This is a genomic window from Agromyces sp. NPDC056965, assembly GCF_042673425.1.
Lineage (GTDB): Bacteria > Actinomycetota > Actinomycetes > Actinomycetales > Microbacteriaceae > Agromyces.
This window is the reverse complement of record NZ_JBHURI010000030.1, coordinates 1-47,145: the sequence shown is the minus strand read 5'-3', so window position 1 is coordinate 47,145 and position 47,145 is coordinate 1. Positions and strand designations below refer to the sequence as shown.

Here is a 47,145-nt window from a genome sequence, read left to right as displayed (position 1 = left end):
GGCCGAAGCCGAGCGGGCGCTGAGACGTCAGTGCAGGGTCACGCCTGGGGCGTGGTGCCACCGGTGCGCGGGCCGCGACGACGGCGGCGACGCGGGGGAGCGGCGTTGCCGTCGTGGTGCTCGTGGCCCTTGCCGTCGTGAGTGCCCGTGCCGGGCTCCTTCACGGCAACGGCCTCGGCGGGAGCGGCGTGAGCTCCGGCGGCCTCGGTCGACGCGGCCTCGGGGGCAGCGCTCGCGGTCTCGCCGGCCGGCTTGCCGCCGCGCGTGCGGTTGCGGCTGCGGGTACGCGGTGCGCGCTCCGCGCCGGCATCCGACCGCTCGGAACCGCCCTCTGAACGACCACCGGAGCGGCCGCCCGAGCGGCCCTCGGTGCGGCCGGCCGTGGCCGAACGCGTCGGCGCGGCGACCGCGGACGACGGCTTGAGACGGCCCTTGGTGCCGGCGGGGATGTCGAGGTCGGTGAAGAGGTGCGGGCTCGACGAGTAGGTCTCGGTCGGCTCGGGCTGACCGAACTCGAGGGCGCGGTTGATGAGCGCCCACTTGTGCAGGTCGTCCCAGTCGACGAACGTCACGGCGATGCCGGTCTTGCCGGCGCGGCCCGTGCGGCCCACGCGGTGCAGGTACGCCTTGTCGTCGTCGGGGATCGTGTGGTTGATGACGTGGGTCACGTCGTCGACGTCGATGCCGCGCGCCGCGACATCCGTGGCGATGAGCACGTCCTTCTTGCCGGCCTTGAACGCGGCCATGGCGCGCTCGCGCTGGTCCTGGTTCAGATCGCCGTGCACCGCTGCGGCGTTGAAGCCGCGGTCATTGAGCTCTTCGACGAGCTTGGCCGCCGCACGCTTCGTGCGCGTGAAGATGACGGTCTTACCGCGACCCTCGGCCTGGAGGATGCGCGAGATGACCTCGTCCTTGTCGAGCGAGTGCGCCCGGTAGACGAGGTGCTTGATGTTCGCCTGCGTGAGGCCTTCGTCGGGGTCCGTCGCGCGGATGTGGATGGGGCGCACCATGAAGCGGCGTGCGAGCGCGACGATCGGGCCCGGCATGGTGGCCGAGAACAGCATCGTGTGACGGGTCGCCGGCGTCTGGGCCATGAGCTTCTCGATATCGGCCAGGAAGCCGAGGTCGAGCATCTTGTCGGCCTCGTCGAGCACCATCTCCTGAACGTTCTTCAGCGAGAGGAGGCGCTGCGACGCGAGGTCGAGGAGGCGCCCGGGGGTGCCGACGACGATCTGCGCGCCGGCCTTGAGCTGCTCGATCTGGCCTTCGTACGCCTTGCCGCCGTAGATCGAGACGATCTTGGTCGGGCGATTGGATGTCGCGAGCTCGAGGTCTTCGGTGACCTGGACGCAGAGTTCGCGGGTCGGCACGACGACGAGCGCCTTGACGCCGGGCTCGGGGTCGTCGCCGAGTCGCTGGATGATCGGCAGGCCGAACCCGAAGGTCTTGCCCGTGCCGGTCTTGGCCTGGCCGATGATGTCCTGGCCCGAGAGGGCGAGGGGGATGGTCTGTTCCTGGATGGGGAAGGCATCGATGATGCCCTTCCCGGCGAGGGCGTCGACGATGTCGGACGCGATGCCCAGGTCGGTGAATGTGGTCAAAAGTCTGCCTGTTCGTGTTGCTCGAGGTGGCGGTCGGATGCGCGCCCCGTTCTCAACCCCAGGCGCACGGCTGCGGATCCATCGCCCGCATGCACCCTCTACCCTATCCGAGACTCCCTGAACGCCTCGGATGGGCCGTCTGCGGGGCCGTCCGGATCCGAGTCGCACCGCACCCGTCGGTAAGCTGTCTGCTGTGGTCCTCTGGTCGAATCGGCGCCTTCCGCGCCCCGAGCTGCCTCGACTGCGCCCCCGGGTTGCTTCGAGGGAGCTCGAGAAGGTCGATTTCACGGAACTCGTGCCCGAGCCCGTGCCGTTCCTCGGCCAGGCCGCGTACATCCAGCTCGAGTTCTTCGAATCCCTCGCGCGCTCCGTCGCGACCGCGCCGACGCTGTCGGCGAAGGAGGGGCTCAGCCGTGCAGCGGGCGGTGCGCTGCGCCAGCATCATGCGCTGATCGCCGAGCTGCGTCGGCTCGACGTCGAGCCCGTCGAGGTCATGGCTCCGTTCGCTCCGGCGGCGGAGCGGTTCCGTCAGGCGAGCGCGGGCGCGGACTGGTACGAGCTGCTGCTCGGCATCCACGTGACCGCGGGCATGCTCGACGACTACTTCTCACGGCTCGCGGCCGGCCTGCCCCGCGAACTCGCGACGCGGGTGCGCGCGATCCTCGCCGAAGACGAGGCGTCGGCCGGCGTGCTGCACGACGAGCTGTTCGCCGCGATCGCGGCCGAGCCCGGTCTCGCCGACCGGCTCGCCCTGTGGGGCCGCAGCCTCGTGGGCGACACGCTGCTGATCGCTCGATCAGCGCTGCGCGCGTCGGACTCCAACGATCGCGGTGCCGATGTCGAGCCGGTCTTCACCGAGCTCATCGCCGCGCACACGCGCCGCATGGACGCGCTCGGCCTCACGGCCTGAGCGGTCTCGCCGTCACGGGCCGAGCACGATCGACCGCAGGGTCGATCGGCGCGCTTTCGCGCCGTTTCGGGTGTGCGCCGTGTCAGGCGCGGGCGACGCCAGGGCGGGAGAGGCGCTCGAAGAGCGCGGCATCCGCGTGCTCGCGACGCGGCGAGATGAAGTACAGCACCGCCGCCGGCACGAGTGCCGAGGCGACGAGGGCCGCGACCCAGATCCATCCGCCGTCCCACGGCCAGCCGAGCCAGGTCAGTGCGACCCAGACGACAGCGGCGACGCCTGCGCCGATCGCCGATCCCACGGCCACGCCGCGGAGGTGCCGGAGCGGCACCACGAACTGGGTCGCGAGACCCAGGATGGCGCCGCCCACGACGACGAAGATGAGCTCCATGTCAGGCGACGAATCCGACGCGACGCGACTCCTCTGAACCGATCTCGACGTAGGCGAGTGCGGCCGAGGGCACGACGTAGCGGGTGCCCTTGTCGTCGGTGAGCGTCAGCAGCGGCGACTGGCCGGCGAGGGCCGCGGCGACCGCCTGCTCGACCTCCGCAGCTGACTGCGAAGTCTCGAAACCGAGTTCACGGGGGGAGTTCTGAATGCCGATGCGAACGTCCACGGTACGCCTTTCTGCTCTTGCGCCAACCCTACGACACCGGCTCGCGGGGCCGGTGCAGGTTCACTGTCGGCGGAACCCGTTAGCGTTGCCCACATGCAGGTCACCGCGACATCCGACGCCCCCGTTTCGAGGCTCGCGGCAGACGAGCACGTGGCGGTCTTCGGGGCCCCGGGCAGCGGCAAGACGACGTTCGCGATCGAGCTCGTCGCCGACCGCATCGAGCGCCTCGGGCACGCCACCGACGAGGTGCTCGTGCTCTCGGCGACGCGAGTCGCCGCCACCGCGCTGCGCGACCGGCTCGCGGTGCGGCTCGGGGTCACCACGCGGGGGCCGCTGGCGCGCACGGCGAATTCGCTGGCCTTCCAGTTGGTGCGCGCGTTCACGGGAGCACCGGTGACGCTGCTCACGGGTGCCGAGCACGACCAGATCATCGGCGAGCTGCTCGAGGGCGGCATCCGCGACGGATTCGGTCCCGTCTGGCCCGATCCGCTGACTCCCGAGGTGCGCGTGCTCCGCGGGTTCCGTTCCGAGCTCCGCGACCTGCTCATGCGGGCCGTCGAGCACGGGGTCGACGCGCCCACCCTCGCCGCGCTCGGCGAGCGCACCGGTCGGTCCGAGTGGGTCGCGGCGGCCGCCTTCCTCGAGGAGTACGACGAGGTCAAGGCGCAGCTCCGTCCCGACCAGTACGACTCGTCGGAACTCGGCGCGTTCGCTGCTGCGATCGTGCGGCGCAGCACGACGGATGCCTCGGCCGAGGCGGCCCTCGGCCTGCTTTCACGCGTGCGCCTCATCGTCGTCGACGACGCGCAGGAGGCGACGGAGTCGACGGCGGCGCTGCTCGGCGCATTCGCGGCCCGCGGCGTCACGGTGATCGCCCTCGGCGACCCCGACGTCGCCTCCAACGGATTCCGAGGCGGGCGCGCCGAGCTCCTCGGCTCGCTCGGCTCGGTGCTCGGCGCCGGCGCCGTGCAGCGCGTCGAGTTGCCCGTCGTGCACCGGGGCCGCCCCGAGCTGCGGTCGATCGTGCAGTCGGTCAGCAGCCACATCGGCACCGCGCTCGGCGGCACGCACCGCTCGGCGGTGCGCGAGGCGCCGGCCGATGCCGAGATCGACCGCCTCGCCGCCGTGCTCGGCATCGAGGCGCCCTCGCACGCCGCCGAGTGCCAGGCCGTCGCCGCCGTGCTGCGCGAGCGCCACCTGCTCGACGGCGTGCCGTGGTCGTCGATGGCGGTCGTGCTGCGCTCGGGCGGCGACGTGCCGGCCTTCGAGCGCGGGCTCGCGCTCGCCGACGTGCCGACCGCCGGCAACGCGGCGCGCACCGCCCTGCGCGACGCTCCGGCCGCTGCCGCGTTGCTCGCGGCCGCCTCGCTCGTGCTCGATCGCGAGCCGCTCACGCCCGAGCTCGCGGTGACCGTGCTCACCGGTCCGATCGGCCGGCTCGACAGCGTGGGGCTGCGCCGACTCCGGCTCGCCCTGCGGCACGAAGAACTCGCGAACGAAGGCGCGCGCACGGCCGATGAACTGCTCGTCGAGGCCCTCGGCGCCCCTGGCGGGTTCGAGACCATCGATGCCGCTCCAGCACGTCGTGCGGCCCGACTCGCGAAGCTGCTCGCGACGGCGCGCGGCGTCGCGCTGCGCGGCGGCACGATCGAAGAGGTGCTCTGGTCGATCTGGGAGGGCAGCGGGCTCGCCGCCGAATGGTCGGCGCAGGCCGCAGCCACGGGCGTGCTGGCCGAAGAGGCGAACCGCGCACTCGACGCGGCCGTGGCCCTGTTCGCCGCGGCCCAGCGCTTCGTCGAGCGCGAGCCCGACGCGCCGGCCGTGCGCTTCGTCGACGAGGTGCTCGCGAGCGAGCTGCCCGAAGATTCGCTCGCTCCGCAGCGCTCGGCCGAGACCGTCGTCGTGACCACGCCGCCCGCCGTGATCGGCCGCGAGTTCGAGGTCGTCGTGATCGCGGGTCTGCAAGACGGCGTCTGGCCGAACCTCCGCCCCCGTGGCACCCTGCTGCACGCCGCGCTCCTGCCGCGCGTCGTCGCGGCGGCCCGTGCCGGCGCACCGCTCCCGGCGCCCGAGACGGTGGCCGAGGCACGCGCCTCGGTGCGCGGCGACGAGCTCAGGCTCTTCGTGCTCGCGGCCTCGCGGGCGAGCCGGCAGCTCGTGCTGAGCTGCACCGCCAACGACGACGAGCAGCCGTCGATGCTGATGGGTTACGCGAGCGAGCGCATCAAGACGGCCCGTCGTCGCCCGCTGCACCTGCGCGGACTCGTCGGCGCCCTGCGCGAGGAGGCGACGAGCTCGGGCGGCGGCGAGGCGCCCGCAGCACTCGCCCTCCTCGCCGAGCAGGGCGTGCCCGGTGCCCACCCCGACGAGTGGTACGGGCTCGCCGAGCCGTCGACCACTGCGCCGCTCGTCGACCTCGAGGGCGACCCCGAGGCGCTCGTCTCGGTCTCGCCGTCGCAGATCGACCGGGCCGAGGAGTCGCCGCTCGGCTGGTTCATCGACCACGTCGCATCGCCGCCGTCGGGACTCGCCGCCTCGATCGGCACGATCGTGCATGCCGTCGTCGAAGAGGCGGGCGCCCGCGACGACGGCGATACGAGCATCGAGACGCTGTGGGCCGCCGTCGAAGAACGCTGGCGCGAACTGCGCTTCGAAGCGGGCTGGGTGGCCGAGCGCGAGCGCCGCGGCGCACGACGCATGGCCGAGGGGGCCTCCGACTACCTCGCGAACTTCGTCGACGACGGCAAGGTGCTGCTCGGCGCAGAGGGGCGTTTCACGCTCATCGTCGACCGGGTGCGCATCTCGGGCACGATCGACCGCGTCGAGGCCTCGGCCGACGGCACCACGGTCATCGTCGACCTGAAGACCGGTCGCACGCCGCCATCGGCCGCCGAGACGGCAGCGCACCCGCAGCTCGCCGCATACCAGCTGGCAGCGCGGGCCGGGGAGGTGCCGAACAGCGGCACGCTCGGCGGCGCGAAGCTCGTCTACCTCGCCAAGCCCACGCGCGGCAACGCGTTCACCGAACGCGCCCAGCAGCCGTTCGACGACGAGGCCGAGGCCGAGTTCCGCGCGCGGCTCGGCCACGTCGCCCGCACCATGTCGGGCAGCGAGTTCGACGGCCCGGCCGAGCTCGGATACCGCTCGAGATTCGGCGGCTGGCAATACCGCGTGCACCTCGTGCCGGCGGTGTCGGCATGACGGCCGCTGACGGGGCGCCCGCGACCGGATCGCCCGTGACCGGAGCGACCGGAGCGGCCGTGGCGGCGCCCGCAGCGGGCCTCGCCGCCGCCGACATCGCTGCGCGGCTCGGCCTGCACGCGCCGACCGCCGAGCAGCGCGCCGTGATCGAGGCCGACCCGCGCGGCCAGAGCATCGTCGTCGCCGGGGCCGGCAGCGGCAAGACCGAGACGATGGCCAACCGCGTGGTCTGGCTGCTCGCGAACGGGCACGTCGCCGTGCCCGAGGTGCTCGGACTCACCTTCACGCGCAAGGCCGCCGGCGAGCTCGCCGAGCGCATCCGCGAGCGCATCGCCCAGCTCGTCTCGCTCGGCATCGCCGACGTCTCGCTCGACCCGCTCGAGTCCGCGTCGGTCGGCACGTACAACGCCTTCGCGAGCGCCATCTACCGCGAGCACGCGATGCTCATCGGGCGTGAACCCGACGCGGCAGTGCTCGGCGAGGCATCCGCCTGGCAGCTCGCACGCTCGGTCGTCGCCGCCTCGGCCGACCCGAGGCTCGTCGAGCTCGACGCCTCGCTCGACAAGGTCACCGGCGCCGTGCTCTCGCTGAGCCGCGCGCTCGCCGAGAACGTCGCCGACAGCCGCGACGTTCGTGCGATGACCCGCGACTTCCTCGCCATGGAGGGGCTGCCCATCGAGGCGCCGCGCAAGCGCACCGACTTCGCATCGTTCGTCGACGCGCTCGGCATCGTCGGGGCACTGCCGCCGCTGCTCGAACTCGCCGACGCGTACGCCGAGGCGAAGCAGCAGCAGGGCTTCGTCGAGTTCTCCGACCAGGTCGCCCTCGCCCTCGCGATCTGCGAGCGGCATCCCGAGGTCGTCGCCGCGCACCGCGAGCGCTACCGCACCGTGCTGCTCGACGAGTATCAAGACACGAGCGTCGTGCAGACGCGACTGCTCTCGGCTCTGTTCGGCGAGCAGTCGGTCATGGCGGTCGGCGACCCCGACCAGTCGATCTACGGATGGCGCGGCGCGAGTGCTGCGAACCTCGCGCGCTTCGGTCGTGACTTCGCGCCCGGGGGCGAGGCTGCCGTCTACGACCTCTCGACGAGCTGGCGCAACCCGAAGATCGTGCTCGAAGGGGCCAACACGCTGATCCTTCCGCTCGACGCAGGGATTCCGAAGGCGCCGCTCGGAGCATCGCCGTTCGCGCAGGCCGGCCGGCTCGAGGCGGCCTGGGCCGAGACGATCGAGCAGGAGGCCGACCTCGTGGCCTCGTGGTTCGCCGAGCGCCTGGGTCGGTCGGGCCGCGGTGCAGCGCCCGAATCGGGTGCGCGAAGCGGGGCGCTGCTCTGCCGCACGTTCGCGAACGTCGGCATCTTCACCGCGGCCCTGCGCGCCCGCGGCGTTCCCGTGCACGTGCTCGGCATGGCGGGGCTGCTCGACCAACCGGTCATCGCCGACTTGGTGTGCGTGCTGCGGGTGCTGAACGATCCCACGGCCGGCTCCGAACTCGTGCGGGTGCTCGGCGGCGCGCGCTGGCGCATCGGCCCGGCCGACCTCGCCGCACTCCACTCGCTCGCGAAGTGGCTCGCAGATCGCGACCTGTCGACGCGGCGCCTCGGCGACGAGGTCCGCGCAGGGCTTCGCGCGTCGATCGCGCCCGACGAGTCGCCCTCGATCGTCGACGCCCTCGACTTCCTGCTCGTCGCTCCCGACTCCCACTCGGCACTCGCCGCATTCAGCGAGGTCGGCCTCGCCCGCATGCGGCGTGCCGGCGCGCAGCTGCAGTCGCTCCGCCGCCGCGCCGGGCTCGGGCTCGTCGACTTCGTCAGCCTCGTGCAGCAAGAGCTGCTGCTCGACATCGAGGTCGCCGCGAACTCGGGCCAGCCGCTCGGGGCGCCGAGCCTCGAGGCGTTCGATGAGCTGCTCGCGGGCTTCGCCGAGGTCTCCGAGCACGCCACGCTCGGCGCATTCCTCGGCTGGCTCACCGAGGCCGAGCAGCGCGACCGGCTCGCGCCGCGTCAAGACGAACCCGAGCCCGGTGCCGTGCAGGTGCTCTCGATCCACGGATCGAAGGGGCTCGAATGGGACGTCGTGGCGATCCCGCGCATGGTCGACGACGAGGTGCCGTCGAAGCCGCGCTCCTCGAAGGGCTGGCTCTCGTTCGGCGAGCTGCCCAACGAGTTCAAGGGCGATGCCGACGAGCTGCCCGAACTGCAGTGGCGGGGAGTGCAGAGCCAGGCCGACTTCGACCGTGCGGTCGGCGACTTCGCCGAAGAGAACAAGCAGCGTCATGCCGAAGAGGAGCGGCGCCTCGCCTACGTGGCGCTCACTCGCACGCGCAGCGACCTGCTGCTGACGGGATCGTGGTGGGCGAGCCAGAAGGCGTCGCGCAAGCCGAGCCCGTTCCTTCACGAACTCGTGACCGCTGGAGTGCTCGACGCCGGCGTGCTGCCCGGAGCCTCCGAGCACGACGAGAACCCTCGGGCCGGTTCGACCGAACGCGTGCGCTGGCCGCTCGACCCGCTCGGCGTGCGACACCACGCGGTCACCGCGGCGGCCGATGCCGTGCGAGCCGCTGCCGCACGACCGAGCGGCGAGGGCATCGGGCCCGTGCTCGCCGACCGCATCCGGTTGCTGCTCGAGGAGCGCCGCCGTCGTGCCGAAGGGCCGGCGACCGCCGAGGTGCCCGTGCGCGTCCCGGCGTCGCGATTCAAGGACTACGTCGACGACCCGGCGGCGGTCGCCGCTCAGCTGCGCCGACCGATGCCGCAGCGGCCCTATCGGGCGACGCGCATCGGTACCCTGTTCCACCAGTGGGTCGAGCAGCGGTCGACCGGTGAGCTCGAGGCCGCCGCCATCGATGCGCTCGACGGCCTCGAGGCGTACGCCGAACTCGACATCCCGATCGACGAGCGGGTCGCCGATCCAACCGCCGAGCGGCTGCGGGCGTTGCAGGCCACCTTCGAGGCCTCGGAGTGGGGTGGCCGCAAGCCCTCGGCCGTCGAGATCGAGCTGCACCTGCCGATCGGCGACAACGTCTTCGTCTGCAAGCTCGATGCCGTGTTCGACGTCGACCCGTCGAGCGAACTCGGGCGACGCGGCATCCGCCACCAGGTGGTCGACTGGAAGACCGGCAAGGCACCGCGCGATGCGCGCGACCTCGAACTGAAGCAGACGCAGCTCGCGCTCTACCGGCTCGCGTACGCGAACTGGGCGGGCGTCGAGCCCGACACGATCGACGCCGTCTTCTACTTCGTCGAAGACGACCAGATCATCAGGCCCGACGCCATCTACGACGAGGCGGCGTTGCGGCGCGCCTGGGCGTCGGTGGCGGCATCCGAACCGGCGGCGGCGTCGCGCTGACCCTCGGCCGTCTCAGCGGGCGCGGGCGATGCGTCGCCCCAGTCCGAGAGGTCGAGCGGAATCGGCGCGGTCGCATCGAACGGCGCCGTGTCGCGTTCGCCGGCCTCACGGCGTTCGAGATCGGAGAAGTCGTAGCTGTCGGTGAGCAGGCTCGCCCCGGCCTCGCGCGGCAGGCCGTCGCGCGGCGTCTCGTCGAGCAGGCGTTCGACATCACCCACCGTGAGGATGGGCCCGGTCTCGGGGGAGAGCGGCTCACTCGAGCGGTCGTGCACGCTCTCGACCAGCCCGTCGAGCAGCCCGACGGCGTCGGCGATGATCGCGTCGTCGCGCACCTCGACGCCGTGCAGCAGCCACCGCGCGAGTTCGAGCTCGCCGTAGAGCAGCGCGCGCTGCGGCAGGTGACCGTCGGCTTCACCGGACCGCGCACCGAAGTAGGCGTCGAGTGCGCGTTCGGCGGCCGCACCGCGCGAGGTGAGCAGCCAGTGCAGGTCGCGCGCGGGATCGCCCTGGGCGAGCGCCGACCAGCCGACCAGGCCGGTCACGGCATCGCCGTCGACGAGCAGCGAATCGGCGGCGAGTGCGCCGTTGACGACGGTCGGGCGGAACCGCCAGAGCGCGGCGTCGTCGGTCGCCTCCTCCCAGCGCCGGAGCAGGGCCGCGGGCAGGTGGCCGGTGTCGGCGGCACGGTCGATGAGCTCGACGACGGCGTCGTGCGACTCGTCGGCGGTCTGGCGCGTAAGCCCGGCGTCGGCGATGAATCCGGTCGGCAGTGCGTGCACTGCGGCGAGGGCGAGGCCGACCGAGGTCGCGATGCCGTCATGTTCGGTGAGCTCGTCGGCGGAGCGCACGGCGCCGGGAAGGAAGGTCGTGACGACGGCCCGCGTGCCGTCGACGGGTGCCTGGCCGACGAATTCGGGCATGGCGAACGGCAGGCGGGAGCGGATGCCGGCCGTGAGTGCGCGGAGCGCCACGAGATCGGCGGACTGCTCGGATTCGGCGGCCTGGGAGCGGGGCACGCGCAGCACGAGCATGCGGTTGTCGGTGCTGCGCAGCAGGACCGCGTCGAAGGCGCCGTGGCTCTTGCGGGAGTGCGCACGCACGGCTCGCACCTCGAGTCCGGGCACCGCCGCCGTGGCCAACGCGGCTAGAGTGAGAGGAGGTCTGGCCATGGCATTCAGCTTAAGCAGGCAACTCGCGGCTGCGGGCGACCGCCACGCCTTCCGGCCGACTCCGACTCCGACCCGGGCATCGAGGGGTGGTACGTGAACGATCCGACATCGCCGGTGTTCGCGCGTTCGACGATCGACCGGGATGCCGCGTCGCGCGCCGATCCCGGGCTCGAGACGTCGCTCGACGCCGACCCCGAGACGCGCGTCGTCGCGGTGCACCGGGGGCAGGCGTTGATCGCCGAGCGCATCGACGGCTCCGCCCCGGCGCTGCAGCTGACGCACCCGCAGGGGCTGCCCGAACCGGTGCTGCGCTGCTATCTCGGTCGGGCCGACGGCTCCCGCTTCGAACTGCGGGTCTTCGATGCGGATGCCGCGGCGGCGATCGAGCCGGAAGCAGCCAGGTGGCAGGGGCTCCGCGAGGCGGCGGCCGTACTGGGCGATCGCGACGCGACCCTCCTCGTCGAGGCCGTCGCCCTCGCGAACTGGCACGAGCGTCACGGGCGCTGCCCGCGCTGCGGTGCCCCGACGGTTCCCGTGCAGGCAGGGTGGGCGCGCCGTTGCACCGTCGACGACAGCCTGCACTTCCCACGCACCGACCCCGCCGTCATCGTGCTCGTCACCGACGACGACGACCGCGTGCTGCTCGGATCGAACGCGCTCTGGGCGCAGCACCGCTTCTCGCTGCTCGCCGGCTTCGTCGAGCCCGGCGAGGCGCTCGAGGCCGCCGTCGTGCGCGAGATCGAAGAAGAGGCGGGGGTCCTCGTCGACCGGGTCGACTACGTCGCGTCGCAGCCGTGGCCGTTCCCCGCGAGCCTCATGCTCGGATTCACGGCTCGCATCGCGGCCACGGCCTCGCCGGCATCAGCGGTGCCCGACGGCGAGGAGATCCTCGAACTCCGCTGGTTCTCGCGCGCCGAGATCGCGGCGGCGCAGGCCGAGATCGGCCTGCCGGGCGGCATCTCGATCGCGCGGTGGCTGCTCGAGCGCTGGTACGGCGGCCCGCTCGACGCCGAGGGGGCCGGCCTCGCATGGTCGACGTCGTGACCGCCTCCGACCCCCTGCTCGATGCACTCGACGACGAGCAGCGCGTCGCCGCCGAGGCGCTGCTCGGGCCGGTCTGCGTGCTCGCGGGCGCGGGGACCGGCAAGACTCGCGCGATCACCCACCGCATCGCGTACGGGGTGGCGTCGGGCACGTACGATCCCGCACGGGTGATGGCGCTCACCTTCACGTCGCGGTCTGCTGCCGAGCTGCGGGCGCGGCTCAGGGCGCTCGGCGCGGGTGCCGTTCAGGCGCGCACCTTCCACGCGGCAGCGCTCGCACAGCTCAATCACTTCTGGCCGATCGTCGTCGGCGGCGGAGCGCCGCGGGTGCTCGAGTTCAAGGGCCGACTGCTCGGGCAGGCCGCCGAACGCGCCCGGGTGCGGGTCGACACGGCGACCCTGCGCGATGTCGCGGCCGAGATCGAGTGGCGAAAGGTCTCGGGCGCGGGGCCTGAGAGCTACGCCACGCGCCTCGCCACGCGCGGTGCACCGGGCAATCTCACGGCCGAGCAGTTCCTCGCGGTCGTCGACGCGTACGAGTCGCTGAAGGACGAGCGGCGCATGCTCGACTTCGAGGACGTGCTGCTCGCCATGGCCGGCATGATCGAGTCCGAGGCATCCGTCGCCATGCACGTGCGCGAGAGCTATCGACACTTCATCGTCGACGAGTACCAAGACGTCTCGCCCGCCCAGCAGCAACTGCTCGACCTCTGGCTCGGCGGTCGCCGCGATCTCTGCGTCGTGGGCGACGCCAGCCAGACCATCTACTCGTTCGCCGGCGCGAGCGCCGACTACCTGCTCGACTTCGAGCGCCGGTACGAGGGCGCGACGGTCGTGCGGCTCGAGCGCAACTACCGTTCGACGACCGAGATCGTCGACACGGCCAACCGTCTCATGCGGGGGCGCGCGGGCGCGCTGCGGCTCGAGGCGGTCACCGTGCAGCCCGACGCGGATGCCGCGGTGCGGGTGCCGCAGGGCGCGACGACCTCGCCGGCCGGCGCGAAGTCGGCGGGCGTGCAGAAGCCGAACGCCGAGCCCTCGATCACCGAGTACGCCGACGACCTCGCCGAGGCGCGCGGCGTCGCGACCCGGATCCGCGCGAGCATCGACGCCGGCGCGGCGCCCGAGTCCATCGCGGTGCTGATGCGCGTCAACTCGCAGACGGCGATCCTCGAGCGGGCGCTCGACGAGGTCGGAGTGGCCTCGCGGGTGCGCGGTGCCTCGCGCTTCTTCGATCAGCCCGAGGTGCGCGAGGCGGTGCACGCCCTGCGCGCGGCCGCGCTCACGGTCGCGGGCGAACCGCTCTTCAAGTCGGTCAGCGACGTGCTGCGCGCGCTCGGGTGGAGCGCGCAGGCGCCCGACGGCCCCGGTGCCGTGCGTGCGCGCTGGGAGTCGCTGAACGCGATCGCCCGACTCGTCGACGACGCACCCCCCGGCACGACGTTCCGCGCGTTCGCCGACGAATTGCGTGCCAGGGCGGAGGCCCAGCACGAGCCGACGGTCGCTGCAGTGACACTCGCGACCATGCACTCGGCCAAGGGCCTCGAGTGGGACCAGGTGCACATCGTGGGGCTCACCGAGGGCATGCTCCCGATCGCATACGCGAAGAGCTTCGACGCGATCGACGAGGAGCGGCGACTGCTCTACGTCGGCATCACGCGGGCACGGCGGCGCCTCGAGTTGAGCTGGCCGCGTCAGGGCGGCGGCTATCGAGGGGAACGGGAGCCGTCGCGCTTCCTGCAGGAGCTCGGCACCCGCACTCGGGGTGCCACGGGTGCCGGGTCGGCGGCGCGATCGCGCCCTGACGCCCGAGCCTGATCGAGGCGCCGCGCAGGGGGTTGTACGACCGGGTGAGCCGGTCGTCGACGAACGCCGCCACGAGCGCGGCGGCGTCGTGCACGGCTCTCGGCGTGCAGCTCGCGGCCGGGCGACCCGCGAGCTGGGCGGCGATCACCGGCCAGGCGGGGTCGCCGTCGCGCCGGGTCAGCTCGAGGCAGCGCAGGCACGGTCCGTCGCCGGGTTCGATGAGCGGGCCGACGCGCGTGCCCTCGTCGTCGAACACGACCGCGAGGTGCGGCACATCCGCTCGCAGCCACTGCAGGTGCCGTGCGGGTGAGACGACCCAGGTCGCCGCGACGACCGCGAGCGCCGTGCCCTCGACGTCGGCGTCGGCGGCTGCCACCGGTTCGCAGCCGAGCATCGCGAGGTGTTCGCCGAGGCGGTCGCCGAACGCGCGCGGTGCGTCGACGGCGACGCGTCGCGGCCGGGCGGATGCCGCGGCATCCGCTCGGTCGGTGCCGTCAGGTTCGAACGCCGGGGCGACCAGCTCGAGGAATGCCTGCACGGTCTCGCGAGTTCCGCCGAGGGCCGTGCCGATGGTCTCGAGGGTCGACGCCGAGGCGCCGTGCCGGAGTGCGGACAGCAGCCCGGTCTCGAGTTCGCCCGGATCGCGCACGACGACGCGCGGGGTCGCCCCGAGCTGCAGCTCGGTGGGGGAGCGCCAGACGATGGGCAGGACCGGATCGATGCGCGGTGACATGCCGAGAGCATGCCGGAATCGCTCAGCGGGCCGCGGAATCCCTCCACAGGGCGGGCCGCTCCAGCACCAGGCGCGCCGGGTCAGCTCGCGGGGTCTTCGCCGTCTTCGCCGGGGGCCGCGGGCGTCTCGCCGCGGAGCAGCTGCTCGAGCGCCTGGTCGAACTCGTCGTCGGCCTCCGCCTCGGCGGTGTCGGTGCCCGTGAGCCGGGCCACGAGCCGTGCCGGATCGTCGAGGTCTTCGGAGGTCGGCAGCAGATCGGGGTGCGACCAGAGCGCATCGCGCGCCTCGACGCCGACCGCATCGGTCACCGCGCGCCACATGGCGGTCGCCTCGCGAAGCCGACGGGGCCGCAGCTCGAGGCCGACGAGGGTCGCGAAGGCCGACTCCGCCGGGCCGCCGGAGGCGCGGCGACGACGGATGGTCTCCGCGATCGCGACGGACTTCGGCAGTCGAGCGGTGGCGTCGGCCGTCGCCGCGTCGACCCAGCCCTCGACGAGCGCGAGCATCGTCTCGAGGCGGGCGAGCGCCGCCTGCTGCGACTCGCTCTTGGCGCGGATGAGGGCGCCGTTGACGACGGCGTTGCGGAGGTCTTCGGTGTTCGACGGGTCGAAGCCCTCTGCGAGCTCTTCGAGTCGCTCGGTGTCGATGTCGATGCCCTGCGCGAACGCCGTGATCGCCGTGATGAGGTGGAGCCGCAGCCAGCGCGCGTGCCGGAACAGGCGCGCGTGCGCGAGTTCGCGCACCGCGAGGTAGAGCTCGATCTGGTCGGTCGGGATGTCGAGGTCGTTGCCGAACTCCGCGACGTTCTGCGGCAGGATCGCGGCGCGACCGTCATCGAGAAGCGGGATTCCGACGTCGCCGCCGGAGACCACCTCGGTCGCGAGCTGGCCGACGACCTGCCCCAGCTGCATCGCGAAGAGCGCCCCGCCGATGCCGCGCATCATGCGGCTCGCACCCTCGATCATCGAGCGCATCTCTTCGGGAGCCTGCTCGCTCATGACACGGGTGAGCGCGTCGGAGATGGAGAGGGCGACGGGCTCGGCCAGCTGCGACCAGATCGGCATCGTGGCCGCGACCCACGCTCGCCGCGTCAACAGCTCGGGTGTGGTCGGCAGCGCGCCGAAGTCGACGGCCTCGTCGAGCCACAGCGAGGCGACCTGGAAGGCCTGGTCGAAGCGCGCTCGCTCGTCGTCGGCGATCTGGCGCTGGCCGATCGCGGCGCGCTCCTCGCCCTGACGCACGGCGACGCTCCAGTCGATGCCGTCGTCGGCCTTGTTCATCGCCTGCTGCAACTGCGAGAACAGTGCAGCGAGGCTCGCCGGGTCGTTGGGCAGTCCGGCTGCTCCTGCCAGGCTCGACGGATCGATGCCGCCGGCGCCTCCGCCGGAGAGCATCTCCCGGAGCATTTCGCGGAACTCGTCTTCGGGGCTCCGGTCGTCGGGCTCATCATGCCGATCGGCCACTTCGGCCACCTCCCAGTCGCGTCTGGTTCAACCGTAACGCGGGGGCACGGCCGAGTGTCTGGGAAATGGCCTAGGCTGGGCGTTCCGGGTGTCCGCCCTTCGCGAACAGGGCCGGCACGCGAGTTCGAACACCGCCCGGAAGGATGTCGGTTGAGCATCTTCGACGACGAGACCCCACAGTCGGAGGAGTCCCGTTGGACGTCCGATCCGAACACGGGGCGGCGCCCCCTGCGCGAGCGCATCGGATGGAGCGCCCTCACGGTCGCGATCGTGATCGGGGTCGTCTTCGCGTTCATCCCCTCGCCGTACGTGATCGAGCAGCCGGGCCCCGTGTACGACACCCTCGGCGTCGCCGAGAACGGCGACGACGAAGAAGTCCCGCTCATCGCGATCCCCGACGAGACCACGTACCCCACCGACGGCGAGCTCAACCTGTTGACGGTCTCGGTCGTCGGTCGACCGGGCCAGACGCCGAACTGGCTCGAGGTCATCGCCGCGTGGTTCGATCGCACGCGCTCGGTCATCCCGGTCGAGGCGATCTTCCCGCCCGGCATCAGCAGCGAAGACCGCGACGCCCAGAACCAGGCCGCCATGGTCGACTCGCAGCAGGACGCGATCGCCGCGGCCCTCGTCGAGCTCGGCTACGACTTCCCGCGCGAGGTGACCGTCGCCGGGCTCCTCGAGGACTCGCCGGCCGATGGCATCCTCGAAGAGGGCGACGTCATCGTCTCGCTCGACGGCACGGCGGTGCACTCGATCAACGAACTGCAGACGGCGGTGCAGGAGCACGGTGCCGACGAACCGGCGGAGCTCGAGATCGTCCGCGACGGCGAGCCGCTCACTGTCGAGGTGACTCCCACCGAGCGCGACGGTCGAGCCGTGCTCGGCGTCGGCGTGCGCATGGTCTACGAGTTCCCGATCGACGTCGAGCTGCAGCTCGACGACGTCGGCGGTCCGAGCGCCGGCATGATGTTCGCGCTCGGCATCGTCGACAAGCTCACGCCCGGCCCCATGACGGGCGGCGAGATCATCGCCGGCACGGGCACGATCGACTCGGCCGGCCGCGTCGGGCCGATCGGCGGCATCCGCCAGAAGCTCTGGGGCGCCGAACGCGCCGGCGCCGACTGGTTCCTGGCACCCGAGTCGAACTGCGACGAGGTGGCCGGCAACGTGCCCGACGGCGTCACCGTCTTCGCCGTGGAGACGCTCGACCAGGCCCGATCGATCGTCGAAGACGTCGCCGACGGCGACGTGACGGGGTCCTACCCCTCTTGTCCCGCCTGAACAGGCGATTCCAAGGAACGCAACTCTAGGATGGAATCCCGATCCCATCCCGACCGAACACGAGGCCGAGAGTGTCAGCACAGTCGCAAGAACCGAGGGTCCAGCGCAGGCGCGCTCCGATCGCGATCACGATCGGCGTCGTCGCCGTGCTCGTCATCGCGTTCTTCGCCTTCGCCGGCATCTACGCCGATGTGCTCTGGTACGACCAGCTCGGCTTCCTCTCGGTGCTCACCACCGAGTGGATCGCACGCATCGTGCTCTTCCTCATCGGCTTCGTGGCCATGGCGCTGCCCGTGTGGGGATCCATCCAGATCGCCTACCGTTCGCGCCCGGTCTACGCGAAGCTGAACTCGCAGCTCGACCGGTACCAGGAGGTCTTCGAGCCGCTGCGCCGCCTCGCGATGTACGGCATCCCCGTGGTGCTCGGCATCTTCGCGGGCGTCTCGGCTTCGACCCGCTGGGAGGGCACGCTCGCGTGGCTGAACCGCACGCCCTTCGGCACGACCGACCCGCAGTTCGGGTTCGACGTCGGCTTCTACGTGTTCGAGCTCCCGTTCTACCGCTCGCTCGTCGGCTTCGCCTCGGCCGTCGTGCTGCTGTCGTTGCTGCTCGTGATCGCGACGAACTACCTCTACGGCGCCCTCCGGGTGAGCGGCCGTGAGATCGTCATCTCGAAGTCGGCGCGCATCCAGATCGCCGTGACCGCAGGCATCTACCTGCTGCTGCAGGCGGTGAGCATCTGGCTCGACCAGTATGCGACGGTGACCGAGACGGGCTCGCTCATCACGGGTGCCTCGTACACCGACGTCAACGCCACGATCCCCGGCCGAGGCATCCTCGCGGCGATCGCGGCCGTCGTCGCGGTGCTCTTCTTCATCACCGCGATCATCGGGCGTTGGCGCCTGCCGCTCGTCGGCACGGCCCTGCTCGTCGTCTCGAGCCTGCTCATCGGATCGCTCTACCCGTGGGTCATCCAGCGCTTCCAGGTCGACCCGAGCGCACGTTCGCTCGAAGAGCCCTACATCCAGCGCAACATCGACCTCACGCGGGATGCGTACGGCATCGCCGACGTCGAGGAGATCCCGTTCGAGGCGAAGACCGACGCCGAGCCCGGCGCGCTGCGCGCCGACGCCGCGACCACGGCGAGCATCCGCCTCATGGACCCGCTCGTGATCGGCCCCGCGTTCCAGCAGCTCGAGCAGTTCCGCCAGTACTACCAGTTCCCGTCGGCGCTCGATGTCGACCGCTACGAGATCGACGGCACCTCCCAAGACACCGTCGTCGCGGTGCGCGACGTGAACCTCTCGGGTCTCGGCGACGCCGAGACGTGGTTCAACTCGCACCTCGTCTACACGCACGGCTACGGCCTCGTCGCGGCCGCCGGCAACCAGCGCTCCGTCGACGGCCAGCCGGTGTTCCTGCAGTCGGGCATCCCGTCGTCGGGCGTGCTCGGCGACTTCCAGCCGCGCGTGTACTTCGGCGAGTCCTCGCCGCAGTACTCGATCGTCGGCGCGCCGAAGGATGCGAAGCCGATCGAGCTCGACTACCCCTCGGGTTCCGAGGGCGCCGACCAGACGCAGACGACGTTCGAGGGCGATGGCGGCCCGAAGCTCGACAACGCCTTCACGAAGCTCGTCTACGCGCTGAAGTTCCAGTCCGAGCAGATCTTCCTCTCCGACCAGGTCACGACCGACTCGCAGATCCTCTACGACCGCGACCCCGTGCAGCGCGTGCAGAAGGTCGCCCCGTACCTGACGCTCGACTCCGACACCTACCCGTCGGTCGTCGACGGCAAGATCGTCTGGGTCGTCGACGGCTACACGCTCTCCGACCAGTACCCGTACTCCAACAAGGTCAGCATGAGCGAGGCGATCGCCGACAGCGAGACCCAGGCGCCGACGCTCGCCTTCGACGAGGTCAACTACATCCGCAACTCGGTGAAGGCCACGGTCGACGCCTACGACGGCACGGTGACGCTCTACGCCTGGGATGAGGAGGACCCGATCCTCCAGACCTGGCAGAAGGTCTTCCCGACCACGGTCGAGCCGATGAGCAAGATGTCGGGCGACCTGATGAGCCACGTGCGCTACCCCTCCGACCTGTTCAAGGTGCAGCGCGAGGTGCTCGGCCGCTACCACGTGACCGATGCGATCCCGTTCTACTCGCGTGAAGACGCCTGGACGACGCCGAAGGACCCGACGGCCGATGCCGGCAGCACGCTGCTGCAGCCGCCGTACTACCTGACGATGCAGATGCCCGGTCAGGACGAGCCGAGCTACTCGCTCTACTCGACGTTCATTCCCGAGGCCCGCGGTGAGCAGAGTCGCAACGTGCTGCGCGGCTACCTCGCGGTCGACGCCGATGCCGGCGCGACCGACGGAGAGCGCGCCGACGGCTACGGCAAGCTCAGGCTGCTGACCCTGCCCGAAGACGACAACGTGCCGGGCCCCGGCCAGGTGCAGGCCAAGTTCAACTCCGACCCGACCGTGTCGCAATCGCTGAACCTGCTGAAGCAGGGCCAGTCGAACGTGATCAACGGCAACCTGCTCACCGTGCCCGTCGGCGGCGGCCTGCTCTACGTGCAACCCGTCTACGTCGAGTCGACCGGCAGCACGAGCTATCCGCTGCTGCAGAAGGTGCTCGTCGCCTTCGGCGACCAGATCGCCTTCCAGGACACGCTCGACCTCGCGCTCGATGTGCTCTTCGGCGGCGACTCCGGCGCCGACGCCGGTGACAACGAGGTCGATCCGGGCGCCACGCCCGCGCCTGAAGAGGGCGGCGACGGCGGGGAGACCCCGGTGGCCCCGAGCGACGAGGTGCAGGCACTGCTCAACCAGGCGTCGCAGGCGCTGAAGAACAAGCAGGCCGCCCTCGCCGAGGGCGACTGGGCCGCATACGGCGCCGCCGATGCACAGCTCGCCGAGATCATCGCAAAGCTGCTCGAAGCCACCAAGGAGGGGTGACGTGACCGTCGACCTGCGCGGGGGAGAGTGGCTCGACGACAACCTCGCGAACTGGGAGGAACGCGTCGCGGTGCACGTCGCGTCGGAGATGTACGACCGCTCGCGGCTTCGCGAGGGCGGCGACGTGCTCGACCCGATCGTGCGCGAGGCGATCACCCGCCTCTACCCCGACGGGCTCGAGGGGGTGCGGGTGCTGCACCTGCAGTGCCACTTCGGCTCCGACACGCTGTCGCTCGCGAACCTCGGCGCCACGGTCGTCGGCATCGACTTCTCGTCGCAGGCGGTTGCCGAGGCGCGTCGCATGGCCGAAGAACTCGGTCTCTCGCATCAGGCCCGATTCATCGAGGCGAACGTCTACGACGCCCGCCACATGCTGCCCGAGCCCGAGTCGTTCGACCTCGTCTTCACCTCGTGGGGCACGATCGGCTGGCTTCCGGATGTCGCGGAGTGGGCGCGCATCGTGTCGTGGTTCGTGAAGCCCGGCGGTCGCTTCCTCTTCGCAGACGGGCACCCCGCCGCATTCGTGTTCGACGGCGACAGCGGGCCCGGCGGCCTGCCGGCGTTCGCCTACCCGTACTCGAGCGAGTCGCCCGACATCATCGACGACCCGAGCGACTACGCCGACCCCGAGGCGGCGCTCGCCAACGCGCGCACGTGGGAGTGGATGCATCCGCTCGGTGAGATCTTCGCCGCGCTGCGCGGCGCCGGCCTCGACGTCGACACGTTCACCGAGCACTACCGCGTGCCGTGGCGCATCTTCCCGGCGACGGTCGACGTCGGCGACGGCATGTACGGCTGGCCGGCCGAGCAGTGGCTGCCGCTCTCGTACGAGCTCGTCGCGGTGCCGAGCACTCCGTCCGTCGAGTAACGCGACGCTCGAATCGAGGCTCCGGGCCCGATCAGCACGGATGCCTCGGAGCGAGTCCGCTCCGAGGCATCCGCCGTTCTCGGGGTGATCAGTCGAGCGGACCCTCGTCCGCCGAGCGGAGCGCGTGGCCGAGCGCGTCGCCGAGCTCGTTGCGGTAGTCGCCCGAGAGGTCCCACCACATCGCGCCGCCGTAGCCCTGCTGCGCGAGCCATTCGGCCTTCGCCGTGACGGAGCTCGGGTCGTCGAGGCTCCACCACTGGCCGCTCGCCGCATCGAAGCGCCACGAGGCGCCGAGTGCGGGGTCGAAGTAGCCCTCGCCGATGTCGCGGATCTCGTAGTACGGCTTCGTGCCGATCGAGGTGACCGCGGGGTCGGGGGTCCACCCGGCGCGGTCGCCGACCGTCACGCCGGTCCAGCCCTGCCCGTAGGCCGCGAGGCCGACGTTCAACTGGTCGGGGCGCGCACCGCCGGCGGTGTAGAGCGCGATGGCGTTGTCGATCGCGAGGCCCCAGTTGTTGGCGCCGTCGGGGTGCAGGTTGCCCTGGTGGCCGGTGTTGCCGGTCCATCCGCCGGCGTAGTCGTAGCCCTGCACGTTCAGCCAGTCGATCGCGGCGAAGAGCCGTGCGGTGTTCCATCCGCCCGCGTTCGTGTTCCAGCCGCCGGCGGGGCCGAACGCGGTGAGCAGGTAGTCCTCACCGGTCACGGCGCCGTACGCGTCGAGCTGCGCGCGGAACTCCTCCATGAGGGCGAGGAAGTTCTCCTTGTCTTCAGGCTTCGCATTCGCCGTCTCGCCGCCGTTGACCGGCCACTCCCAGTCGACGTCGATGCCGTCGAAGATGCCGGCCGCAGCGCCGGGGCCGCCGAGGTCGCCGACCTTCGGCAGGTTGCCCTTGAGGTAGACGTCGATGCATGAGGAGACGAGTGCGGCGCGACTCTCGGGGGTGGATGCCGCCTCCGAGAAGTTGTCCGACCAGGTCCAGCCGCCGAGCGAGATGAGCACCTTCGTGTCGGGGCTGACCTCCTTGAGCTTCTTCAGCTGGTTGAAGTTGCCGGCGAGGCGCTGGTGCTTGTTGGCCTTGTCCTTCTTGCCGTCGACCGAGTCGGCGGCCGACACGAGGCGCAGGTAGTCGTTCTGGGCATCGCCCTCGCCCGGGACATCCGTGATCTCGCACTTCAGCTTCGTCGTGACGTTGCCGAAGGCGTAGTTGATGTGCGTGACGTCCTCGATCGCGCCCGTGCGAAGCAGGTCTTCGATCTGGTAGTCGCGGGTGACCGGGGTGTCGGACATGAGGTAGCCGACGGAGCGGTAGCCGTTGATGTCGGTCGGGCCGGCCGAGTCGGCGTGGCCGTGGTTGCCATGCGAGTTGCCATGGCCGCCGTGGTTTCCGTTGCCATGGCCGTTGCCGTGCGCGAGTGCGGGGGAGACCGCCGAAGCGGCGACGAGAGCGGTGGCGGCGGCCGCGATGGCCGCTCCGCGGAGCAGTTGGCGTGGTGACATTGAATCCTCATCGATCGTCGTCGGGGCCGTGCTGGGTGAACGGTTGCGGTGAACGTAGCAAGGCGCGATCGAGTTTGGAAAGAGTCCTAACAAAGAATGGGGGATCGGCTGCGTCGTTCGGCGAGATCATTGAGGATTCCTCCAGCGATTCGCGCGAGGTGTGCAAGATCTGCACACCTCTCGAGAGCGCGAGAGTGGATGCCGCGGGCCGCCGTCGCGCTCGCCGGCTCGATTCGACGGGGCCGAAATGTCGTGATAGTGTTTCTTCTTGTGCCGCGGGGTGGAGCAGTTCGGTAGCTCGCTGGGCTCATAACCCAGAGGTCGTAGGTTCAAATCCTGCCCCCGCAACCAAGGTGTTCGTCAGAACGCACGAAGCAGTCCCGGTCTCGAAAGAGACCGGGACTTCTGCGTTAACGGGATTCCCGTTCAGCCGCGAGACGGCGTCTCGATTCGGCGGGCAACTGGCCCCGCGTCGCATCTGCGAGCCGCGGGACCAGCCGATTGCCGCATTTGCGCGGCACGCGCCCGTACCGGTCTGGGGAGAAGGGCGGGCGAATCCGACGAACGTACTGAACGCCTGCGGTCGCTGTCGACCGGATCGGGACATCTGGTCGGGTCAGGCGAACCCGCATTCCGCTGATCGGGCTCCGGTCTCGGGGCTTCGGCCTCGGGAGGTGGGTCGAGCGGACCCCCACGGTGAAGTAGACTGAAGGGACCATCGCAAGCAGCCCTCCGGGGATCTTGCGAGGCGTGACTGCCGTCAGGCGGTCGGTGACGCGGGGTGGAGCAGTTCGGTAGCTCGCTGGGCTCATAACCCAGAGGTCGTAGGTTCAAATCCTGCCCCCGCAACCACGGCGCAATCGGAGAATCAGCATCTGATCTTCGGAAAATTGCGCAGAAGAGGTCGTGATCAGAGAAATCTGGTCACGGCCTCTTTTTCTTTGCCCGGTCGAGGCTCTGATGTCGGCCCAGCGCAGCGGCCAGAGAGAGATTACGCCCGTTAACGACGAAGAGCCTGCCGTTTGGGCAGGCTGAAGCGTTCGGTACGCGGTGGTGGTGTGGGTGTCGGCGCGGCTGTTTCTAGCGGGGTGGGCCGGTTTCGTCGGGTTCGCGCCGCGGAAGTGGATTGCCCTGTGGGTCGAGTCGGCGGCGTGCTCGGGTCTTCGGGGCGTCTTGGCGTTTGGCGTCGGCTTTGAAGAAGCTCTTGATGCGCAGCACGTTCTCTGCGACGACCGCGAGCGCGGTCGCGAGGTAGGTGAACGCGTAGCCTCGACCGGATCTAAGGTCCGGGTCCTCGATGTTGAACTTTGTTGACTTCTTCAGGAGTCGGTTGGAAGCTTCGACGAGGCTGCGCATGCCCATGAACTTTTTCCACTCGGGGGTCTGGTGGGCGTATTTCTGCACGTGCTTGAGAGGCTGCGGTTTACGTCGGTCGGCCGAGCGCTTCTTCGGCTTGCGAAGGGGGTTCGTCGCCAGTGAAGTCAGGTGCTTCGGTGCGTCCTGATCGGGAACGAGCATCGGGATCGTGAGCGAAGCGCGATTCGACAGCGGCGTCGGTGTGACAAGGGAGCGTGCGGGGTCGGGGTAGCGAAAGCGCTGAGCGCCGTCGCTGTCCACCTGTCCGTGTTCCTTCATCCGGTAACGGTTGCGGTTCTGAATGAGCTTCGTGAGTTGGATGCAGCGGGCGGCTGAATCTTTGATGTGGCTCTCGTGAGCGGCGATCTGTTCCAGAGGTGCTTGCTTGCCCTTCGCGTGCGACAGAACCGTGAGCGCGCCATGGGAGGCGGCGACCGAGTCTTCGAGGATTCGCAACTGTCGACCGGCCTCGATCAGGTCGACTGGCATCCAGTTCACGTACCAGTTGCCATCGACGAGGATGAGGTCCTCGAACCAGCCTTGGAGACCAAGATCAGTTTTCTTGTACTCCAGCACGAGTTCAGCCCCAGCGAGCCTCGCAGGGACATGGAAGTTCTCGATCTTCTCGCCGTTGTATGCGCGATCGACCGCGAGTAGGAACCGGTCGTAGCCGAGCTTCTTGTGCTGGTCGATCAGCCGTGCCGCGTGGCCGACGAGTCTGCCAGGGCGGTGCATCGAGACTGCGGTCACGAGAGTGGGGAATCGTTCGTTCTCGCCGGGCTCGTTCCACATGGTGCAGGCCGTCTCGAGCTCGTATGCAGCAACGTCTGTGGATGCGCCCTGGCCGTCGTGCTTGCCTCCTCTGCGGTAGCGTCCCGAGAAGGGATCAGGGTTTGATCGATTGCCGTTCTCTGAAGCCGAGTTTGGGGTGCCCGGGATGATTACCTTGGTGGCATCGATGACCATGTTTCCGTCGTACTGCCGCCAGACGTCTTGGGGGAGTAGTGCGATCGAGGCGCGAAGCAGTCCGTTCGTGAGGTCATCGAAGCGGTCGAGCATGCGCTTAGAGTTTTCGACGTAATCCGGACGCTTGGTCGTCGCGAGGTGACCGCTCCACGCGTCGCCCTTCAGCTTCACATTGCGTGGGCCCGGGTAAGGGTCGATGAGGGCGACGAGACGATTTACGGCAGCCCACATTCGGTCGTACCACTGTGCGTCGGTGCCGCGCTTGTGGGAGATGCCGAGGGTGGTTCGCTGATCGTGCTGGAGTCGATGCCGAAGTGACTTCGCCAACTCGATGTACGTGAGTGGCTTTCCCGCAAGTGCATGGGCGACGAAGAGCACGAGGACTGCCTCGATCGATACCAGCGGTTTCGCACCGGCGTTCGATCTTCGTGCTTCGGTCTTCCACGCGGCGATCATGGTAGGCGCTTCCGAAGCCATCACGACCTTGTACGCGAGCTCGACGTACACCTTCGGTAGCGCTTCGACGGCGGTCTCTCGGTCGAAGTCTTCGAGCGATCTCCCGAACGCGGCCTGCATTCGCTGCTCGAGCTGCATGGCGCCGCTGCGCTGGGTGGGCTCTGCCGTGTGCTTTTGTGATGTGGTCAACGCTGCACCGTTCCGCGCAGCGCTCCCCGGTATGCGGAAGGGCCGATGTCGTCGACGTAGACGAGGTACCGATCCAGGTTGTTGAACTGAACCATCCCTGCTGCACGCATGAGTTCCTTGATCGGAGTGCCTGTCGCGAGGTGGGTGATGATCCACGTTGTACGCAGTCGGGTGCCGTTCGGAGCCGTTCCGCTCGTCCTATCGGTGAAGCCGTTGAGGAGGCTCTTGTTCTGCTTCTGTCCTTCGCTCATCCACAGTGGTCCGTCTGCGGGGAGCTTCTCGAACTCCGACGTGATCCACGACTCCCATCGGCTGAGCACGGGAACATTCCGGCGCGAGTCTCCGGAACCCACGGTCAGGAGCACGCCGTGGTCGTCGACGGTGACGTCGCTGCAGAGCAAGTCGAATTCACCTGGTCGCAAGCCGGCGCCCGCGCACAGCGCGAGCATGAGGCGGGCCTTGCGCCGCTTGAGTTCGGTAGCCTGGCCGTTCGCCCAGAGCTCGAATTGCGCCATCTCCTGCGCGATATAGGGAGCCGCGATCTCGCGGCGTTTGATCGGTTCCATGCGCTTCTGGAATCCATCCGGATTCACATGCTCTGCTGCGGACGTGAGGACGGACCTGTATGTTCCTCGACTGCCGTCTGAAAGCTCAAGCTCCCCGATGTAGGCATCGATGATTCGCCGAGTGAACAGGCTCTGCGCATCCATCGGGAGTCCCTGCTCGGCGACGCACCAGAGTAGGAACGGGCTCAGGATTCGCATCATGCGCGCGGCATCGCTCGCAGTGGAGGTGGACCGGGCAGCCAGTTCTTGCGCGAACGGTGCGACGCGCTGCCATTCGTTGGTCGGGCGCTTTGGCTTGTAGCTCTCCACGGCGATAATCACCTCCGCTGAAACGGTGCTGCCGTAGCGGTGTTGAGAAACGAGGTCAGGTGCGACGAGATGCGCCGGTCGGGCCCCGGCGCTCGCAAGCTGGCGGGAGGTAAGTCGGGTGAGGTCGGTGAAAGTGTTGGCCGCGGGGATGGTCATGCGGGGTTAGGTGTGCGGCGGCAGATTGCCCCCTTCCGCGCGATTTGGTTGATTAGTATCGGCTTTTGCAGGTATCTGACCGATTCCAAGTTGAAACCGGCAACTAAAGAGGCGGATAATCTCCCAATGAAGTATGGAAAGCAGTCGCTCCGAGACCGAAATCCAGCCACGACTGGATTCGCCTTCGAGCCGAGAACCCTCAGCGCGGTGCCGGCGGTGTTTGGGCGTTCGAGTGCGCTCTTCGTGCCGACAGAGGGTCTCGAAGTGGGAGACCCGCGGCTCAGGGCTGCGCAGCTTCAGCATCTCGTGGCGAACGCCGTGAGAGAAGAGATCCTTGCTCGTGGTGAAACGACCGAGCAGTATCTCGCAACTGTCGATGCTGCACTCCCGGGGCGAAGCTACGACCGCATGAGCCGGCTGCTTCGTGGCAAGACCCAGATGCAACTGGCGGACATCATGTTCTGGGCGGACCGATTTGATCGAGTCCGACATGTGGTCGAAGCCGAGCTGCGCCGCCGGAACGGCCCCGGAGTGGGCTAGCGCGAGGTTGAGAAGTTGGCATCATGCTGGCATCGCCTCCCGCTGTTGCCAGTGCGGGCGAGCGGTACCGATGCCTGCATCGGTACCGCAGCACGCTGGTTGATAGAATAACCAACCCGGGGTGGTTTCGCTAGACAGCCGATCGCCCGGGCAGCGGCAAGCGCGTGGTGATCGGCTCTGGCGGCCGGTGATCTCTTGTGGCGAGCGGTGAATCAACGGTATCCGTCGCACTCGCGCCAGTAGCCTTGAGCCATGTCACGCACGCCGCGCCCGCAACCAGCTGAGCTCGCGCCTGGCTGGCCAGGGACGCTGTCGACGGATCCAGCGGGCGAAGCTGCTCGCCAATTCGCGTTGCGCCTTCGTGATGCGATCGGTGATGACAGCATTCGCTCCGTTGCCAGGTCGGCGGGCCTCAGCCATGTGACCCTCCTCGGCTATCTCAACGGATCGACCTGGCCTGACCTTTATGCAATCGCGCGCCTCGAGACTGCACTCGGTGTTCCGCTGAAGACTGGCCAGAAGCGCTAGCGCGCTCGGGACTTGATTGCCCGACGGGCGCGCCGCTGCTCTCGGTGGTGAATGTGGCGGCTAACCTATCCACGTGATTGGTGATAACAATGACCACTCGGTCGAGACTCAGTTGTCGACGTTGCGGGACAACGTTCTCCGCGCAGTCGGCAGCGTGCCGCTCGCCGACGTCGCCAGGCACGCTGATGTAGAGATCGCTGATCTGCACACGCTTATTCAGAATCCGGCGCGCTCGGACCTGTACATCGTGGCCCGCCTCGAGCACGCTCTTGGAGTCGACCTGTGGCCGTCGGCGGAGCTCGGGCCAGAGCAGCGCCGTTCGGAGTAGCGCGCCAGTTCGAGATCGCCCGTTCATTGGCGAGCAGTCGGGATTATCATCAGCTGCCTCTGCCCCGCCCCTCAGGATCGACCCGTCGAATGGACCGGATCTCGGCGGTGGCCCGGATTGTGGCGGCGTAGTCCGATACATCGTCCCGATCCGTGCGGGTGAAGACGAAGGTTGCTGGGTAGCCGACCTGGATCATGCGGAAATGGCACTCGATCGGAGCTTCGTCGAAGTAGAGGTGGCTGGCATCCGCTGCCTGCGGCGCATCCACCGCTGGGTGCCGGACGATAACGGCGTGATCAGCATTTATCTGGAGCTCGTAAATCGAGCCGCTCTCGGTGGTCACGATGAACGAACCAAGGTCTGCCGCATCGAGGCGATCGAGGAAGTCGCTTGGCTTCATGGCGCTGGGGGAGCAGGGGTGATGTGCCGGATCACGCTTGTGTGGCTCCAGTAGTACTCGAAGAACTCGTCTCCGATAGTGGTGATGTACCCGTTGGAGCCGAGGATGAAGTTCTCAAGTGAGCGGATCCGGCCGGAATTCCTGCCCGGGTAGGGATTTGCGTTAGGTCCGGGGAGACGCTCCCAACGGCCGGCGTCGAAATCGAGGAGATGAATGGATGACTCTGTCTGCACGCGCCATTGGCCGGTGCTCTCGATCGTCAGCTTCGATGTCGCGGGGTCGTGGCGGACTTCGCGTCCTGCGCCATCCAGAAACTCGAGATCGAGCGTGGTCGTGTCCAGAATCGCCATTGAGCATCCGGGTCCGTTGAGCGCATCGAGGATCGCGATGTTCGACCAGAATCCGGTAGGGCCGTGGCGGAATCCGACGGCGTCAGTAGTGAACCGGTCGTAGTGACTTCCGACATAGAGATTCGGGGCGGTCTGAAGGAAGCCTCGGTGGAAGAGGGCGCGCCCGGCTAAGGCGTATTCGAGGTCATCCATGGTCCATTTCGCGGCAGTGGCCGCGAATGCGTTGTCGATCTCAGGCAGGTCTAGGGGCGCGTCGTGGCCGAACAGGACGTCTGCGTGTGCGTGGCCGAGCATCTTCAGCTCCCCCTCCGTCGCTACTTCCTCCGGCCACCAGTCGACGCCGCGTGTCCGCATGGCACGGTCGACGGATGCGGCGCCTCCGAGTATCGCGAACGTGCGACCGCTTGCAAACGACGCACGATAGCCATTCGGCAGAAATCCGACGCGCGAGGAGAGCCATCGAATATCATCCGGTGACCATTCGGGCGTGAGCCCGCTGTGGTCGTTCAGCATTGGCTTCCAGTCGTGGCTGCCTGCCAGGAACAGGAGGCGTTGACCACGTAGCGTGAGCTCCTTTGTGAGCCGTGCCAGGTCGCGCTGTGCTGATCCGCCTGGCAACGGGATGCCGAGATCGCCGAGTTGAACGATGAGCGCGACTTCACGCGATGACAGGATGTCGAGCGCTTGAAGTAACTGAGGTAACCGGCCGCGCACGCCGCCGAGAAGGCCGACGCAATCGACGTCGAACCGCATTCCAGGTGAGCCGCTCGCCACACTCATGGTAATTATTAATACCATGCAAGCGAGAGGGACCGGGCGGAGGTCGTCGTGAGCAGGTATGGGGACTCGCGGGAGTGGGACCTGGTGCGAGCGTATGCCCTCCGCGCCGGAGCCGACTCAGAGGGCCTCGTTCGTGCTGCGTACGCGCGGGGCGTGCGTGCAGCCGAGCCACGCCGTCGATACGAGCGCGCATCGTCGTTCGTTGGAACGTTCCGCGCAAGAATCTGGGCGGATGCCGTAACGCCAGGCATGCTGGATCCGCGTGTCATCGACCAGGCGGTCTGGTGGGTCGACTTCTTCGGTCGTGCACACCGAATCCACGACGAGCGGTCGTTCGCCACCGACTACCTGCTGAACGTCCTGATGTTCATCCGAGAGCACGCGCAGGCCTTCGTGGCCGATGTTGACAACGCGCGCATCGTGCTTGAGGTGATGCATGGCTCCGCCCTGTTGCACGCTCTCGAGCGGGAGCTCGATCGCCGGCTAGGCGAGTGACCCGGCCCGCTCTCGGAGGAAGTCGACCCGGGATCCTGGCCAGCATCCCGGACGCCCGCAGCGGTTTGTTGACCCTGACAGCTGGGATCGTGCGGACCGGGCCGTCCGTCATCGTCCAGGCGTTATGGCTCTCGGCGGCCCACTGAATCGATGCCAGTTGGGTTCTCTTCGTCACTCCAGATCGTGTGGCGTGCCTTATGAACGGCGCGATGTATAAAAACCGGCCACACCGCTCAAGCGAGGTTCTCGTCGGGGCGTGTGCCGCAGTGGCGACCGCCCTCAGGCCGCTTCCGCTGCCGCGTCGAGACCGCCTTCAAGCTCGCCCAGTCCGGCGAGGTAGTGCTGAGCATCCAACGCTGCAGAGCAGCCGCTGCCGGCCGCGGTGATGGCCTGTCGGTAGTGGTGGTCCAAAAGGTCACCGCGTTCGAAGCCGAACCACGGTCCCCCGACGCGTTCTTCGCCTCGAAACCCGCAGCGCTCCGATGGGTGACCGTCGACGCCGACGACGTGATCCTCGCATGGGCCGCGGCCGGGCCGGTGTCATCCCGTCCCGTGTGCGCCGGAGTCGCCGAGCACTCGATCTACGTCGACGCAGGCGTGAGAGGCCTCGGCGTCGGGCGAGCGTTGCTCGACCACTTCATCGAGCGGTCTGAAGCTGCCGGCATCTGGACGCTGCAGTCGTCGATCTTCCCCGAGAACGTCGCAAGCCTTGCCCTCCACGAGCGGCTCGGCTTCCGGCGAATCGGTGTTCGCGAACGCATCGCCCTCATGAGCTACGGGCCACACGCAGGAGCCTGGCGAGACACCATCCTCCTCGAACGACGAAGCATGGTCGCCGGCTAGCAGCGTCGGAGCTGAACAAGCCACGAGATGAGGGGCAGGGTCTGTCCTGCCCCTCATCTCGGATGACTGCATCACCAAGGGCGCCAAATCGCGCCATTTCGTGGGGAGCGGGCTAGACCTCTTCGGTCGGGGCGTCCGGGGCGTTGCGCTTGACCGATTCGATGCCGCCTTCCGCGGATGCTTTCGAGTTGTAAGCCTCGGACGACGCGATGATCTCACCGTTGCCCGCCTTGAGGCGGAAACGCCACTTGCCAGCTGCATCCTCGTAGAGCTCGAACTTGCCCGCCATCGTGTTCTCCTTCGTCCTGTGAGCTACTGCGGCGACTGCCGCGCCCCCCTATCGTCATCGGTTGGATGGCGGTCACGCAAGGCCGCGAGGTGCACAGCACGTTGGGGCTTCGCATCGGGAAGTCGACAGCCTCGCGCTGCTCGGGTTCGGCGTGCTGAGGCGGCGTGGTCATACTTGAGGCATGAGTGAGCAGCGCATCGCTGCGCCGTCAGAGTCGACCGCGCCGAACCGATGGGCTCGGTCTCTCGTTGTGGTGTTCCTCTGCGGTGCCGGGATCGGCGTGCTCGGCGGCATGATCGGTCTGGGCGGGGCCGAGTTCCGGCTACCGTTGCTGATCGGCCTGTTCGGGTTCGCTGCGCTGCCAGCGGTGATCATGAACAAGGCGATGAGCCTGCTCGTCGTCCTCACCGCGATCCCGGCACGATTCGCGAGCGTGCCAATGTCAGAGCTCTCGCCGTACGCGTACATCGTCCTCAATCTGCTCGCCGGCTCTCTCGTCGGCGCCTGGGTTGGGGCGCATTGGGCGACGAAACTCCGATCCCAGACCTTGTACAGGGTGATCGCCGTGCTGCTGGTGCTCATCGCGGTTCTGCTGTTCGTCACTCATTTCTTCGTCGTGGAACCGTTGAACATCCCGCCGATTCCGCGCACCATCCTCGGCGTCCTCGCGGGCGCCGCGATCGGCGTCGTCGCAGCGTTGATGGGCGTCGCGGGTGGTGAGCTGCTGATCCCGACGATCGTGCTGCTGTTCGGCACCGACATCAAGATCGCCGGCAGCCTCTCGCTTGCCGTGTCGCTCCCGACGATGCTGGTCGCGTTCGCCCGGTACAGCCGTGACAACAGCTTCAAAGTCCTCGGGCAGAACAAGAGCTTCCTGATCGCGATGACGGCCGGTTCGATCGCCGGCACGATCGTGGGCGGGCTCCTGCTCGGCGTTGTGCCCTCCGCGGTGCTGATCCCTGTGCTCGTCGTGCTCTTGCTGCTGTCGTCGGTGAAGGTCTGGTGGCACGATTAACCCGTCGGCTACGCGAGCAGGAATTGTTCCCGGCGCCAAGGGCCGTCGCGGGTCACCGGTTGCGCCGCCGCACCGCACTCGCCCAAACCCACGTGTAGCAGTTGTGGCCGTTGCGTTGCCATCGAACGAGCACTGCACCATCAGTCCAGGCGACCGCTTCGCCGTGCACAAGTCGTGGGTCTTCGTAGATGACGCGATGTCGGATCCAGGCGTCGACTTGGATCGGCTCTTGAGCCTCGACCCGCCTACCGGTTGTGTTCAGCTCCTCGGTAGTCAGCGCGATCGGCGTGCCTTGTGCTTCGTCGAGTCGTGCAGCTCGAGCCAGGTTCTCGTCGAGGCGCGTGCCGTAGCGGTGGTTCTGGGTCACAGCACGACTCGCTCGACGACCCAGCCGCCACCCGCGCGGATCAGATCGACTGTGAGCGACAAACCGGCCTCGGATCGGACGCGCAGCCTCCAGCCGATGTGCCGCGACGGGGGATGGGTGAGTCCCTCGGGAAGTAGATCGGGTTCTTTGGTCAAGGGCACTGGGGATCCCGTAACTCGCCACCGCTCGCCACGGAACTCGAGTCGAGTCGGCGCACCGTTCTGCTCCCAGACGGCCGCCGGCTCCGTGACGGTTGTTGCCATTGCGCCTCCCTGCCATTCGAACGCTTGTTCGAATGTTAGTCGAGGGGGCATGACACGTCGAAACGATTTTCAATGCGCCAAGATCTCGAGCGGTGGAGTTCGGTGCTACCCGGCCGAACTCTTGCGGCTCTCATCTAGAGTGGCGGCATGACCGACGCGCACGAAGCGAACCCCGCCGGCCGCCTCTGGGCACTCCTCAACGAAACCATGGGCTATTCGCGGCAAGGCTCGACCGTTGCAGTGCGCCAGATATGGTGCGATTACTTGGGGATCTCAGTCGGCGACGATGTCGAGTACTTCGCCGCGATCGCCGAAGTGATCAGCATGCCGAACCAGATCGCAGATGCTGTTGCTCGGATCGCCCATCCCGTCCCGCCGGCAGACGTCTTGCTCGAGCCGCTCGATCCTATCCGCGCAGCGCTCGGGTTCGCAGCAAGCCCCGGTGCTTCGGTCTCGCAGATGATGAGCAACGTTCACGAGGGACATCTCTCCACCCTTCGCACCTGCAGCTTCGTTCTTACTAGTCAGGGGCCGCAGCCGACGCTCGGTGAACAGCGCCGCGTCGAGCTCATCGAGCATGCCCGGAGCATCGTCGACCTGCTGCTCAGCGATACTGACCTCCCAGTCGACCTTCGACGCCAGATCCTCACAGCTGCCCAACGAATCATCGCTTCACTCAGTCTCTATAAAGTCGCCGGCGCCGAAGCAGCGCTCGACGAATGGGACCGAGTAGTTGGCGCTTTGATCAGGGATCCGGAGGCGATACGGCAGCATGCCAAGCATCCTGCGGTTCAGCGGCTCAACAAGCTCGGAGCTGCCCTTCTGGTAGCGATGAACATCTATACAGGGATACCCGCGATCGGTGCCGCCACTCACACATATGCTGAGCTGCTTGGCAACGCCACTGTCGTTGACGCCACATCACCGAACGACGCTCCCGTTGTGGACGACAACGACGTCGAAGACGATAGCGGGGCTGCCGACGACTCTGTCATGCACGCAGAGCCGTGACAGATCCTGCAAGCGCCCTCCTCTCGATCGGCGCCGACACTGCCCTCGGTAAGGCGTTGACATTCGTCCAAGGCATCATTCGACGACTCAGCTTCCGGAGGCGCGCAGCGCGCCACGCGTACGACGAGCTCAAGGAGTATGGCCGCCCCTACTCCCGTCGGCAGCTCCGCAAGCTGCTGCGGGCTGCGGATGTGAAGCGGGCGATGACTTCCCGGCGACCGGACGCCATCGCTTCCGCCATCGTGGTGATCTCCGCTGCCCATCGCGACCGCACGACCGAATCCTCGATCTCACCGAATAAGGTGTTCAAGATCCTTGAGCGCGGGTATTTTGCTGCGTCTGAACAAGTTCACCGGGATCTCGTCGTTCGTGACGAGATGAACGAGAGATTCGACCAACTCACGGTGACCGGGAGTGCTCGAGATGCGCTTTGGGAAGCCAACATCGATCGGTTCTATCCGCCATTCGCTGACGATGCCCGGGCGCTTCGTCAACGTCACGGCGACACGATTGACCGGTTGATCCACGAACTTGAACATTCGCCCGACCGGGCAGCGACACTCCGATCCTGGTCAAAGACGCCGCCGCCCTGGTTGAGCAGTGAGGGTGACATCGCCGGATGGATTGGTGAGCTCGCTGCGAACCTAGACCGACCGGAATCGGCGCTCCCCTGGTTCGACCGCGCGGTCACCGCAGGCGCAGTCCCGGCCGAGTACTGGCGCGCGCGCCAAATGCAGCTGTCCAACGCCGCCTCCGACCAATCGAATGTTGAATCGCTCGATGATCTGGCAGACGACCCCTTGATCGCGGCCCTGATACGAGGCAGCTTCGAAGAGCGCCTATCAAACATCCGTGCATGGCAGCCGCAGACGGCGACGCAACGCAGCTACCAGGCCAGCGTAGTCACCCAGTTCCTGCTCAACCTCCTCGAGTCCGATGAGGCGATCAGCTACGGAACTACAGCATTCAACGAGTACTCGTACTCCGGAGCTGGGATGAACGCCGTGGAAGCACTCATACAACGAAGCGCGCGACGCCCTGAAACTCACGCCGAAGACACTGCAGCCGCGTACACCCTCGCCGTTCGTATACGTGATGCCCGAAGGACTTGGGGCCTTAGCAGTGGTAGCGCGGTCGCGAAAGCAATCAAAGCGGCCATGATGCTCTCGGACATCGACCGGGCGCGAATGCTCTCGAGCGCGCCGGAAGCCACTGACGACGAAATCCGTCACCCAGAAGTTCGCAACGAGATGGCCACGGTGATGATGCTGGGCGGCGACATTCAGGCATCGCGACAGTTCATCGACGATCAGACGCCGCGTACCCTGCAACTGCAAATTGATTCTCGCGAAGCGGAGCTGCTCGACCAGCAAGACGAAGCTAACCGGCTTCTCGCCGAGGCGATCGATGCGACCAATGACTGGAACGAAAGAGCGCCCCTGTGCTTCCGACTCGCGTTACGCGGCGTCGTGCATCCTTTCGTTGAGGACCTTCGGATCGACAACCCAGAGATTGTCCAGGAGATCGAGCTGGTGGCCGACCTCAACTCTGGCCGACCAGGAGCAGAAGCGAAAGCACGTGCAAAGTCCACCGAACGACCGACGCTGGCGCTTTCGCTGATCGCCAGGTTCGAGGCAGCTGGCCGCTGGACCGAAGTCATCTTCACCGCAGAGCAAGCTGCTCAGCAATGGTCGGACCCCGACTTCTGGTTGAAAGCAGCCCGCGCCTACCTCGCCCAAGGTGATCACCCCAATGCAGTGGACCGTGCCTCGAAAGCGCTACAAGTCGGCGGCCAAGCGTGGGGTAATCGTGCAGACGCGCACATCGTGCAAATCGAGGCCGCATCCGCTGTCGGTGATTGGCCCACCGCGCTCGTTAACGCACGTGCATTGATCCAAATACGCCCTGAATCGGACACCGCTCGATGGGCTCTCGTTCAAATACATCGCATGTCGGGAGACGTCGATCAAGCCTGGTCGGAATGGAAAGCCGGAAACCAGCGGCCACGCCCGAGGAACCAAACCGAGGCGAACATCTGGTTCGAGTTGTTCCGTCTTCACGGGCCCGACATGGCAACGCTGTCCGAGTTCTTCGATGTTGTCGACCAATTCTCCCAGGTGGCCGAGACTCGGAACCTCGCGCTCGGGGCGCTCGCGTTCGCACCACAAGGGGAAACCGAGGAGTCGCTGAACCTCAGCACGTTGCTTGACAGATTCGAGAAGGAATACCCAGAGGAACAGCACGCCATATGGCGTATCCAGACCGACGCGGAAGAACCGGAGGATATCCTCAAACAACTGGATGCCGCGATCGGCCCGCGCCAGGAGCTTCTTGGGACCCTTGACGAGCATGTCCGCTCCGGGACCCTGCCGATTGGTCTGGCAGCGCAGCTGGGTGGGAAGCACGTAGCAGAGCTGCTGACCCGCCGGCACAAGTCCCCACGATTCGCTGGATCAATGGACGGGGACGAACGGCAAGACGAGGCTGTAGGTGCTGCGCTCCAGTTGGGCGCAGCGGTGGACGTCACAGCTCTGTTCACCTTGACGCTGCTTTCAACAGACGAGAGCAACATGATCGTTGCGGCCCTGCCGCGCATGGTCGCAACACCGGCACAAATGCTCGATGCAAGCGCGAATCGCGAACGGTACTCGACACGCTTCGACGCAGAATTCATACAGAGCACGACAACGACAGAAGCGAGCGTCCTGCTCAAGGATCCCATCGAGCTGAACGTTCAGCGAAACGTTGCCGGGCGGCTGGTCGAATGGTTCCGACGGGTAGAACGCCGGAGCGCACGGCCAAGTAGCCCCAAGATTGCGGAGCAGCTCGATCTCGACGACCACACATGGGCTTCGGCGATCGACCTTGCAAAGGATGCAGATTTGCCGCTCTGGTGTGATGATGCCGCAACCCGGCGGCTCGCAGACGACCAGGGGGTAAGAAGCTTCGGGACCCCAGCTCTTATCGAGTTTCTTCGCCGAACTCGCCACATCTCTGAAGCATCCGCGGACAACCTCGATGCGCAACTCATACACAACTGGACGGTCGGAATCGAGTACCGCGCGATTGTGTTCGATCTGGTGGCCCGGATCGATCAGCATGCGCCGCTCGGCCTCACCGCCGCCATCGAATTCGGCGGCCCGAGACACGCGAGGGAGAAAGTCGACTTCGCCGTGAAGGCGATGGGCATTGTTGCTTCGATGCCCGACCAGCTCGGAGGCTGGACGAGTACAGCGTTCCGCTATCTTGCAGGCATCGCCGACGCTCAGGCGACGATCGAGAACCACGTCGTCTTGGTCCGTGAGGTTCTACTTCAACCCTGGATGACGGCGTCCTATCTGCGATTCATCGCCGCAGCTGGTCGGTCTGTCGCCGCCGACCATTGGCTTGATGCCTTCGAGAGAGGCTTCGCGGAGATGTACTCGCGTGTCTCACAACATTCCGACCGTTCATCAGCTGCAGGCTGGGCACTCGGGTTGACCGCCGAGCTTGAACCCGCTGAGCGGCAGGCAGCGCTTCGCGCTGTGCTCAGTAGCTGACACCAATCGTGACGACAGTTGCAGTGATGTGTCGCAGCTGAGGTGGGAGCTAGAGTGCGTCTTCGGCACTCGCGTGGACTGCCACGGGCAGGAGAAGTCAGCTGGGTTCTGCCGCTGCCTCCCGGGCCTCCGCGCGTGGGGAGATGCGCCAAAGGCCCCCGAACTGGTCCTCCCGCGGGCCGCGGGCGGCCGGTAGTCTAACGGCCACCCTACGTCCCGGAGGTTCCTTGTGGCCGACCCGAATGAGCCGGTAGAGCCGTGGCTTCTGGCCATCGACTCCTGGATAAAGAAGGTGCGCGCAAAACGTGTCGCGGCTGGCGCACGGATGAAGGCGGGACCGAAGGCCACCGACGGCCGTGCGGCCGGTGGGCCGGCGGCCACCGTCCCCGTCTGGAAGAAGCTGACTCCTCGGACGTGGGGGACTGTCGCCGTGACCGTCGTCATCGTGTCGTTCATCGCGGCCCCGGTCATCGGCACCGCGATCCGGAACGGACAGGAGCAGTCCGCGGCGGCGGCGCTTGAGCGGGAGGCTGAGGAGCAGCGGCAACTGAACGACGCGGCGGAAAAGAAGCAGGACGAGGAAGAGGAACGCCAGACCGAGAAGGACGAGAAGCAGGCGCTGGCCGATGCACCGGACAAGATCGTCGAGATCGATGAGGCGATCGCCTCATCGCCGTGGGCGGCCACGGAGGACGTCGCAACCCTGACGACAGCGAAAGACGAACTGCAGAAGGCGATAGACCGGAAGGACGGTGCTGCCGTCCGGAAGGTGCTGATCGGGTTGCCAGCAGTCTCGTCCATCCTCGGGTCACCTGAGCAGGCGCAGGACAAGGTGTTCTTTCAAGCGATGAAGGCTGCCGGCCGTTCCGATGTCGATCCGGCTGCAGTGTACTGGCAGGAACAGACTGTGAAGATGCGCCAGTGGTGCACGGATACGACCGCCCAATGGCAGAACCAACGCCCTGCGGCTGCTGAGAAGCTCCGTGGGTTCGACTCGAGCCTCGATGCGGCGATCGCCGCGTACTGCCCAGACTTGGCCGGCTCGAAGCAGGCGGCGGCAGCGATGATCGGTGACGGTAAACGAGCTGTCGGGACGAGCGTCGCCGCCGGCGTGTGGCGCACTCTCGGCCCGGCGTCCGATTGTTACTGGGAACGTTCAACCGGTGGCGGCGACATCATCGACAACAGCTTCATCAGTCACGCACCCGACGGGGTCACGGTCGAGGTGTTCGCCGGTGAAGGGTTCACCATTCAAGGCTGCGGGCTTTGGGAGAAGATCGGCTGATCTGATTCCTCGGAGACAAGCTAGGTGCCATTCCCGAATCATCGTCGCTAGGGGCGATCGTCCGGACCTCATCAACGATCTCACAAAGCGACCACAGCGGCAGGACGACCGCACGGTCTCGTCGGCGCACGAGATCCTTGAACCAAGAGATCGCTGTTCGTTGAGCCGCAGGAACGGAGCTGAAGGGCGGCTGGAAACCCGAATCATGCGAGATCGCAACAGACGAGGCCGGGACTGAAGGAATTTCGGTCCCGGCCCCTTCTATTTGTCCTGGATCCGCTACCGTGGGCACGCTTCTGGCGCAGCAGCTCGGCATCTTGAGGCTCCGCTGACCAGGCCGCTGCTCAGCGGATTCCTGCAGCTCGACTTCCGATGCGCTGTTCCCGTTGTGCTTGTTTACGCGTCGTCTTGACATTCCCGATGTCGTGGGATTAGATGCCAGAGAACATTTCCTAAACCCTCTTTTAGAAATGAATCTGACATGGCCCTCAATGACATGGCACCACACGAAGCCCGTTTCGAGAACCTCCGCCTGGAGAACATGGAACGGTGCTTCCTCGTGCTCCGTGATGCCGGCGCATCGACCGTCGCCGACCTCGCCGAAGCGACGGCGATGTCCCGACCGACAGTCCGCGACCGCCTTCAGGATCTCACCGCCCTGGGACTGGTCATGGAGATCGAACGCGTCGTTCGCAGCGGACAGAGCTCCGGCCGCCCGGCGTCCCGCTACATGGTCAGTCCCGTCGCCGGCTTCGTCATCGCCGTCGAGATCGGCAAGCATGGCGACCGGATGCTCGTCTGCGACGTGACCGGTACGGTCCGCGCGCGGTACGCCTTCACGGTCGAGACGCCCAGGAGCATCGACGACCGCATGGAGACGCTCGCCCAGCGCGTCGCCGAGTTGCGGGTCACCCACGCCGGTCTCGGACCACTGCTCGGCCTGGGTGCGACCGTTCCGGGCACGCTGACCTCGGACGGCCTGATGGCACGTTCCCCGGTGTTTCCCGAGTGGGCCGGTCGGAACATTCAGGACGTGTTCGACGCCGGATTCGACGTACCGGTGGTGCTGCAGAACGACCTCAACGCTGCGGCGATCGCCGAGCACCGACACGGAGCGGCCACCGATTTCGACGACGTCGCCCTGGCGCTCGTCTGGCATCAGCTCAGCGTCGGCCTCATCATCAACGGCGCGCTGTACGCAGGCCATCGCAGCATGGCCGGTGAGATCAACCAGCTCCGCTCCTCGATGCACTCGGACCTCCAGCAGGCGCTGCCGTCCATGCCGGAGTTCCTCGCCGCCGTCGACGCGGCCGAGGCGGGCGACAAGGACGCGCGTGAACTCGTCGAGCACTTCGCCCGAGTCGCCGGCGAGCAGATCGCGGGTGTGCTGGCGACCACCGATCCGGCGATCCTCGTGCTCTACGGGGCTGCGGCCGCGCCCGACTGGGTCAGCGAGCTGGTCACCGCCGCAGCCCATGAGGGGATCGACGGGCGAGTGCCGACTCCAATCGTCCAAGCCGAACTCGGCGACGATGCGGCCGTCACCGGTGCGCTCATCGCCACCCTCGACGACGTTAGCCGCCGACTGTTCGGCGAGACCGCGACTCCGGCCTATCGACTGGTCCCGAATCTTTCCGACCACCCGACTCGATCCGAGTCCCAGACCCACAGCACGATCCAACAATCAGAGGAGAAAGCACGATGAACCGCAGGTATGCAAAGACGCTTGCCGTGACAAGCATGGCGGCGGCAGCCGCGCTGGCGTTGGCCGGCTGCTCAGCAGGAAGCTCGGAAGGGAGTGACGGCGCCGCGAACGTCGTCTACGTCGTTCCTTCGAGCTGGGCCTCGGCCGGGGCCTTCGCCGACAATGTCGCCGCATGGGAGGAAGAGACCGGAAACACCGTCGAGGTGCAGGCGATTCCCGACGAGCAGTACGACGACACCGTGCGTGCGCGACTGCAGGGCGGCGACGGCATCGACATCTACGCCGGGCAGGACGCGGTCGAGGACCCGTCGGCCATCATGCTCGAGGTCGATGAGTCGGCCTTCGCCGACCGGATGGCCGACAGTGTGGTGGAATCCATGCGCGCCGCCGACGGCAAGATCTACGGGTACCCCTCCGCCGACGGGTTGAGCTCGTTCGGCGTCATCTACAACAAGGACGTGTTCGGCGCGGCCGGCGTCGAGGTGCCGACGACGCTCGCGGAGCTGACGAGCGCATACGACTCCATCAAGGCGACGGACGTCACGCCGCTGTTCCTCTCAGGCGGTGACGGCTGGACACTGCTGCAGCACCGCAACGCCGTCAACGCCGACCTGCTTGGTGAGAATCCGGATGTCGCCGACGAGCTGGCCGCGAACGACACGACCTGGAGCGAAGTTCCGGGGATGCTGCCGCAGTACACGGCACTGCAGGAATGGGTCGAGACCGGCGACGTCAACGCGGATGCGGTGACGGCCACTTACGAGACCGCCATCAAGTCGGTCACCGACGGTACCGCCGCGACCATCATCAACGGCTCGTGGGCCATCGGCGAGCTTCGCAAGGTGAATCCCGACGCGAACGTCGGCTTCTTCGCGCTGCCCACCGAGGACGGTGCCAACCAGATCGCCCTCACGCGCCCGAACATCCTGCACATCGCGGCATCGAGCAAGGTCGCCGAAGAATCGACCGACCTGCTGCAGTTCCTGATCGAGCCTGAGAACGTGGCCGCTCACCTGGCGATCGCCCCCGGCATCCCGGCATTCACGGACGTGACCGTGGAAGACATGGACCCCGCCATCGGTGACATCCAGGCGTACATCGAGAACGACCAGGCCGGTCCGGCGTTCGACACCAGCACCACCTTCCCCACGCCGCAGGATGACATCATCGCGTCGTACCAGGAGCTCGTGGCGAAGCAGATCGACGCGAAGACCTTCCTCGAGCAGCTCGACGCTTCCTGGAAGAGCGCCGGCGAGACTGCCGGTCGCGAGGGCTTCTAACCCATGAGGCGGGGAGTCACGTCGCGACGCGGCAAGAATGTTCTCGAGGCGAACGCCTATCCGTACTGGTTCGGTGCGCCGGCAACCCTCATATTCACGGTCTTCTTCGTGCTCCCCGCCGCGCTCGGTCTCTGGCTGAGCTTCACGAACGCGTCGACCCTGTCCCCTCGGCAGGAGTTCATCGGATTCGACAACTTCGAACTGCTCTTCGGCAGCAACGGTGCCGCGTTCTTCGGGGCGCTCGGCAACCAGTTCGCGTACGCGATCATCACCACCATCGGGAAGACGGGGCTGGGCGTACTGCTGGCCTTCTTCCTGAACCGGGCGTTCCTCGGGCGCAACCTGCTCCGAGCGATCGTCTACATGCCGATCATGTTCTCGACGATCGTCGTCGGCATCGTCTTCGGGTTCATCCTCGCCAATGACGGCCTGCTGAACTCCTTCCTTCGCAATATCGGCCTCGGCTTCGTGACCCAGGACTGGTTGGGAAACTTCGACCTGGCGCTCTACTCGGTGACCGCGATCGATATCTGGATGGGAGTCGGCTGGACGGTCGTGCTCGTGCTCGCCGCGCTCCAGAGCGTTCCTACGGAACTGCTCGAGTCGGCGGAAGTGGACGGCGCGAGCCCGTTCCGCAGGTCGATCCATGTCTCGCTGCCGATCATCGCCCCGACCGTCGGGCTCGCTGCGCTGCTGACACTGATCTCCGGGCTCAAGTCGTTCGAGATCATCTACGCCACTACGGGCGGCGGGCCTGGGCATGCAACGGAGGTGATGACGACGTTCCTCGCCAAAGCCCTCGGCACCACCAACCTGGGCTACGCCTCGGCGATCAGCTTCGTGCAGTTCGCCATCATCACGGTGATCGCCCTCCTGATCAACGTAGTCAACCGTCGCATCGAAGCAAGGACCTCATGACCAAGCGACTGGCCCCACGGGTCGCCACCTACCTCATCGCGGCGGCCGTCGGCATCGTCTTCATCGTCCCGATGATCCTCGTGCTCCTGAACTCCTTCAAGTCCACCAGCGAGGCATCCGGCTTCACCTTCACACTGCCCACCGAGTGGCGCTTCGACAACTACCTCACCGTCCTCGCAGATCCTGGCGTCGCGGTCGGCCTCGTCAACAGCGTGATCATCACCGTGGGCGTAACCGGCGGCGCGATCATCGTCTGTGCGCTGGCCGGATACCTGATCGCCCGGCGCGTGTCGCGAGTGACCACCGGTCTCTACGCATTTCTCCTCGCGGGGCTCATTGCGCCGTTCTCATTCATTCCGGCGATCCGGGTGCTGCAGTGGTTCGGCCTCTACAACACTCATGCGGGCCTGATCCTGGCGGACATCGCGACGCAGATCCCGTTCATGGTGCTGATCTTCGTGAGCTTCGTGCGTCAGATTCCCCGCGAGGTCGACGAAGCAGCGATCCTCGATGGCGCCGGCCCGGTGCGGATGTTCTTCCAGGTCGTGTTCCCGCTGCTGAAGCCAGTCACCTTCACGGCGCTCGTGCTGCTGTTCACCTACGCGTGGAACGAGTTCCAGAACGTGCTGTTCCTCACGTCCAGCTCGAAGACATGGACCATGCCGATGACCGTGTACAACTTCCAAGGCCTGCACACCTTCGACTACTCGCTGGTGAGCGCGAACCTCGTGATCACCATCATCCCCGTCCTCATCGTGTACCTCTTCTCGCAGAAGTACATCCTCTCGGGCATGGTCGCCGGCGCAGTCAAGGGCTGACCTGATGAAAGCCCGACCTTCTTACTCCCAACCGAAAGGCGTCATGCTCGACCTCGACCGGCACGTCCGCACCCAGTGGTTCCTCGAGGACCGATTCGGGATGTTCATCCATTGGGGTGCATTCTCGGTCCATGCGCGCGGCGAATGGGCCCGCTCCTGGGAACAGCTCTCGATGCAGGACTACCAGCCGTACGTCGACGGGTTCACACCGGACTCATTCGACGCCGAGGCATGGGCCGACATCGCCGTCGCCGCCGGCATGAAGTACGCCGTGCTCACGGCGAAGCACCACGACGGATTCTGCCTCTTCGACACCGCGGAAACCTCGTACAGCACCATGAACAACGGATTCGGCCGGGACGTGGTGGCTGAGTTCGTCGAAGCCTTCCGCCGCCGCGGCCTGAAGGTCGGGCTGTACTTCTCCTTGATCGACTGGTCGCACCCCGACTACCCGGCGTTCGACGACGCACACCATCCGCACCGGGCTGACCCCGCCTTCGAGGGTAGATCCCATGACTTCGATCGCTATCTCGACTTCATGCACGCGCAGATCCGTGAGCTGGCCACAAACTACGGGCAGCTCGATCTCATGTGGTTCGACTTCTCCTACGACGACCTGAGCGGAGAGGTCTGGCGCGCCGCGGAACTCGTGGAGATGGTGCGCGGCCTCCAGCCCGGCATCCTCATCGACAACCGCCTGGAGGCAAACGGCGGCAGCTTCGGATCCATCGTCACCGACGAGCCCTCAGCGTGGGCGGGAGACTTCGTCTCACCCGAGCAGCTGATTCCGACCGACGGAATCCGCGACGTCCGTGGCCGGCTCGTGCCGTGGGAATCGTGCATCACGCTCAACAACCATTGGTCCCACTTCGGCGGCGACGATGCCTACAAGTCGAGCCGGACGTTGATCCGCAAACTCGTCGAGATCGTGAGCAAGGGCGGCAACCTCCTGTTGAACGTCGGTCCGCTCCCGGACGGGCGGATCGATCCGCGCGAAGCGCAGATTCTCGCGGAGGTCGGCTCATGGCTCACCGAACACGGCGAGAGCATCTATCGGACTGGCATTGCCGGACTGCCGAAGCCCGAGTGGGGCTACTACACGCGCAGAGATGACACGCTCTACGCCCACGTGCTCGAGCAGCCGATCGGGCCGCTCGCCCTCACCGGGGTCGATCCCGACCGGATCGCAGCGCTCGAGCTGGACGGCCGTGAGATCCAGAGAGCGGAGTCGTGGCTGATCGAGGCGTATCCCGACGTGGCCTTCGTGAGCTTCGGCGACGGCGATCCCAGCTTCACCTACCCGCTGCCCGACGACACCGACACGGTCGTGACCGTGCGCCTGACCGCCGAAGGCGCAGGCACCCGTTGACGCCCGAGATCGTCCTCCTGCGCGGGGGAAGCGTCGCGCTGGCTGTCGACTGCAGGGGGCGACGAGCGCAAGTCGTGCACTGGGGAGCCGACCTCGGCGCGCTCGACGATGGGGCGCTGCGGGCGCTGGCTGATTCCGCCGTGCCGGCGCGCCTGAACGCGACGCCGGACGACCCCCTTCGGTTCAGCTTGCTGCCCACCCAGGACGATGCCTGGACGGGGCGCCCCGCTGTCGCGCTCGCGCGCGGGAGCGTGGCGCTGAACCCGCGATTCCTGTTGGCCGACTGGTCGATCGACGAGCATGGAACCACCGCTGCGAGCGCGCGATTCACGCTGCGGGATGACCGGGCACTGGCCGAGGTCGTCGTCGAGCTCGCTCTGGACCGCTACGGGGTCCTCGAGCACCGTCGAGAGATCCGCAACCTCGGACCTGGCGCATTGTCGGTCGAGGCGCTGAACGCCGCACTGCCACTTCCGAGGCGGGCGGCGGAGATCCTCGATTTCACCGGGGCGTGGATCGGGGAACGCACCCCGCAGCGCCTCCCCGTCGCCTTCGGCACCCATGCGCGCGAGCAGCGACGCGGCCGGACCGGGCACGACTCGTCATTCGCGACGATCGTCGGCACACCGGGCTTCGGGAACCGTCGTGGCGAGGTGTGGGCGATGCACACGGCGTGGAGCGGCGATCAGGCCGCATACGTCGAACGCTCGCCCGACGGCGCCGGTGGGCTGGCGAGCAGCCTCAGCGGTGGCGAACTGCTCCGGCGCGGCGAGATCGAGCTCGGCTCGGAGCAGTCCTGTCGCACGGCGCCCGTGCTGTTCACGTGGTCGGAACGGGGGCTGGACGGGATCTCCGAGCGGTTCCACGCCCGACTGCGCGCCCGCACGAGTCATCCCACCGGCCCGCGGCCGCTCGTGCTGAACACCTGGGAGGCGGTCTATCTCGACCAGGATCTCGAGACGCTCGTGCAGCTGGCCGATCAGGCTGCCGAGATCGGTGTCGAGCGGTTCGTGCTCGACGACGGCTGGTTCCGCGGGCGCCGAACCGACCGTGCGGGCCTCGGTGACTGGTACGTCGATGAACAGCGTTGGCCGGACGGGCTGCATCCGCTCGTGGACCGGGTCCGCGCGCACGGCATGGAGTTCGGCTTATGGGTCGAGCCCGAGATGATCAATCCCGATTCGGATGCGGCACGCGATCACCCGGATTGGTTCCTCACACCCGCAGACGGCTGGCTCTCACGATCCCAGCACGTCCTCGATCTGGCCAACCCCGAGGCCGCGAACTACATCCTCGAACGGCTCGATGCTCTGGTCGACGAGTACCGGATCGACTTCTTGAAGTGGGACCACAACCGCGACATCCTCGAGGCGGCCACTCACGCGCACACTCGCGCGGTGTACTCCGTAATGGACGCATTGCGCGCCCGACATCACGGGCTGGAGATCGAGTCGTGCGCCTCCGGTGGTGCGCGAGTCGATCTCGGTGTTCTGGAGCGCACCGATCGCGTGTGGGCTTCCGACACGAACGACCCGATCGAGCGTGAGCGGATCCAGCGCTGGACCTCGCTGCTGCTTCCGTTGGAGCTGATCGGGTCGCACGTGGGCGAGTCCGTGGCGCACACGACCGGCCGCACCGCGTCGTCGAGCCTCCAATTCATCACGGCGCTGTTCGGCCACTCCGGGCTGGAGCTCAACCTCTTGAACTGCACGGCCGCTGAGCGCGCGAACCTGTCCCGGTTCGCCGGCGCGTACCGTGAGCTGCGAGGCCTGGTCCACTCCGGAGTACTGATCCACGCCGATATCGACGATGAGGCCGCCCGGCTGTTCGGGGTCGTCTCGCCGGGGCGGGACCGCGCGCTCCTCGCCCACGTGCAACTGGGGCTGAGCGTCGGCCAGCAAGGTCGTGTGCTCATTCCGGGACTTGATCCCGACTTCGAGTACGACGTTCGCATCCGCACCGAGCTCGGGCACCCGGATCGAGGGGACAGCTCGGGCCCGGCGTGGTTCGACGCAGCGCTCGCGGGGCGGCTGCGGCTGCCGGGTGCGATCATCGAGCGCGCAGGCCTGTCACTTCCGCCGCTGCGGCCGGGAACCGCGGCGCTCATCGAGTTCGCCCGGGTGAGCCCCTAGCGCGCGGTCGCCGGGCGGCACGCAACAGCACCGCTCCCGGTGACGCCCGTCCAGAGGTCCTTGCTGGATCGACGACATGCCTGCTACATGGCGGGACGGCGCCCGTCGGTGCGCGTCCCCGGCGAAGTGCGCCTCGATCCAGCCTGCCGTCATGCCCGCGTCCGGGTCAAATGTAACGAAGAAATAACGAAGCTCGGCGGCGATCTCCGCGGAGTGATTCGTGTGATGCACTTGCGATCGTTCATTAACGAAATGGGCTATCGGAAATGAAAATCCGAAGACAGACACCCAATGGAGGATGTTGTGGCGAGAGTTCGTTCCTGGCTGTCCCGGCTGGCGATTGCCGTCGCCGTCGCGGTGGTAGCGCCGTTCACCGGCGCCTACACCGC

Annotated in this window: 35 protein-coding genes, 2 tRNA genes and 1 pseudogene; 25 read left to right on the top strand and 13 right to left on the bottom strand. The window is 67.5% G+C overall.

The features are described from left to right. Positions 1-38: 38 nt before the first annotated feature. Positions 39-1,601: a DEAD/DEAH box helicase gene (locus tag ACFTQE_RS09720; protein ID WP_376924860.1), complete on the bottom strand. Its 1,563-nt coding sequence runs from the start codon at positions 1,599-1,601 to the stop codon at positions 39-41. Positions 1,602-1,794: 193 nt separating this feature from the next. Here ACFTQE_RS09720 and ACFTQE_RS09715 point away from each other — a divergent pair, with 193 nt between their 5' ends. Further along, entirely contained in the window at positions 1,795-2,511 is a 717-nt protein-coding gene (locus ACFTQE_RS09715) for a ferritin-like fold-containing protein (RefSeq protein WP_376924859.1), read from the top strand. 82 nt (positions 2,512-2,593) lie between these two features. Here the strand turns inward: ACFTQE_RS09715 and ACFTQE_RS09710 are convergent, their stop codons facing one another. Next, positions 2,594-2,899: a hypothetical protein gene (locus ACFTQE_RS09710; protein ID WP_376924858.1), complete on the bottom strand. Its 306-nt coding sequence runs from the start codon at positions 2,897-2,899 to the stop codon at positions 2,594-2,596. Position 2,900: 1 nt separating this feature from the next. After that, a complete protein-coding gene (locus ACFTQE_RS09705) occupies positions 2,901-3,125 on the bottom strand; it encodes a DUF3107 domain-containing protein (protein WP_056014418.1) in 225 nt (74 codons plus the stop codon). A 93-nt stretch (positions 3,126-3,218) separates the two neighbouring features. Here ACFTQE_RS09705 and ACFTQE_RS09700 point away from each other — a divergent pair, with 93 nt between their 5' ends. Next, on the top strand, positions 3,219-6,326 hold the full coding sequence (locus tag ACFTQE_RS09700; RefSeq protein ID WP_376924857.1) for a PD-(D/E)XK nuclease family protein: 3,108 nt from the start codon (positions 3,219-3,221) through the stop codon (positions 6,324-6,326). After that, positions 6,323-9,676, top strand: coding sequence for a UvrD-helicase domain-containing protein (locus ACFTQE_RS09695; RefSeq protein WP_376924856.1), 3,354 nt, complete (start codon positions 6,323-6,325; stop codon positions 9,674-9,676). The genes ACFTQE_RS09700 and ACFTQE_RS09695 overlap by 4 nt, the downstream gene beginning before the upstream one ends. Here ACFTQE_RS09695 and ACFTQE_RS09690 read toward each other — a convergent pair. Then, the gene (locus tag ACFTQE_RS09690; protein ID WP_376924855.1) at positions 9,604-10,845 is read right to left on the bottom strand and encodes a phosphotransferase; all 1,242 of its coding nucleotides are present in this window, start codon (positions 10,843-10,845) and stop codon (positions 9,604-9,606) included. The two genes, ACFTQE_RS09695 and ACFTQE_RS09690, sit on opposite strands and share 73 nt — an antisense overlap. A 93-nt stretch (positions 10,846-10,938) precedes the next feature. On the opposite strand from ACFTQE_RS09690, the gene nudC reads away from it, so the two are divergent. Together nudC and ACFTQE_RS09680 are read left to right on the top strand one after the other, a co-directional pair. Continuing rightward, a complete protein-coding gene (gene nudC, locus ACFTQE_RS09685; RefSeq protein ID WP_376924854.1) occupies positions 10,939-11,889 on the top strand; it encodes an NAD(+) diphosphatase in 951 nt (316 codons plus the stop codon). Further along, positions 11,874-13,706 carry an ATP-dependent helicase gene (locus ACFTQE_RS09680; RefSeq protein ID WP_376924853.1) on the top strand — a complete coding sequence of 611 codons (1,833 nt, stop codon included), beginning with the start codon at positions 11,874-11,876 and terminating at the stop codon, positions 13,704-13,706. The genes nudC and ACFTQE_RS09680 overlap by 16 nt, the downstream gene beginning before the upstream one ends. 801 nt (positions 13,707-14,507) lie before the next feature. On the opposite strand, the gene ACFTQE_RS09675 is transcribed toward ACFTQE_RS09680, so the two are convergent. Next, a complete protein-coding gene (locus tag ACFTQE_RS09675; RefSeq protein WP_376924862.1) occupies positions 14,508-15,833 on the bottom strand; it encodes a zinc-dependent metalloprotease in 1,326 nt (441 codons plus the stop codon). A 207-nt stretch (positions 15,834-16,040) separates the two neighbouring features. Here ACFTQE_RS09675 and ACFTQE_RS09670 point away from each other — a divergent pair, with 207 nt between their 5' ends. The 3 genes from ACFTQE_RS09670 to ACFTQE_RS09660 all read left to right on the top strand — a co-directional run bounded on the left by ACFTQE_RS09670 (position 16,041) and on the right by ACFTQE_RS09660 (position 21,005). After that, on the top strand, positions 16,041-17,174 hold the full coding sequence (locus ACFTQE_RS09670; protein ID WP_376924852.1) for a PDZ domain-containing protein: 1,134 nt from the start codon (positions 16,041-16,043) through the stop codon (positions 17,172-17,174). 71 nt (positions 17,175-17,245) lie between these two features. After that, positions 17,246-20,137 carry a UPF0182 family protein gene (locus ACFTQE_RS09665; RefSeq protein WP_376924851.1) on the top strand — a complete coding sequence of 964 codons (2,892 nt, stop codon included), beginning with the start codon at positions 17,246-17,248 and terminating at the stop codon, positions 20,135-20,137. Between the two features lies 1 nt (position 20,138). Then, entirely contained in the window at positions 20,139-21,005 is an 867-nt protein-coding gene (locus ACFTQE_RS09660; RefSeq protein WP_376924850.1) for a class I SAM-dependent methyltransferase, read from the top strand. An 88-nt stretch (positions 21,006-21,093) separates the two neighbouring features. Here ACFTQE_RS09660 and ACFTQE_RS09655 read toward each other — a convergent pair whose 3' ends face one another. Next, positions 21,094-22,503 (bottom strand): glycoside hydrolase family 18 protein, encoded by a 1,410-nt coding sequence (locus tag ACFTQE_RS09655; protein ID WP_376924849.1) that lies wholly within the window; start codon positions 22,501-22,503, stop codon positions 21,094-21,096. 274 nt (positions 22,504-22,777) lie between these two features. Here ACFTQE_RS09655 and ACFTQE_RS09650 point away from each other — a divergent pair. Beyond that, positions 22,778-22,854 (top strand) — tRNA-Met (locus ACFTQE_RS09650). A 424-nt stretch (positions 22,855-23,278) separates the two neighbouring features. Continuing rightward, positions 23,279-23,355, top strand: a tRNA-Met gene (locus tag ACFTQE_RS09645). 228 nt (positions 23,356-23,583) lie between these two features. On the opposite strand, the gene ACFTQE_RS09640 is transcribed toward ACFTQE_RS09645, so the two are convergent. Both ACFTQE_RS09640 and ACFTQE_RS09635 read right to left on the bottom strand, forming a co-directional pair. After that, positions 23,584-25,470 (bottom strand): hypothetical protein, encoded by a 1,887-nt coding sequence (locus ACFTQE_RS09640; RefSeq protein WP_376924848.1) that lies wholly within the window; start codon positions 25,468-25,470, stop codon positions 23,584-23,586. Continuing rightward, positions 25,467-26,501 carry a hypothetical protein gene (locus ACFTQE_RS09635; RefSeq protein WP_376924847.1) on the bottom strand — a complete coding sequence of 345 codons (1,035 nt, stop codon included), beginning with the start codon at positions 26,499-26,501 and terminating at the stop codon, positions 25,467-25,469. Before ACFTQE_RS09635 ends, ACFTQE_RS09640 begins: the two co-directional genes overlap by 4 nt. 126 nt (positions 26,502-26,627) lie before the next feature. Between ACFTQE_RS09635 and ACFTQE_RS09630 the strand changes: the two genes are divergently transcribed. The 3 genes from ACFTQE_RS09630 (at position 26,628) to ACFTQE_RS09620 (ending at position 27,897) form a co-directional block, all read left to right on the top strand. Then, a complete protein-coding gene (locus ACFTQE_RS09630; protein ID WP_376924846.1) occupies positions 26,628-27,041 on the top strand; it encodes a hypothetical protein in 414 nt (137 codons plus the stop codon). 252 nt (positions 27,042-27,293) lie between these two features. After that, positions 27,294-27,569, top strand: coding sequence for a helix-turn-helix domain-containing protein (locus ACFTQE_RS09625; protein ID WP_376924845.1), 276 nt, complete (start codon positions 27,294-27,296; stop codon positions 27,567-27,569). A 73-nt stretch (positions 27,570-27,642) separates the two neighbouring features. Beyond that, entirely contained in the window at positions 27,643-27,897 is a 255-nt protein-coding gene (locus tag ACFTQE_RS09620) for a hypothetical protein (RefSeq protein WP_376924844.1), read from the top strand. Positions 27,898-27,946: 49 nt separating this feature from the next. On the opposite strand, the gene ACFTQE_RS09615 is transcribed toward ACFTQE_RS09620, so the two are convergent. Both ACFTQE_RS09615 and ACFTQE_RS09610 read right to left on the bottom strand, forming a co-directional pair. Then, positions 27,947-28,297: a hypothetical protein gene (locus tag ACFTQE_RS09615; RefSeq protein WP_376924843.1), complete on the bottom strand. Its 351-nt coding sequence runs from the start codon at positions 28,295-28,297 to the stop codon at positions 27,947-27,949. After that, a complete protein-coding gene (locus ACFTQE_RS09610) occupies positions 28,294-29,400 on the bottom strand; it encodes a hypothetical protein (RefSeq protein WP_376924842.1) in 1,107 nt (368 codons plus the stop codon). Before ACFTQE_RS09610 ends, ACFTQE_RS09615 begins: the two co-directional genes overlap by 4 nt. Positions 29,401-29,580: 180 nt before the next feature. Here ACFTQE_RS09610 and ACFTQE_RS09605 point away from each other — a divergent pair, with 180 nt between their 5' ends. After that, positions 29,581-29,922 (top strand): hypothetical protein, encoded by a 342-nt coding sequence (locus tag ACFTQE_RS09605; protein ID WP_376924841.1) that lies wholly within the window; start codon positions 29,581-29,583, stop codon positions 29,920-29,922. Between the two features lie 279 nt (positions 29,923-30,201). Here the strand turns inward: ACFTQE_RS09605 and ACFTQE_RS09600 are convergent. Beyond that, positions 30,202-30,351, bottom strand: a pseudogene (locus ACFTQE_RS09600) (thioredoxin-disulfide reductase); the annotation flags it as partial. Here ACFTQE_RS09600 and ACFTQE_RS09595 point away from each other — a divergent pair. Next, entirely contained in the window at positions 30,322-30,765 is a 444-nt protein-coding gene (locus ACFTQE_RS09595) for a GNAT family N-acetyltransferase (RefSeq protein WP_376924840.1), read from the top strand. The pseudogene ACFTQE_RS09600 and the gene ACFTQE_RS09595 overlap by 30 nt on opposite strands. 112 nt (positions 30,766-30,877) lie before the next feature. Here ACFTQE_RS09595 and ACFTQE_RS09590 read toward each other — a convergent pair whose 3' ends face one another. Further along, positions 30,878-31,054, bottom strand: a complete 177-nt coding sequence (locus ACFTQE_RS09590; protein WP_376924839.1) for a YegP family protein — start codon at positions 31,052-31,054, stop codon at positions 30,878-30,880. 181 nt (positions 31,055-31,235) lie between these two features. Between ACFTQE_RS09590 and ACFTQE_RS09585 the strand changes: the two genes are divergently transcribed. Beyond that, positions 31,236-32,069, top strand: a complete 834-nt coding sequence (locus ACFTQE_RS09585) for a TSUP family transporter (protein ID WP_376924838.1) — start codon at positions 31,236-31,238, stop codon at positions 32,067-32,069. Positions 32,070-32,121: 52 nt separating this feature from the next. Here ACFTQE_RS09585 and ACFTQE_RS09580 read toward each other — a convergent pair whose 3' ends face one another. Then, on the bottom strand, positions 32,122-32,436 hold the full coding sequence (locus tag ACFTQE_RS09580) for a hypothetical protein (RefSeq protein WP_376924837.1): 315 nt from the start codon (positions 32,434-32,436) through the stop codon (positions 32,122-32,124). Positions 32,437-32,846: 410 nt separating this feature from the next. Between ACFTQE_RS09580 and ACFTQE_RS09575 the strand changes: the two genes are divergently transcribed. From ACFTQE_RS09575 to ACFTQE_RS09535, 9 genes are all read left to right on the top strand, one after another. Further along, positions 32,847-33,710, top strand: a complete 864-nt coding sequence (locus ACFTQE_RS09575; protein WP_376924836.1) for a hypothetical protein — start codon at positions 32,847-32,849, stop codon at positions 33,708-33,710. Continuing rightward, positions 33,707-37,249: a tetratricopeptide repeat protein gene (locus tag ACFTQE_RS09570; RefSeq protein ID WP_376924835.1), complete on the top strand. Its 3,543-nt coding sequence runs from the start codon at positions 33,707-33,709 to the stop codon at positions 37,247-37,249. Before ACFTQE_RS09575 ends, ACFTQE_RS09570 begins: the two co-directional genes overlap by 4 nt. 229 nt (positions 37,250-37,478) lie before the next feature. After that, on the top strand, positions 37,479-38,534 hold the full coding sequence (locus ACFTQE_RS09565; RefSeq protein WP_376924834.1) for a hypothetical protein: 1,056 nt from the start codon (positions 37,479-37,481) through the stop codon (positions 38,532-38,534). Between the two features lie 481 nt (positions 38,535-39,015). Further along, entirely contained in the window at positions 39,016-40,239 is a 1,224-nt protein-coding gene (locus ACFTQE_RS09560; protein ID WP_376924833.1) for an ROK family protein, read from the top strand. A gap of 35 nt (positions 40,240-40,274) precedes the next feature. Continuing rightward, positions 40,275-41,519 carry an ABC transporter substrate-binding protein gene (locus ACFTQE_RS09555; RefSeq protein WP_376924861.1) on the top strand — a complete coding sequence of 415 codons (1,245 nt, stop codon included), beginning with the start codon at positions 40,275-40,277 and terminating at the stop codon, positions 41,517-41,519. Between the two features lie 3 nt (positions 41,520-41,522). Continuing rightward, complete coding sequence (locus tag ACFTQE_RS09550) at positions 41,523-42,437, top strand: carbohydrate ABC transporter permease (protein ID WP_376924832.1); 915 nt, start codon at positions 41,523-41,525, stop codon at positions 42,435-42,437. Further along, positions 42,434-43,255: a carbohydrate ABC transporter permease gene (locus ACFTQE_RS09545; RefSeq protein ID WP_376924831.1), complete on the top strand. Its 822-nt coding sequence runs from the start codon at positions 42,434-42,436 to the stop codon at positions 43,253-43,255. The genes ACFTQE_RS09550 and ACFTQE_RS09545 overlap by 4 nt, the downstream gene beginning before the upstream one ends. Before the next feature lie 4 nt (positions 43,256-43,259). Next, positions 43,260-44,624 (top strand): alpha-L-fucosidase, encoded by a 1,365-nt coding sequence (locus ACFTQE_RS09540; protein ID WP_376924830.1) that lies wholly within the window; start codon positions 43,260-43,262, stop codon positions 44,622-44,624. Then, positions 44,621-46,756, top strand: a complete 2,136-nt coding sequence (locus tag ACFTQE_RS09535; protein ID WP_376924829.1) for an alpha-galactosidase — start codon at positions 44,621-44,623, stop codon at positions 46,754-46,756. The genes ACFTQE_RS09540 and ACFTQE_RS09535 overlap by 4 nt, the downstream gene beginning before the upstream one ends. Positions 46,757-47,145 lie beyond the last annotated feature (389 nt).

Bases quoted from the DNA above. Each gene is read 5' to 3' on its own strand.
- ACFTQE_RS09710 (WP_376924858.1), bottom strand. From the start codon at position 2,899: ATGGAGCTCATCTTCGTCGTCGTGGGCGGCGCCATCCTGGGTCTCGCG.
- ACFTQE_RS09700 (WP_376924857.1), top strand. From the start codon at position 3,219: ATGCAGGTCACCGCGACATCCGACGCCCCCGTTTCGAGGCTCGCGGCA.
- ACFTQE_RS09695 (WP_376924856.1), top strand. From the start codon at position 6,323: ATGACGGCCGCTGACGGGGCGCCCGCGACCGGATCGCCCGTGACCGGA.
- ACFTQE_RS09690 (WP_376924855.1), bottom strand. From the start codon at position 10,845: ATGGCCAGACCTCCTCTCACTCTAGCCGCGTTGGCCACGGCGGCGGTG.
- ACFTQE_RS09680 (WP_376924853.1), top strand. From the start codon at position 11,874: ATGGTCGACGTCGTGACCGCCTCCGACCCCCTGCTCGATGCACTCGAC.
- ACFTQE_RS09675 (WP_376924862.1), bottom strand. From the start codon at position 15,833: ATGCTCCGGGAGATGCTCTCCGGCGGAGGCGCCGGCGGCATCGATCCG.
- ACFTQE_RS09655 (WP_376924849.1), bottom strand. From the start codon at position 22,503: ATGTCACCACGCCAACTGCTCCGCGGAGCGGCCATCGCGGCCGCCGCC.
- ACFTQE_RS09635 (WP_376924847.1), bottom strand. From the start codon at position 26,501: ATGACCATCCCCGCGGCCAACACTTTCACCGACCTCACCCGACTTACC.
- ACFTQE_RS09630 (WP_376924846.1), top strand. From the start codon at position 26,628: ATGAAGTATGGAAAGCAGTCGCTCCGAGACCGAAATCCAGCCACGACT.
- ACFTQE_RS09625 (WP_376924845.1), top strand. From the start codon at position 27,294: ATGTCACGCACGCCGCGCCCGCAACCAGCTGAGCTCGCGCCTGGCTGG.
- ACFTQE_RS09615 (WP_376924843.1), bottom strand. From the start codon at position 28,297: ATGAAGCCAAGCGACTTCCTCGATCGCCTCGATGCGGCAGACCTTGGT.
- ACFTQE_RS09610 (WP_376924842.1), bottom strand. From the start codon at position 29,400: ATGCGGTTCGACGTCGATTGCGTCGGCCTTCTCGGCGGCGTGCGCGGC.
- ACFTQE_RS09590 (WP_376924839.1), bottom strand. From the start codon at position 31,054: ATGGCGGGCAAGTTCGAGCTCTACGAGGATGCAGCTGGCAAGTGGCGT.
- ACFTQE_RS09585 (WP_376924838.1), top strand. From the start codon at position 31,236: ATGAGTGAGCAGCGCATCGCTGCGCCGTCAGAGTCGACCGCGCCGAAC.
- ACFTQE_RS09575 (WP_376924836.1), top strand. From the start codon at position 32,847: ATGACCGACGCGCACGAAGCGAACCCCGCCGGCCGCCTCTGGGCACTC.
- ACFTQE_RS09560 (WP_376924833.1), top strand. From the start codon at position 39,016: ATGGCCCTCAATGACATGGCACCACACGAAGCCCGTTTCGAGAACCTC.
- ACFTQE_RS09555 (WP_376924861.1), top strand. From the start codon at position 40,275: ATGGCGGCGGCAGCCGCGCTGGCGTTGGCCGGCTGCTCAGCAGGAAGC.
- ACFTQE_RS09550 (WP_376924832.1), top strand. From the start codon at position 41,523: ATGAGGCGGGGAGTCACGTCGCGACGCGGCAAGAATGTTCTCGAGGCG.
- ACFTQE_RS09545 (WP_376924831.1), top strand. From the start codon at position 42,434: ATGACCAAGCGACTGGCCCCACGGGTCGCCACCTACCTCATCGCGGCG.
- ACFTQE_RS09540 (WP_376924830.1), top strand. From the start codon at position 43,260: ATGAAAGCCCGACCTTCTTACTCCCAACCGAAAGGCGTCATGCTCGAC.